Annotated in this window: 50 protein-coding genes (2 of these 50 only partly in view); 35 read left to right on the forward strand and 15 right to left on the reverse strand. The window is 31.1% G+C overall.

Annotation, left to right across the window (positions count from 1 at the left end):
- A protein-coding gene (gene yaaA, locus EV195_RS05375) for a peroxide stress protein YaaA (RefSeq protein WP_132793723.1) crosses the window boundary here: on the forward strand, positions 1-706 show its 3' portion. 53 nt of this gene lie to the left of the window's left edge; the window shows 706 of its 759 coding nt (coding positions 54-759); its start codon lies beyond the left edge, outside the window; its stop codon occupies positions 704-706.
- Between the two features lie 12 nt (positions 707-718).
- On the opposite strand, the gene EV195_RS05380 is transcribed toward yaaA, so the two are convergent.
- Both EV195_RS05380 and EV195_RS05385 read right to left on the reverse strand, forming a co-directional pair.
- Positions 719-2,146 (reverse strand): L-serine ammonia-lyase, encoded by a 1,428-nt coding sequence (locus EV195_RS05380; RefSeq protein WP_132793725.1) that lies wholly within the window; start codon positions 2,144-2,146, stop codon positions 719-721.
- Positions 2,147-2,234: 88 nt separating this feature from the next.
- Positions 2,235-2,576, reverse strand: a complete 342-nt coding sequence (locus EV195_RS05385) for a DUF2853 family protein (RefSeq protein WP_132793727.1) — start codon at positions 2,574-2,576, stop codon at positions 2,235-2,237.
- Between the two features lie 216 nt (positions 2,577-2,792).
- On the opposite strand from EV195_RS05385, the gene EV195_RS05390 reads away from it, so the two are divergent.
- Complete coding sequence (locus tag EV195_RS05390) at positions 2,793-4,151, forward strand: tetratricopeptide repeat protein (protein ID WP_132793729.1); 1,359 nt, start codon at positions 2,793-2,795, stop codon at positions 4,149-4,151.
- 1 nt (position 4,152) lies between these two features.
- Here EV195_RS05390 and EV195_RS05395 read toward each other — a convergent pair whose 3' ends face one another.
- Positions 4,153-5,886 (reverse strand): sodium:solute symporter family protein, encoded by a 1,734-nt coding sequence (locus EV195_RS05395; protein ID WP_132793731.1) that lies wholly within the window; start codon positions 5,884-5,886, stop codon positions 4,153-4,155.
- Between the two features lie 128 nt (positions 5,887-6,014).
- Here EV195_RS05395 and pfkA point away from each other — a divergent pair, with 128 nt between their 5' ends.
- On the forward strand, positions 6,015-7,001 hold the full coding sequence (gene pfkA, locus EV195_RS05400) for a 6-phosphofructokinase (protein WP_132793733.1): 987 nt from the start codon (positions 6,015-6,017) through the stop codon (positions 6,999-7,001).
- A gap of 32 nt (positions 7,002-7,033) precedes the next feature.
- Complete coding sequence (gene gap, locus EV195_RS05405; protein WP_132793735.1) at positions 7,034-8,026, forward strand: type I glyceraldehyde-3-phosphate dehydrogenase; 993 nt, start codon at positions 7,034-7,036, stop codon at positions 8,024-8,026.
- Positions 8,027-8,118: 92 nt separating this feature from the next.
- Here the strand turns inward: gap and EV195_RS05410 are convergent, their stop codons facing one another.
- Complete coding sequence (locus EV195_RS05410) at positions 8,119-8,499, reverse strand: RidA family protein (protein ID WP_132793737.1); 381 nt, start codon at positions 8,497-8,499, stop codon at positions 8,119-8,121.
- An 11-nt stretch (positions 8,500-8,510) separates the two neighbouring features.
- A complete protein-coding gene (locus tag EV195_RS05415) occupies positions 8,511-11,210 on the reverse strand; it encodes a putative LPS assembly protein LptD (protein ID WP_243693072.1) in 2,700 nt (899 codons plus the stop codon).
- 163 nt (positions 11,211-11,373) lie between these two features.
- Here EV195_RS05415 and EV195_RS05420 point away from each other — a divergent pair, with 163 nt between their 5' ends.
- The 13 genes from EV195_RS05420 to EV195_RS05480 all read left to right on the forward strand — a co-directional run bounded on the left by EV195_RS05420 (position 11,374) and on the right by EV195_RS05480 (position 23,306).
- Entirely contained in the window at positions 11,374-12,699 is a 1,326-nt protein-coding gene (locus tag EV195_RS05420; protein ID WP_243693073.1) for an N-acetylmuramoyl-L-alanine amidase family protein, read from the forward strand.
- Positions 12,700-12,765: 66 nt separating this feature from the next.
- A complete protein-coding gene (locus EV195_RS05425; RefSeq protein WP_132793743.1) occupies positions 12,766-13,731 on the forward strand; it encodes an MlaD family protein in 966 nt (321 codons plus the stop codon).
- Positions 13,732-13,815: 84 nt separating this feature from the next.
- Entirely contained in the window at positions 13,816-15,165 is a 1,350-nt protein-coding gene (locus EV195_RS05430; protein WP_132793745.1) for a 4Fe-4S dicluster domain-containing protein, read from the forward strand.
- 14 nt (positions 15,166-15,179) lie between these two features.
- Positions 15,180-15,812, forward strand: coding sequence for a hypothetical protein (locus EV195_RS05435; RefSeq protein ID WP_132793746.1), 633 nt, complete (start codon positions 15,180-15,182; stop codon positions 15,810-15,812).
- Positions 15,813-15,843: 31 nt separating this feature from the next.
- Positions 15,844-16,623 (forward strand): (Fe-S)-binding protein, encoded by a 780-nt coding sequence (locus EV195_RS05440; protein ID WP_132793748.1) that lies wholly within the window; start codon positions 15,844-15,846, stop codon positions 16,621-16,623.
- Between the two features lie 9 nt (positions 16,624-16,632).
- Positions 16,633-17,247 (forward strand): hypothetical protein, encoded by a 615-nt coding sequence (locus tag EV195_RS05445; RefSeq protein WP_132793750.1) that lies wholly within the window; start codon positions 16,633-16,635, stop codon positions 17,245-17,247.
- Between the two features lie 4 nt (positions 17,248-17,251).
- On the forward strand, positions 17,252-18,214 hold the full coding sequence (menA, locus tag EV195_RS05450) for a 1,4-dihydroxy-2-naphthoate octaprenyltransferase (protein ID WP_132793752.1): 963 nt from the start codon (positions 17,252-17,254) through the stop codon (positions 18,212-18,214).
- Positions 18,215-18,236: 22 nt separating this feature from the next.
- Positions 18,237-19,055, forward strand: a complete 819-nt coding sequence (locus EV195_RS05455; protein ID WP_132793754.1) for a DUF4349 domain-containing protein — start codon at positions 18,237-18,239, stop codon at positions 19,053-19,055.
- Positions 19,052-19,729, forward strand: coding sequence for a metal-dependent hydrolase (locus tag EV195_RS05460; protein ID WP_132793756.1), 678 nt, complete (start codon positions 19,052-19,054; stop codon positions 19,727-19,729). Before EV195_RS05455 ends, EV195_RS05460 begins: the two co-directional genes overlap by 4 nt.
- Position 19,730: 1 nt before the next feature.
- A complete protein-coding gene (locus tag EV195_RS05465; protein WP_132793758.1) occupies positions 19,731-20,249 on the forward strand; it encodes an SRPBCC family protein in 519 nt (172 codons plus the stop codon).
- Between the two features lie 4 nt (positions 20,250-20,253).
- Positions 20,254-21,294, forward strand: a complete 1,041-nt coding sequence (locus EV195_RS05470; RefSeq protein ID WP_132793760.1) for an o-succinylbenzoate synthase — start codon at positions 20,254-20,256, stop codon at positions 21,292-21,294.
- Between the two features lie 6 nt (positions 21,295-21,300).
- A complete protein-coding gene (locus tag EV195_RS05475) occupies positions 21,301-22,236 on the forward strand; it encodes a CPBP family intramembrane glutamic endopeptidase (RefSeq protein WP_132793762.1) in 936 nt (311 codons plus the stop codon).
- An 8-nt stretch (positions 22,237-22,244) separates the two neighbouring features.
- Complete coding sequence (locus EV195_RS05480) at positions 22,245-23,306, forward strand: AMP-binding protein (protein ID WP_132793764.1); 1,062 nt, start codon at positions 22,245-22,247, stop codon at positions 23,304-23,306.
- Positions 23,307-23,318: 12 nt separating this feature from the next.
- Here EV195_RS05480 and EV195_RS05485 read toward each other — a convergent pair whose 3' ends face one another.
- The gene (locus EV195_RS05485) at positions 23,319-23,918 is read right to left on the reverse strand and encodes a hypothetical protein (protein ID WP_132793766.1); all 600 of its coding nucleotides are present in this window, start codon (positions 23,916-23,918) and stop codon (positions 23,319-23,321) included.
- A gap of 194 nt (positions 23,919-24,112) precedes the next feature.
- Between EV195_RS05485 and EV195_RS05490 the strand changes: the two genes are divergently transcribed.
- On the forward strand, positions 24,113-26,137 hold the full coding sequence (locus EV195_RS05490) for a vWA domain-containing protein (RefSeq protein WP_132793768.1): 2,025 nt from the start codon (positions 24,113-24,115) through the stop codon (positions 26,135-26,137).
- Positions 26,138-26,153: 16 nt separating this feature from the next.
- Here EV195_RS05490 and EV195_RS05495 read toward each other — a convergent pair whose 3' ends face one another.
- A complete protein-coding gene (locus tag EV195_RS05495; protein WP_132793770.1) occupies positions 26,154-27,281 on the reverse strand; it encodes a PepSY-associated TM helix domain-containing protein in 1,128 nt (375 codons plus the stop codon).
- A gap of 60 nt (positions 27,282-27,341) precedes the next feature.
- Positions 27,342-29,765: a TonB-dependent receptor gene (locus EV195_RS05500; RefSeq protein ID WP_132793772.1), complete on the reverse strand. Its 2,424-nt coding sequence runs from the start codon at positions 29,763-29,765 to the stop codon at positions 27,342-27,344.
- A gap of 189 nt (positions 29,766-29,954) precedes the next feature.
- Here EV195_RS05500 and EV195_RS05505 point away from each other — a divergent pair, with 189 nt between their 5' ends.
- From EV195_RS05505 to EV195_RS05530, 6 genes are all read left to right on the forward strand, one after another.
- Positions 29,955-30,098, forward strand: a complete 144-nt coding sequence (locus tag EV195_RS05505) for a YfbK domain-containing protein (RefSeq protein ID WP_132793774.1) — start codon at positions 29,955-29,957, stop codon at positions 30,096-30,098.
- A gap of 311 nt (positions 30,099-30,409) precedes the next feature.
- Positions 30,410-31,360 (forward strand): HamA C-terminal domain-containing protein, encoded by a 951-nt coding sequence (locus EV195_RS05510; protein WP_132793776.1) that lies wholly within the window; start codon positions 30,410-30,412, stop codon positions 31,358-31,360.
- A gap of 8 nt (positions 31,361-31,368) precedes the next feature.
- Positions 31,369-33,483, forward strand: a complete 2,115-nt coding sequence (locus EV195_RS05515) for a DEAD/DEAH box helicase (protein ID WP_132793778.1) — start codon at positions 31,369-31,371, stop codon at positions 33,481-33,483.
- A gap of 205 nt (positions 33,484-33,688) precedes the next feature.
- Positions 33,689-34,396: a hypothetical protein gene (locus EV195_RS05520; protein WP_132793780.1), complete on the forward strand. Its 708-nt coding sequence runs from the start codon at positions 33,689-33,691 to the stop codon at positions 34,394-34,396.
- Positions 34,397-34,556: 160 nt separating this feature from the next.
- Positions 34,557-35,549 (forward strand): alpha/beta fold hydrolase, encoded by a 993-nt coding sequence (locus EV195_RS05525; protein WP_165915688.1) that lies wholly within the window; start codon positions 34,557-34,559, stop codon positions 35,547-35,549.
- 154 nt (positions 35,550-35,703) lie between these two features.
- Complete coding sequence (locus EV195_RS05530; RefSeq protein ID WP_132793784.1) at positions 35,704-36,234, forward strand: hypothetical protein; 531 nt, start codon at positions 35,704-35,706, stop codon at positions 36,232-36,234.
- Between the two features lie 184 nt (positions 36,235-36,418).
- On the opposite strand, the gene EV195_RS05535 is transcribed toward EV195_RS05530, so the two are convergent.
- From EV195_RS05535 to EV195_RS05565, 7 genes are all read right to left on the reverse strand, one after another.
- Positions 36,419-37,141 (reverse strand): YebC/PmpR family DNA-binding transcriptional regulator, encoded by a 723-nt coding sequence (locus EV195_RS05535; RefSeq protein ID WP_132793786.1) that lies wholly within the window; start codon positions 37,139-37,141, stop codon positions 36,419-36,421.
- Between the two features lie 102 nt (positions 37,142-37,243).
- Entirely contained in the window at positions 37,244-37,552 is a 309-nt protein-coding gene (locus EV195_RS05540) for a hypothetical protein (RefSeq protein WP_132793788.1), read from the reverse strand.
- A 3-nt stretch (positions 37,553-37,555) separates the two neighbouring features.
- Positions 37,556-38,788: an OmpA family protein gene (locus EV195_RS05545; RefSeq protein WP_132793790.1), complete on the reverse strand. Its 1,233-nt coding sequence runs from the start codon at positions 38,786-38,788 to the stop codon at positions 37,556-37,558.
- 159 nt (positions 38,789-38,947) lie between these two features.
- Entirely contained in the window at positions 38,948-39,682 is a 735-nt protein-coding gene (locus EV195_RS05550; protein WP_132793792.1) for a LytR/AlgR family response regulator transcription factor, read from the reverse strand.
- Positions 39,682-41,505: a tetratricopeptide repeat-containing sensor histidine kinase gene (locus EV195_RS05555; RefSeq protein ID WP_132793794.1), complete on the reverse strand. Its 1,824-nt coding sequence runs from the start codon at positions 41,503-41,505 to the stop codon at positions 39,682-39,684. The genes EV195_RS05550 and EV195_RS05555 overlap by 1 nt, the downstream gene beginning before the upstream one ends.
- A 3-nt stretch (positions 41,506-41,508) precedes the next feature.
- Positions 41,509-43,152 carry an acyl-CoA carboxylase subunit beta gene (locus EV195_RS05560; RefSeq protein WP_132793796.1) on the reverse strand — a complete coding sequence of 548 codons (1,644 nt, stop codon included), beginning with the start codon at positions 43,150-43,152 and terminating at the stop codon, positions 41,509-41,511.
- Positions 43,153-43,211: 59 nt separating this feature from the next.
- Positions 43,212-44,696, reverse strand: coding sequence for a helix-turn-helix domain-containing protein (locus EV195_RS05565; protein WP_132793798.1), 1,485 nt, complete (start codon positions 44,694-44,696; stop codon positions 43,212-43,214).
- Positions 44,697-44,823: 127 nt separating this feature from the next.
- Here EV195_RS05565 and aceB point away from each other — a divergent pair, with 127 nt between their 5' ends.
- From aceB to EV195_RS05620, 11 genes are all read left to right on the forward strand, one after another.
- On the forward strand, positions 44,824-46,419 hold the full coding sequence (gene aceB / locus EV195_RS05570) for a malate synthase A (RefSeq protein ID WP_132793800.1): 1,596 nt from the start codon (positions 44,824-44,826) through the stop codon (positions 46,417-46,419).
- 180 nt (positions 46,420-46,599) lie between these two features.
- A complete protein-coding gene (locus EV195_RS05575) occupies positions 46,600-48,219 on the forward strand; it encodes an isocitrate lyase (protein WP_132793802.1) in 1,620 nt (539 codons plus the stop codon).
- A gap of 233 nt (positions 48,220-48,452) precedes the next feature.
- Positions 48,453-49,796, forward strand: a complete 1,344-nt coding sequence (locus EV195_RS05580) for a coiled-coil domain-containing protein (protein ID WP_132793804.1) — start codon at positions 48,453-48,455, stop codon at positions 49,794-49,796.
- 83 nt (positions 49,797-49,879) lie between these two features.
- The gene (locus EV195_RS05585; RefSeq protein WP_132793805.1) at positions 49,880-50,929 is read left to right on the forward strand and encodes a hypothetical protein; all 1,050 of its coding nucleotides are present in this window, start codon (positions 49,880-49,882) and stop codon (positions 50,927-50,929) included.
- 68 nt (positions 50,930-50,997) lie between these two features.
- Entirely contained in the window at positions 50,998-51,360 is a 363-nt protein-coding gene (locus EV195_RS05590; RefSeq protein ID WP_132793806.1) for a four helix bundle protein, read from the forward strand.
- Positions 51,361-51,440: 80 nt separating this feature from the next.
- Complete coding sequence (locus EV195_RS05595) at positions 51,441-53,399, forward strand: AAA family ATPase (protein WP_132793808.1); 1,959 nt, start codon at positions 51,441-51,443, stop codon at positions 53,397-53,399.
- A gap of 62 nt (positions 53,400-53,461) precedes the next feature.
- Complete coding sequence (locus EV195_RS05600; RefSeq protein ID WP_132793809.1) at positions 53,462-54,697, forward strand: DUF6638 family protein; 1,236 nt, start codon at positions 53,462-53,464, stop codon at positions 54,695-54,697.
- A 2-nt stretch (positions 54,698-54,699) separates the two neighbouring features.
- Positions 54,700-55,221 (forward strand): hypothetical protein, encoded by a 522-nt coding sequence (locus EV195_RS05605; RefSeq protein ID WP_132793811.1) that lies wholly within the window; start codon positions 54,700-54,702, stop codon positions 55,219-55,221.
- A gap of 12 nt (positions 55,222-55,233) precedes the next feature.
- On the forward strand, positions 55,234-55,815 hold the full coding sequence (locus EV195_RS05610) for a DUF4738 domain-containing protein (protein WP_132793812.1): 582 nt from the start codon (positions 55,234-55,236) through the stop codon (positions 55,813-55,815).
- A 53-nt stretch (positions 55,816-55,868) separates the two neighbouring features.
- The gene (locus EV195_RS05615) at positions 55,869-57,572 is read left to right on the forward strand and encodes a hypothetical protein (protein WP_132793814.1); all 1,704 of its coding nucleotides are present in this window, start codon (positions 55,869-55,871) and stop codon (positions 57,570-57,572) included.
- An 18-nt stretch (positions 57,573-57,590) separates the two neighbouring features.
- On the forward strand, positions 57,591-57,671 hold the beginning of the coding sequence (locus EV195_RS05620; RefSeq protein ID WP_132793816.1) for a hypothetical protein. Its footprint extends 279 nt past the window's final position; 81 of the gene's 360 nt are visible here — the first part of the coding sequence; it begins with the start codon at positions 57,591-57,593; the stop codon falls past the right edge of the window.

The raw sequence follows: 57,671 nt of genomic DNA on the forward strand, positions 1-57,671 counted from the left end.
AGTAAAAGAATATACACAACCACGTTTTTTAGAAGAGTCTGAAAAACTAAACAAAAAGCTGAAGACCTTATCTAGAAAAAAATTGTCTGAGCTAATGAATATTTCCGATGATTTGGCTTCTTTAAATTACGATAGAAATCAAGATTGGAACATACCGTTCAATCCTGAAAATTCAAAACAAGCTATTTATAGTTTTACTGGTGAAGTGTTCAGAGGAATTGATGCAATGACAATTGATGAGAATAAAGTTGAAGTACTACAAGATAAATTACGAATTTTATCAGGTTTGTATGGTTTGTTAAAGCCGCTAGATTTAATTCAACCTTATCGACTAGAAATGGGTACAAAGTTGAAGGTAGGTAGAAAAGAGAACTTATATCAATTTTGGGAAAATAGTTTAGCTGAATCTTTAAATGCCGAATTGAAAGATAATGAGCTTTTAATAAATTTAGCGAGTACAGAATATTTTAAAGCGTTGCCAAAGAAAGCTTTAAAAGTTCCTATGATTACCCCAGTTTTTAAAGATTTCAAAAACGGTCAGTATAAAACAATAATGACATTTGCTAAAAAGGCTAGAGGTTTAATGGTTCGATATATTATCGATAATGATGTTGAAACTCTAGAGCAACTAAAAGGTTTTGATACAGAAGGTTATCAATACACAGAGGAAATGTCTTCAGAGCAAGAACTAGTTTTTACACGATAATTTTCAGTTGGATTAGCAATCTGCTAATCCAACTGTTATTGCTAATCCGCCTTCTGAGGTTTCTTTATAATTTCTATTCATATCTTGAGCTGTAGCCCACATAGTATCTATAACTTTATCTAAAGGCACTATGGCATCGCCTGCATCTCTTTCTAAAGCTAGTTCAGCAGCATTAATAGCTTTAATAGCTCCCATTGCATTTCTTTCTATACAAGGTATTTGTACTAGTCCACCAATAGGATCGCATGTAAGGCCCAGATGATGTTCCATAGCTATTTCAGAAGCCTCTAAGCATTGAGAAGGTGTTCCGCCTAAAAGTTCAGTTAAAGCAGCAGCAGCCATAGCTGAAGATACTCCGATTTCAGCCTGACATCCTCCCATAGCAGCAGAAATTGTAGCATTCTTTTTAAATAAACTTCCTATTTCTCCTGCAGTAAGTAAAAATTTTCTAGCATGTTCTATAGTAGCATCATGATTTTCAATAACCATATAATACATTAAAACAGCAGGTATAACACCGGCGCTACCATTAGTAGGAGCGGTTACCACTCTCCCTAAAGAAGCGTTTACTTCGTTTACAGCTAAAGCAAAACAGCTAACCCATTTTAAGATTTCTCTAAACTTAACTTCTGTTTGTCTTATGGCGCTTATCCAGTCATTGATTCCGTGATACTCAGTATCTTTGATTAGTTTCTGATGAGTAGCAAAAGCCCTTCTTTTCACGTTTAAGCCACCAGGTAAAATTCCTTCAGTATGACATCCTAAATACATACATTCTAGCATAGTGTGCCAAATAGTATCTAAACCTTCATTTATTTGATCTGTAGATCGAAGTACTTTTTCGTTTTCAAGTACAATTTCAGAAATAGCTTTTTCTTCATTTTTACAATAAGCATCCAAATCAATAGCTCTATTTATTGGAAAAGGAAAGTGATGAGCTGGAAGATTTTCAAATAACGTATCTTCCTCTTCTTCCTGAATTACAAATCCACCTCCAATGGAATAATACGTTTCAGTAGAAATCTCTTTTCCTTCAATATCATAACCTCTAAATGTTAATCCGTTTGCATGATAAGGTAAAAACTCTCTATTAAAAACAATAGAGTCCATTTTAAAATCTAATTCTTTTGCTCCATTAAACTGGAGCTTATGGTGAAGTTTTATGTAATCAATATTTGCATTAATTTCATCAATAGGAATAAATACCGGGTCTTTACCACTTAATCCTAAAGCAACAGCTAAATCAGTAGCATGCCCTTTACCAGTCAAGGATAAAGAACCATATAAGTCAACTTTTATAGCGCTAACGTTATCAAATGAATTATTAGATTCTAATTTTTGAATCCAATGTTGAGCAGCTCTCCAAGGTCCTAAAGTATGAGAACTAGAAGGTCCTACGCCAATCTTTAACATGTCAAAGACACTAATAAATTGATGCATAAAGTAAATTATAGTCGTTTGTTATAACAAAAATAAAAAACCTGCATTGAAAACAATACAGGTTTTAGATAAATTATTTAATCAGAAATTATTTTCCGTAAACAGATTCTTTACCAAATTTCTTAGTTAAAAGATAGTAAACAACTGCTCTATATTTATTTCTTTCAGATTTACCAATTTGTTCAACTACTTCAGCAATTCCGTCATCTAATTTTGGGCTATCAGCTAAGCCTAATTTTTTAATTAAGAAGTTTTTCTTAACAGTTTCAAGTTCTTTTGGGTCTGTGCCAGATACTGTTTCAGCATCTTTTTTGTAGATAGAAGGTCCTAAACCTTTAGTTACTGCTGATAATAAATCTGCGTCAAAACTTAATCCTTTGTCATTCATAAATTTTTTGTACAGTTCTACTTTTTCGTCGAATTTGCTCATAATTTTATTATTTAGTTAATTTAGTATTTCAACTCTTTTCAAATATAGAAAAATAATTAGGGATTTCAAATTGAATAATAACAAATACTTAAGGGTAATTTTGCGGTTTTAACTAGGTGTGTTTTTGTTAATTAATTTGTTGAAAACTAAAACGTCAAATTGTTATAAAAACTACTTCTTGTAGTAGATTTATATAGGAACACAAACTTACATCTTATGTCTTTATCAAAGTTTGAATCAATGTTAAAAACTAATGATGTATATTTCTTTGATGCTACTGAATTTGAAGAGATTATTCAGCATTATTTAAATATAGGAAAACATGCATTAGCCAAGAAAGCTATTCAATTAGGTTTAGCTCAACATCCGCACTCAATTACGTTAAAATTACTAAAGATTGAAGTTTTCATTTTTGATGATGATTTTGAATCTGCTGTAGCTTTGATAAAAGAGATAGAGGCTGTAGAGCCTAATAATGATGAGTTATTTTTCCAAAAGGCAGTAATATTATCAAAGTATAAAAAACACGAAGAAGCTATAGAGGTTCTTAAAAAGTCGTTGGATTATGTTGAAGATCCAGTTGATGTTTGGGCTATGATTGGAATGGAGTATTTGTATATGGATGATTATGATAATGCTCGATTAAATTTTGCCAAATGTATCGATGTAGACTATGAGGATTATTCTTCTCTGTACAATATTGTTTATTGTTTTGAAATGCAAGAGGATTTTGAGCAATCTATTAGTTTTCTCGAGAAATATTTAAATAAAAATCCATACAGTGAGGTAGCATGGCATCAATTAGGAAAGCAGTATTTTGAAATTCAAGACTATGAGAATGCAATTAGAGCATTTGATTATGCTGTAATTATTGATGAAACTTTTATTGGAGGTTATTTAGAAAAGGCAAAATCTTTGGAGCAGGTAGGTCGTTTTGAAGAGGCAATTGAAAATTACTTAGTAACACTTGAATTAGATGATCCAACTGCTTATGCTTATGTAAGAATAGGAGAGTGTTACGAAAAATTAGGTGCACCAGGTACTGCAATAGAATACTACAAAAAAGCTGTTTATGAAGATCCTTTGTTGGATAAAGCTTGGTTATTATTAACAGATTTATATTACGATGCAGAGAACTATCATAAAGCAATTTATTATATAAATAAAGCTTTACAAATCGACGATACTAATATTATGTATTGGAGAAAGTATGCAGATATTAATATTAAGCTTAATTTTTTTGAGGAAACAGTTAAGGCTTATCAAATGTGTATTGATCTTGGAGATATTGATATAGATGTCTACATAGCGTTGGCAGATGTATTAATTTTTCAAGGAGAGTTTAAAGATGCTCTTAAAATTTTAATCAAAGCAAAAAATATTTATAAGGAGTTTGCTGAATTAGAATATAGATTATTTGGTTTATTTATGATTGCTGAAAAAGAACAATACGCATACATGCATTTAAAAAATGCCTTGAGTATTGATTATGATGGCTTTTCAATTATCAATGAGTTGTTTCCAACACTGTTAGAGAAAGCAAGTGTTCAAAAAATTGTCGCTCAGTACTCTTAAACTAGTTTAAAAGTTTTCTTTTCCATAATTGTTGAATAATTAGCATGCATGCCAATGCTGATAAAGAAAGAATAATTGCTTTGGTGAAGTTTCCATATATCCAGTTACCAGTAGCAAATAAAAAACAATAAATTCCAAAAGTACCGGCAAAGAAAGCTATAACTTTACTACCCATATTTTTAAACTTACTGTTATTTCCGAAAATTAGTAGATTGAATTTTTCTAAAGTATCCTTAGACGAAGGTTTAGTTAGTAAGGTAACAATAATCCAACCTAAGGTAGTTATACTAACGCCAAAAACCAACTGCATATAACCAGGAATAGAAACTAACGGAGTTTCCATTTTTCCATTAATAAAAAAGAAAATAGCAATGATAAATGATATTCCCATGGCAGCAATTTCACTGTATGGATTTATCCTGTGCCAAAACCATCTTAAAATAAATAATAATCCTGTTCCTGCACCGATTTGCAAAAGCAAGTCAAAAACATCTTTAGCAGATTGTAGATAAAAAGAGAACAAAGCGGCAAAAATCATCAATAGAACTGTACTAATTCTTCCAACCACAACCTTTTGCTTTTCAGAAGCATTTTCATTTATAAAACGAGCATAAAAATCATTAACTATATAAGAACTACCCCAATTTAACTGAGTTGAAATTGTACTCATAAAAGCAGCTATAAGAGAAGTTAAAACGATTCCTAATAAACCAGCAGGTAAGTAAGTCATCATGGCTGCATAAGCAACATCTTCTCCTTGCATCTCCTTAGTTAAGTTAGGAAAAGTTTGATTAATGCTTTCTAGATCTGGAAACAAAACTAAAGAAGCAAGTCCAACTAAAATCCATGGCCAAGGACGAAGAGCATAATGAGCAAAATTAAAAAAAAGTGTTGCCCAAGTAGCGTTTTCTTCATCTTTTGCGGCTAGCATTCGTTGCGCAATATAACCACCACCTCCTGGTTCTGCTCCAGGATACCAAGTACTCCACCATTGAACTGCAAAAGGAATAATGAATAAGGTGATTAAGCTATCTGTATCTGAAAAATCAGGTAAGATGTCCAGTTTACTTGCTACTGAAGATTGTGATAGTAAAGTGTCAATTCCTCCTATTTCAGGAAGGTTTACAATATATATAGTTGCCCAAATAGAGCCAATCATAGCAATAATAAACTGCACAAAATCGGTTAGTAATACTCCTTTTAATCCTCCTAAAGAAGAATAAATTACCACAATTATAGAAGAGTAAATAAGTGTTTCAGCTTGACTAATTCCTAGTAGAATTGCGGCTATTTTTGCTCCAGCTAAGCAAACGCCCGCCATAGTAATTATGTTAAAAATAACACCCAAATAAATGGCTCTAAAACCTCTTAAAAAACCAGCTGTTTTTCCAGAATAACGCAGTTCATAAAACTCTAAATCGGTTGTTATACCTGATTTTCTCCATAATTTAGCATAGAAAAAAACAGTAAGCATGCCAGTTAACAACATTGCCCACCACACCCAATTTCCAGAAACTCCGTTTTTACGAACCAATTCTGTTACTAAACCAGGAGTATCAGCTGCAAATGTAGTAGCAACCATAGAAACTCCAAGTAGCCACCAAGGCATATTTCTTCCTGAAAGAAAAAATTCAGAACTGTTTTTTCCTGCTGTTTTAGAAGCACGAATTCCAATAAGTAATGAAATAACAAAAAAGACAATAATTACAGCGTAATCTAGAAAAGAAAGTTTCATAATTTTGGTTTGATTGCTAATGTAATTAAATATTTTAAAAAGCTTGAAAAAACTAGAAAAATCGAAAACGATTTCGCATTTTTATCAATGAATATTGTAAATAAGTAAGTAAATTTGAATTCGAACATATGGGAAAAAAAATAAAAAAAATAGCGGTAATGACTTCAGGAGGAGATTCTCCTGGAATGAACGCAGCCATTAGATCTGTCGTAAGAGCTTGTGCTTATTATAGAACAGAGTGTGTTGGTATTTACAGAGGATATCAAGGAATGATTGAGGGTGATTTTATAAATATGTCCGCAAGAAGTGTAAATAATATTATTCACAAAGGAGGAACTATTTTAAAGTCTGCTAGATCAAAAGAATTCATGACTAAAGAGGGTAGGCAAAAAGCTTATGAAAACCTAAAAGAACACGAGATAGACGGATTAGTTGTTATTGGAGGAGATGGTTCTTTTACTGGTGGAGTTGTTTTTAATAGTGAATACAATTTTCCCGTTATTGGAATTCCTGGAACTATAGATAATGATATTTATGGAACTTCTCATACTTTAGGATATGATACCGCATTAAATACAGCAATGGAAGCTATCGATAAAATTAGAGATACAGCTTCATCTCACAACAGATTATTTTTTGTTGAGGTTATGGGGAGAGATGCTGGATTCATTGCGCTAAATGCAGGTGTGGGTGCAGGAGCTGAAGAAATATTAGTGCCTGAGGAAGATTTAGGATTAGAACGCATGTTAGAATCACTGCAAAAAAGTAGACGTTCTGGGAAGTCTTCAAGTATTGTGGTAGTAGCTGAGGGAGATAAATCAGGAAAAAATGTTTATCAGTTAGCTAATTATGTAGAAGAAAATATGCCTGAATATGAAGTGCGAGTATCTGTGTTAGGGCACATGCAAAGAGGAGGTTCTCCTTCTTGTTTTGATAGAGTGTTAGCTTCTAGATTGGGAGTAAAAGCTGTTGAGTTTTTAATTGATGGAAAGTCAAACTTAATGGTAGGTTTACAGGACAATAAAGTGGTGGCAACCGACTTAGAAAAAGCAATTAAAGGACAACATTCAATAGATAAAGAATTATTACGAGTGTCAGATATTATGACAACGTAAAGAAGTATATATAAAAACAAACAAGTTAAAAAATGATAAAAATAGGAATCAATGGTTTTGGAAGAATTGGTCGTTTAGCGTTCCGTTCTGCCATACAAAGAGATAATGTACAAGTTGTAGCAATAAACGATTTACTTGATGTTGAGTATTTAGCATATTTGTTAAAGTACGATTCAGTTCATGGTCGTTTTGATGGAACTATTGAAGTTAAAGATGGAAGCTTAGTTGTAAACGGACAAACAATTCGAGTTACTGCTGATAGAAATCCAGAGAATTTAAAGTGGGATGAAGTAGGAGCAGAATATGTAATCGAATCTACAGGCTTCTTTTTAACGAAAGAAAAAGCAGGTTTACACATTAAAGGTGGAGCGAAAAAAGTAGTTATTTCTGCACCATCAAAAGATGCAAAAATGTTTGTTATGGGGGTTAATCATGACGAGTTAACTGCTGACGAAACAATTTTCTCAAATGCTTCTTGTACAACTAACTGTTTAGCACCTTTAGCTAAAGTTGTTCATGATAATTTCGGATTAGTAGAAGGTTTAATGACTACAATTCACTCTGCTACTTCTGGACAAGATGCAGTTGATAGTCCTAACTCAAAATGGAGAAGAGGTCGTTCTGTATTAAGAAATATGATTCCAACTTCTACAGGAGCTGCAGTGGCAGTTACTGAAGTAATTCCTGAGTTAAAAGGAAGGTTAACAGGAATGGCTGTTCGTGTTCCTACTGCTGATGTTTCATTGGTTGATTTAACTTTTAGAACGGAGAAAGCTACTTCTTTAAAAGAGATTTTAGCAAAATTAAAGGAAGCTTCAGAAGGAGATTTTAAAAATATTATTGGATACACTGAAGAAGAGGTTGTATCTCAGGATTTTGTTACTGATATCAGAACTTCTATTATCGATGCTGATGCAAGTATTGAATTAAACGAGAATTTCTTTAAAGTTATCTCATGGTATGATAATGAGTACGGATACGCAACTAAAATAGTAGATTTATTGGAGCATGCTGCTTCTATGTAAATATTTGTTAAGTTTAAATGATGAAAAAACCACATAGATTTCTATGTGGTTTTTTATTTAAATATATTTTATTAAGTCAAAGTAACTTACTATTATTTAATAGCTATCATACTAATTTCTACATTAACAAATTTAGGAAGATTTGCTACTTCTACAGTTTCTCTAGCAGGTGCATTTTCGTCATCAAAATAAGAGCCATAAACTTCATTAATTTGAGAGAAATTATGCATGTCAGAGATGAAAATAGAAGTTTTTATTACATTTTCAAAAGTCATTCCACCGGCTTCTAAAACAGCTTTCATGTTCTCCATTACTTGTTTTGTTTCTGTTTTTATATCATCTAAGACTAATTCTCCTGTTTCAGGATTAATAGCTATTTGGCCTGAAGTATATAAAGTATTTCCTGATAAAACAGCTTGGTTATAAGGTCCAATAGGAGCTGGAGCTTTACTTGTGTTGATTATTTTTTTCATTGTTGTTTTGTTTAAAATAAACGTCTATCTGGTGGCTGGTTTTTATCCCACTTCAAATCACTTAACATTGAAGATTTAATTCCAATAAAGAAATAATAAGAGGTGAATCTTCCAAAAGGAGTCCAGTTAAAATTAAACCTCCAACTATCTAAGTCTCTAGTAAAATTAAACGTAGCATTTGTAAATGCACCTTCGGTAAAGTTGTAACCAGAGTTAACTCCTAATTTCCATTTTGGGGTTAAATCTATGCTTCCATTAAAAGAGGTTACATGGTTTCTAATACCAGCAAAGTTGGTACCGTTGTTATTGTATATAATACTGTAGTTAAAGCTTAAATTCCATGGCATTTTATTTTGGTAAAGTTCAGCTACTTTTTCTTCTCTTTTACCAGTTTTGCCTGTTGAGGCTCTGTTAGCAAAATCTCTGTTAGGATTTATATCTGTTCCTAGTACATCTGGCAAATTATTACTATCTGTATTATCTTCTTTTTCTTCCTTTTTTTTGTCGTCTTTCTTTTCGAAATCTTTACTTGACAAAGAATATCCAGTGGTTAATGCTAAGTTTTCTAGTCTGAAAATTCCTGGATTGAATTTATTAATTCTAGTACCATTTGCGTCCTTTTGATAAGGATCTAAAGACCCCGTAAAATTAAGCATCATCTTATTTTTAAACAGAGGAATTCCCATATTGAAATTAACGTTACTCCAGCGTAAAGAATCAGCAGCAATATTATAAGTTGTGTTAAAATTTAAATTATTAATTAGATTTACTTTACGGTCTTCTTCATCGCTATCTTCATCTTTTGGTTTAACTTTAGCTTCAAGCTTATTGTTTATTGCAAATGTTAAAGCATTCGATATTCCCCCAGATGGTTCACTATAAATTCCTCCTTCAAAAGGAGTATAGGTTAATAAATCAGTGATATCATCACTTTGTTGAACAGTAAGTTCGTGTTGTTTTCTTAAATTAGGTCTGTAGCTCCACCCAATTGTAGGAGTTATTGTATGTCTAATAGCTTTAATTTTTCCTTTAAAAGAAAAATTACCATATATAACGGTGCTAAGACTGGTTCCAAAATTATATTGGTTAAATCGTTTAAAACCGCTAATAGTATCGTTAACTACTGTCCCTGATTTATTGGTAGTTGTGTTGGGAATTGTAGTATCATATCTTTTGTTGATACTATTAAAATACCAAACATCACTATAATTAAAAGTAGGGTTTAAAGTAAAGTATTTAAATACTTTAATATTGGTGTTAGCAGAAACATCATGCTTCATACCAGATTTTGAACCCTCGAACATTTTAGAGGTTAAGAAATCGTCTTCAGTGGTATTAATATCTAATCTACCTTGTAAATTATAGTTAACACCAATTTTTTGAAAAGGATTTTTCTTTATTCCTCCTTTTCCCGCAAAAGGATAAATTCTATCCATGTTTATTTGAACAGAAGGAAGTGTCATAGTTACTCTCTCATTGTTAGAGTTTTGTTGATGACTTAATGTAACAGTAGCATTAAAAGGTGTGCCGACAAATTTTTTGTAATAACTAATGGAAGAATTAAAACTGTTGTTAAACTGTTGAGATTGATCAATTTGATTTAAAGATTGTCTGAAAAACTGACTGCTACTACTAATATTTACTTGAGCTGATAAATTGGAATTTGGACTCGTTTTAGGATCCTGTCGATGGTTCCATGAGATATTGTAGTTTGCTGATTTAGAAAAATCACTAAACCCTTTTATACCATTAGTTAAGTTCTGATATCTAAAACTTAAACTTCCAGAATATTTGTAACGTACCCTATAGTTAGATCGGGAATTCATCGCCCAACTACCATTAGAATAAATATCACCAGTAAGCTCTAAATCAAAATAATCGTTTAAAGCGAAATAATACCCACCATTTTGTAAAAAGAAACCTTGTTGATTATTTTCTCCCCAAGTTGGAATTATAAATCCTGAAGTTCTTCCTTTAGTTAATGGAAAATAAGCAAAAGGTAAATACAGAGGTGTAGGAACATCTGCTAAAACTAGATTACTACCTCCCACAATTATCTTCTTTCCTGGAACAAGCTTTGCTTTATTTGTTGCAATATAATAGTCAGGTATTTTTTTCTTAGAAGTTGTAAATCGTAATTTACTCATATATACCGTAGAATCATTGACACGCTTGGTTTTTTCACCATAAGTTATCATTTCTCCTTGGACAGTTTTTATTCCGTAAATAAGCGCTTTTTCACTTTTGAAGTTGTATAAGATTGAGTCTTGTTCAGACTCTTGATTACCTTGTTTAAAAACTGGTCTTTGAACATAACCTGTGCTATCAACAATACCTGTAGCATATACAGTATTGTTTTTATAATCAATAATTATTTTTCCTGCTTTAAGGTTGATGTCTCCATAATCAACTTCAGCTTCATTATATAAGGTAATTGTTTTCTTTTTAGCATTTTGGATGGTGTAGTCTTTTGCATTGTGCAAAATATTATATTGAATAACTTCTTTAGGCTTAATAATCGAGTCTGAGCGAGTAGAGTCAATTTTCACATCAGGTTTATTCCCTTTTTTTAGTGCTATTTGAGCCTTGTTGCTTAGTGTTTTAGCAGAATCTTTTTTAACTACATCCTGTTTTGGAATTTCGTTTTTTTCAATTTCTTGAGCTAAACCTTTTTGAAAACAAAAAAAGGAGAAAACTAAAAGTATGTACAATGAATTTGCTTTCAATCCGATAAATGCTATTTTTGTGTTTAATAAAAGTATGGCTCAATCTTTGGAGTACCAAATTTCAGAAGCCAAAAATAGTTAAATTTTATTGATGCAATTCTTAAAATTCAGCAAATATAAAAGCAACGTATCGACAATGTGTTTTGTTATGTTTTTAACATTATTTATTTCAAATCATTTTGAAGTAGATGCACAAAAAAAATATACTGTTGTTTTAGATGCAGGACATGGTGGTAAAGACCCAGGTAATTTGGGTAATGGATATCAAGAGAAAAAAATAGCTCTAAAAGTGGTTCTTGAGGTTGGTAAGCAGCTTAAGAAAAACAAAGATATTAACGTGATTTATACAAGAAATAAAGACGTTTTTATTGAATTACATAACAGAGCAAAAATTGCTAATGATAATAAAGCCGATTTGTTTGTGTCTATTCACTGTGACTCTTACACCAATCCTAAAGCTCACGGAGCAGGAACTTTTGTACTGGGTTTAAGTGGGAATAAACAAAATTTAGAAATTGCAAAACGAGAAAACGCTGTAATCTTATTAGAGGATAATTACAAGCAGAACTATGATTATGATCCAAATTCTCCTGAATCTGTAATTAGTTTGTCAATGTTACAAGAACAGAATTTAGATGAGAGTTTGGCATTTGCAGATTTAGTTCAAGATAATTTTTCAAGTGCTAAACGATTTGATCGTAGTGTAAAGCAAGACAATTTCCTAGTGTTAAGAGAAACGGTTATGCCTAGTGTTTTAATTGAATTAGGTTTTTTAACCAATAAAGCTGAAGGAAGTTTTTTAAATTCTAGCACAGGGCAATTAAGAATGGCAAGTGCTATAGCAAGAGGAATTGAAAAGTACATTGAGAGATTAAAATTAAATACTGTTCAAGAACAAATAGCTGCAAAAAAAGCAGAAGAAAAATCTAAAGAAACTAACGTAGTTGCAACTGTAGAAAGAACAAGGTCTTACAAAAGAGATACCACTTCTCAAAAACTATTAGACAAAAAAGATTTTAGTATTGTAGTTTCTGCGCCAAAGAAAGAAAAGGTTGAAGAAACTATTAAAGCACCAGAAATTAAAGAGGTAGTTAAAGAAAAAATTAAGGAAGAAACACCGAAAGAGAACACAACAACTCAAAAGGATACAACTGTAAAAGTCGAAGAACCAAAGCCTGAAAAAGTAGAACCAAAACCTGTTGTTAATCAGCCTGAAAAGATTGAATTTAAAGTTCAAATAGCAGCTTCTAAAAGGTATTTATCACAAGATAATTTTAACTTTAAAGGTTTAGAAAATGTAGAGGTTCTGGTAATTGACGAGTATTATAAGTATTACTATGGTTCTTCTGAAAGCTTTGCTAAAGTTAAAGAGGCTTTAGAAGAAGCAAAAAAAGCAGGTCACAATGATGCTTTTATTGTAGCTTTTTCAAATGGCACTAAAATATCTATAAGAGAAGCACTAAAAAAACAATAATTTAGAAAAAATCTAATCTATTCTCAAAAAAAATATTAGTAATTTCGTCACTACCAAATTTTGCTTATGTCAAAAGAACTCAAAACAGGAATAATAGCATTGTTAATTATAGCTCTAGGAATTTGGGGATATAATTTCATGAAAAGGCAAGATTTATTTAGTCCTAACTCCCGTCACTTTTTTGTGGAGTATAAAAATATTAATGGATTAAATGAGGCGAGTGTTGTAACAATTAATGGACTAAAAGTAGGTAAAGTAGATGCTATTAATTTTAATACCGACCCTGAAAAGAGAGGTTCTTTAGTGGTAAGGTTATCTCTTGAGGATGATTTTGAGTTTTCAAAAAATAGTATAGCTAAAATTTACTCAGCTGGTTTAATGGGAGGGCAAAATTTAGCAATTATTCCTAGCTATGAAGGAGATATGGCTGTTACCGGTGATTATTTAAAAGGACAAATAGAGTCGGATTTAATTTCTTCTTTTGGAGAAAAGTTAAATCCATTACAGTCTAAGATTGAAAGAGTTTTAAATCAAGCCGATTCTTTATTAACGGGTATAAATCAAGTTTTAGACAAGAAAGCAAGACAAAGTTTAAACAGAAGCTTGTTAGGTATTGAAAGTACTGTTACAAGTCTTAATAAAACAATGGTTTCTTTTAATAAATTAGTTGAGGAAAACAAAGTCAAGATTGATGTAACTTTAGATAACACCAAGAAAATCACAGATGATTTTTCAAAAGTATCAGCAGATTTAGCTAAAGCAGATTTAGGTGCTACGGTTAAAAAATTAGAAACTACCTTAGACAATGTAAACTCCTTAATGAAAGGAATTAAGGATGGTAAGGGTACCATTGGTAAATTAGTTTCTGATGAAAAACTGTATACAAACCTTGCTAATGCAACTAAAGAAATGGAAGAGTTGCTTAGAGAAATGAAATTAAACCCTAAACGTTTTGTTCATTTTTCATTATTTGGTAAAAAACCAAAACCTTATAATGAAGATAATAATAGCAATAACGTAAGCAATCAGTAAGAAATTACTATATAAACAAACACTCATAACAAACAACTATACGGTAGTTTTTAATTATTTAAATTTTTTAATCAACTTTTTTACATGGAAAAATATATACCAAACATTTTTTTTGCATTTATATTAATTGCAGGTATAGGGTATTTTGTGATGAATGTTCGAAAACTGATTCGCAATATTAAATTAGGAAAAGACATCGATAGAACCGACCGAAAACCAGAACGATGGAAGAACATGGCAAAAATTGCTTTAGGGCAATACAAAATGGTTCGTCGTCCAGTTTCTGGAGTTTTACACATTGTTGTATATATTGGTTTTATTCTAATCAATATCGAATTATTAGAAATCGTAATTGATGGTTTGTTTGGAACACATAGGATATTTGGAAGTCCTTTAGGAGGATTTTATAACTTTTTAATTGGAAGCTTCGAAGTTCTAGCTTTTTTAGTTCTTGTTGCTGTAATTGTTTTTTGGTTTAGAAGAAACATTGAAAGAGTGAAACGTTTTATGAGCCCGGAAATGAAAGGATGGCCAAAGAATGACGGAAATATTATTTTATATTTTGAGGTTGTTTTAATGACTCTTTTCTTAGTGATGAACGGTGCTGATTTGCAACTTCAATTATTAGAAGCTCCTCATTATTATCATGAAAGTGGAATAATAGGTTCTTTTCCAATTAGTAGTTGGTTGACAACTCCATTCTTCGAAAATTATTCTATAGAAAGTTTGATGGTGTTTGAAAGAACAGCTTGGTGGTTACACATCGTAGGAATTTTAATTTTCTTAAATTATTTATACTACTCAAAGCATCTACATATTTTACTAGCTTTCCCAAACACATTCTTTGCAAACTTAAATCCAAAAGGACAATTTAATAATTTAGCTTCTGTTACGAATGAAGTAAAAATGATGATGGACCCTGATGCAGATCCATATGCAATGCCAGAAGAAACTGGAGAAGAGGAAGTTCCTGAAAAATTTGGAGCATCAGATGTTACCGATTTAAATTGGGTGCAATTAATGAATGCCTACACATGTACAGAGTGTGGTCGTTGTACTTCATCTTGTCCTGCAAACCTAACAGGTAAGAAATTATCGCCACGTAAAATTATGATGGACACTCGTGATCGTTTAGAAGAAGTGGGTAAAAATATTGACGCTAACGGAGGAGAGTTCAAATCAGACGGAAAGCAATTATTAGATGATTATATCACAAGAGAAGAATTATGGGCTTGTACTAGTTGTAATGCTTGTGTTCAAGAATGTCCTGTAAATATAGATCCGTTATCTATCATTATGGATATGAGAAGATATCTTGTAATGGAAGAGTCTGCTGCACCTCAAGAGTTAAATATGATGATGACTAACATTGAAAACAATGGTGCACCTTGGCAGTATAGCCAGATGGATAGATTAAATTGGAAAGACGAATAACTAAAGCTGTAAAGATGAACTTAAAATTAATTAAGAAATATAGCTTTAGTTTTATAATTTGTTTTCTAATTACCTCGGTGTCGAGTTTTTCACAAGAGATTAATGAAATAGCTAATAAGATGTTTGTTGATATGAACAATAGAGATTATGATGCTATTTTAGATATGACACATCCAAAAGTATTTGATATTGTTCCAAAAGAACAAATGAAAGCTGTTTTAAAAAGCACTTTTGAAGGTAGTAATGAGTATTCTATTGATATTCCTAAACAGATTCCAGAATTTAAAGTTTCTAAAGTTTACAAGGAAGAAAAAGACAACTTATCGTATGCTTTTATAACGTATAATATGAGCATGACAATGACTTTTCATCAACAAACTTTTGACGCTCAGACTAAAGAAATGATGAAAGGTGTTATGCAAGCTAAAGATATGGATGTTACTTTTACGTCAGATAGTTCAATGAGTGTTTTGATGAATAATAGAATGACTATTATTATGAAAGATACTGCTACAGAAAACAAATGGGTAATGATAAATTACGACCCAGATTCTCCATTGTTTTATAAGATTTTACCAAGTACTCTTTTAGAAACAGCTAAAGTCTACAAACAAGAGATAATGCTAGAAAGTAAAAAGAAAAAATAACATTAAAGATCAACTTAAACGATACAATATTATGAACGTACCAACAATGGCAGATATGATGGCTCAAGGGAAACAACCAGAAGTGTTGTTTTGGGTTGGAGCTGCAGGAAGTTACGATGATAGAGCTAAAAAAATAACAAAATCTTTTGTAAAGATTTTACACCAAGCTAATGTTGATTTTGCAGTATTAGGAACCGAAGAAAGTTCAACAGGAGATGCTGCTAAGAGAGCCGGAAATGAGTTTTTGTTTCAAATGCAAGCAATGACAAATATTGAAATATTAAATGCTTACGAAGTAAAAACAATTGTTACTTGCGATCCGCACTCTTTTAATACATTAAAAAATGAATATCCTAGTTTAGGAGGCAAATATGAGGTGTACCATCACACACAATACATTAATAAGTTGATTGCAGATGGTAGATTAACAATTGAGGGAGAAAACTTAAAAGGAAAGCGTTTAACATATCATGACCCTTGTTATTTAGGTCGTGCGAATGATGTGTATGAAACACCTCGTGACTTAATTAAAAGATTAGGTGTTAAGTCAACAGAAATGAAGCGTCATAAATCTACTGCTTTATGTTGTGGAGCTGGTGGAGCACAAATGTTCAAAGAGCCTGAAAAAGGTGATATGGATATCAATATTTTAAGAACTAAAGATGCTTTAGAAACAAATCCTGAAATTATAGCAACGGGTTGTCCTTATTGTAATACTATGATGACTGATGGTGTTAAGTTTCACTTGAAAGAAGACCAAATTGTTGTAAAAGATATTGCAGAATTAATTGCGGAAGCTAACAATTTATAATTTAAAACTATGAATAAGAAAATTGCATCTCTATTATTTGCATTGTTATCATTTGGACTATTAAATGCTCAAGATTCAGCTATGGACAAAATGGCAATGGAAATCTGTGAGTATTTTACTAAAAACGAACAAGAGTTCAAAAATATGAGTACAGATGATTTGACTGCTAAATTAGGAGTTCAAATGGTGCAATCGTATTTAAAATACCAAGATGATTTAGCTAAAGAAGGAATTAAGTTCGACTTAACCAAAGGAAGAGCTGAAGGTGAAAAAATGGGAGCTAAAGTTGGTGTGGGTATGATTAAATTTTGTCCTGATGTATTAATGGCAATTGCTGGAGATGAAGATTATGAAGAAGAAGCTACAGAATCTTATTTGGAAGGTACTTTAAAAAAGGTTACTGGAGAAGATTTGTATGTAGTGGAGGTCAAAGATACTGATGGTAAAACTCAAAAGTTTGTTTGGCTAACTAATTTTGAAGGTTCTGATAAATTGATAGAATTAGGAAAGGAAGTGAAAGGAGTTAAAGTTGGAATTACCTATACCAATCTTGAGTACTTTTCACCAAAGTTAAAAAAGTATATCGTGCGTAAGAAAATTACACGATTAGAATTTTTAAATTAAATACATGTTTAAAAACTTTATAAAAGCGGCTAGGTTACGAACCTTGCCGCTTTCTGTTTCAGGGATTATCGTTGGAAGTTTTTTAGGGGTTTGGTATCCTATAAATAATACCTTAAATAAGGTTAATATAGAAGGTGAAACTGTTTTTACAGTTAATCATATAGATATAGGATATTCCTTAATTATTTTTTCTCTAGCTATTTTAACTACAATTGGATTTCAAGTTTTATCCAATTTTGCAAATGATTATGGAGATGGAATCAAAGGGACGGATAAAGAAAGAGAAGGAGAAGTAAGAATGGTAGCTTCGGGAGCTATTACTCCTCAACAAATGAAGAAAGCTATGATTTTCACGACAGTCTTTACTTTAATTGTGGCTATAGCTTTAATATATGTTGTTTTTGGTAAAGATAATTTTGGGTTTTCATTATTGTTTTTTGGTTTAGGTATTGCTTCTATAGTAGCAGCAATTAAATATACTGTTGGAAATTCAGCTTATGGTTATAGTGGTTTAGGAGATTTATTTGTGTTTCTTTTTTTTGGAATTTTAGCTGTAGTTGGAACCTATTTCTTGTTTACTAAACAATTAAACTTTACCATATTTTTGCCAGCATTTACTATTGGAGCATTGAGTACTGCGGTACTGAATTTAAATAATATGAGAGACCGAGTAAATGATGCCAAAGTTGGAAAAAATACACTAGTCGTAAAAATAGGTAGTGAATTCGCTAAATATTATCACTATTACCTAATAGCTTCATCATTTTTATTTGCTTTGCTATACGTGGTTATTCATTTTAGAAGTCCATTTCAATTTTTATTTATCATAGCTTATGTTCCATTAATTAAGCATTTGTTTTTTGTTGAAAAGAACAAAGACGAACGTTTATTAGATGGAGAGTTAAAGAAAGTGGCGTTAAGTACTTTTTTATTTGCATTGCTTTTCGGACTAGGAAACGTTTTGTAACTTTAGAGGAAAAGTAAGCAAAATGAAAAACATAATTTACATTTATATTACTGTGCTATTTTTAATTAGTTGTCATAGTGAAAGTAATAGTTTAAAAGATATTGGAGAGCTACCAAGTTATGAGGTAGAGCACGCTATTTTTAATTATACTCAACCTAATAAAGAGAAAATCCAAACTGTACAAAGAAAACTGATAAAGAGAGGTAATGTTTCTTTTGAAGTTGATGATTTAAGTGTAACTACAACTAACATAAAAACCTCGGTAAAAAAGTTCAATGGATATATAGCAGAGGAAAAAAGCGAAAAAGGATATTACAGTAACGATGTTACCATTACAGTTAGAGTACCAAACACCAATTTTGATACCTTTTTAAGTGAAATTTCCAAAGGTGTTAAAGAGTTTGATGAAAAAAACATTAGCGTAAGCGATGTAACTGAAGAGTTTTTAGATGTTTCGGCTAGAATCAAAACCAAAAAAGAATTAGAGAATAGATATTTACAACTTTTAGCGAAAGCAAAAAACGTTAAAGAAATTCTTGAGGTTGAAAAGGAATTAGAGCAAGTTAGATCAGATATAGAAAGAGCTGAAGGACGACTTGAATTTTTAGAGAACAATGTTTCATTCTCTACTTTAAAAATTAAATTTTACAAGAAAATCGAACAGAAAATAACTGAAGATAGTTTTGGTGGTAATATTTTAAAAGCCTTTAAAGATGGTTTTGATGGTTTAAAATCACTGTTTTTATTTTTAATTACTATTTGGCCATTATTAATTATTACTACTGCCATTTATATTTTTGTTCGAAGAAGATTAAAAAACAAACAACAACTTAATTCATGAAAATAACATTCTACGGTCATGCCTGTTTTGGTATTGAAATAGAAAATAAACACATTGTAATAGATCCATTTATAACTGGAAACTCAGCTGCATCACATATAGATATTACTAAAATAAAAGCAGATTATATTTTAGTAACACATGCACATCAAGATCATATTTTAGATGTTGAAGCTATAGCAAATAACACAGGAGCACTTATAATTTCAAACTATGAAATATATCTGCATTACACAGCAAAAGGGCTCAAATCTCATCCTTTAAATCATGGAGGAACTCTAAAAACCAGAGTTTTTTCTACAAAATATGTTAATGCGGTGCATACTTCTTCTTTTCCTGATGGAAGTTATGGTGGACAACCAGGTGGGTTTGTTATAACTACAAATGAAAAATCATTGTACATAGCTGGGGATACTGCTGTAACTATGGATATGAAATTAATTCCGATGACAACGAAGTTAACAGCATCTATTTTTCCAATTGGAGACAATTTTACCATGGGAGTGGAAGATGCTATTATAGCTTCTGATTTGGTAGAATGTAATAAAGTAATTGGTTGTCATTTTAATACATTTCCGCCAATAGAAATTAATGTTGATGATGCTAAGAAAAAGTTTTCAGGGGCAAATAAAGAATTGTTAATCCTAGAAATAGGTCAGTCTATAGAAATTTAAAATGAAGATAATCAAAATAATTTTAGGAGTCATAATATCGTTTGCTGTTATTTTCTTATCAACAGGACTTATTTTTAAGGAAACAGCTTACACGACTCAAGTAGAGGTTCAGAAGCCTTTAGAAGAAGTATTTGCTTTATTCAATGATAGTTCAAAAATTACTAATTGGATACCAGAGTTACAATCAATTGAACCTATTGATGTAAAACCTGAAAAAACAGGTAGTACTTATAAAATGGTTGTTGAAAATAAAAACGGAGAGAAAATTACATTACAAGAGAAAGTAATGGCGTATGTTCCTAACGAAAAAGTAACATTGTTTTTTAATGCTGAAACCATGCTGAAAACAGATGACTATACATTTAGTTTTGATAATGGTATTACTACAATTACAAATAATTCCGTTTGTAGAGGGAATTCGTATTTAGTGAGTTGTGTTTTTCCTTATTTCAAGTCAGTTTTTAAAGAGCAAGACCAAGGATATTTAAATAATTTCAAATCATATATAGAGAAAAATTAATAGTTTGACTCAGGCTAAATTTTACAGGTATATTCTAGAATTTAAACGTCCAAGCGGAACTTCTAGAGGAGTTTTAAAAACCAAGGAAACATTTTTCTTGTTGTTAAAAGACGGAGAAAAACAAGGTGTTGGTGAATGTGGGTTATTTCGTGGATTAAGTATTGACGATCGCCCTGATTACGAAGAAAAGCTACAATGGGTTTGTAATAATATTCATTTAGGTTTAGAGGAACTCTTAAAAAACACTACTGAATTTCCTTCAATACAATTTGGTTTAGAACAGGCATTTTTATCGTTAAAAAGTGATGATAAATTTGAGTTGTTCCCTTCGGATTTCACAAAAAAGCAAAGCCCAATTTCAATAAATGGATTGATTTGGATGGGAGATAAACAATACATGAAAGAACAAATTCAAGATAAGATTGAACAAGGTTTTTCATGTATAAAAATGAAGATTGGTGCGATTGATTTTGAAGAAGAGCTACGGTTACTTAACTATATTCGAGACGAGTTTACTGAAAAAGATATTGAACTACGTGTTGATGCTAATGGAGCTTTTTTACCTGAAGAAGCATTTGTTAAACTTGAAAAATTATCCAAGTTCAAACTACATTCTATAGAGCAACCTATCAAACAAGGTCAGTGGCAAGAAATGGCTAAGCTGTGTGAAACTACTCCATTGCCAATTGCTTTAGATGAGGAGTTAATTGGCGTTTTTTCAATAGCTGATAAAAAGAAGTTAATCGAAACTATAAACCCTCAATACATAATTTTAAAACCAAGTTTAGTTGGTGGATTTGCAGGAAGTAAAGAATGGATTAATCTTTCGGAAAGCAAAAATATTGGTTGGTGGATAACTTCTGCACTAGAAAGTAATATAGGACTTAATGCTATTGCGCAATGGACGTATACATTACATAGCAAAATGCCTCAGGGTTTAGGAACTGGAGGTTTATTTACAAACAATTTTGAGAGTCCGTTGGTTGTAAATAAAGGTGGATTACTATACGATTCGAAGTTACAGTGGGACTTTAATTTAATTTAAAAGAATATGAATTACATTCAACAAGCTTATAAAGGAGATTTAGGATTTTGGAAATACATTGTGATTCCTTTTTTGTTTATTGGAATTGTGATTTTAAACATGGTTGCTATTGAAGTGTTTGATATTGATCAAAACGCAACTATAAAGAAAGAGATAGCTGATAAAGGTGAAAATTTGGTTTTATTTGAGTCGATGATAACCTTTGTTGTATTTCTAGGGATGTTACTTTTATGGGTAAAATACATTCATAGACAAACCATAACTTCACTAACAACTTCAAGAAAAAAGATTGATTGGAAACGTATCTGGTTTGCCTTTTTTATATGGGGTGGGATTACTGCAGGTTTTGTTTTTGTTGGATATTTTTTAGAACCTGAATCTATGAAGTGGAATTTCCAGCTAAATAAGTTTTTAGGCCTTTTTTTAATTGGAATTATAATGATACCTATTCAAACGAGTTTTGAGGAATATTTGTTTAGAGGATATCTTTTACAAGGAATTGGAGCTAAGTTTAAGAGTAGAATGATTCCGCTAATTATTACTTCCGTTATATTCGGATTATTACACATTGCTAACCCAGAAGTTGGAAAACTAGGCTATGTGGTAATGGTGTATTATATAGGAACAGGTTTGTTTTTAGGAATAATTACATTGTTAGATGAAGGGTTGGAATTAGCTTTAGGTTTTCATGCTGCTAACAACTTAGTCGGAGCTTTATTAGTAACAGCAGATTGGACTGCTTTTCAGACAAATTCTATTTTTAAAGATGTATCTGAACCAGATGTTTATTTCGATATTTTAATTCCTGTTTTAGTTTTTTACCCTTTATTACTATTGTTATTTGCCAAGAAGTATTCATGGTCTAATTGGAAAGAAAAAATAGCAGGAAGAATTGAAAAACCTAACCTTGAGACTGAAGAGAAAACTCAAGAATTAGCTTAGTTTTTACAATGAGTTTTTTAGATATTCATCCAAGTTTTAAGCTGAATGGTAAAAGCTTTAAGAGTAAAGAAGAACTGTTATCTTACGCTTTACATGTATCAGATTCTTTTAGTACTTTTTTTAAAGAATGGTTTGATAAAAAAGAAGTGCTAATTGTTAATACTTCTGGTTCTACGGGAACTCCGAAACCAATTCAATTAAAAAAGGAATATATGAAAAACTCAGCATTAGCAACTGGAGAGTTTTTCAATATAAAGGAAGGTGCTTCAGCGCTTTTATGTATGTCTACAGATTATATAGCAGGTAAAATGATGCTTGTTAGAGCGATGGTTTTAGGTTGGGATATAGATGTTATTGAACCAATTTCAAACCCGCTTTCTGTAAATAAAAAGAGCTATGTTTTTTCTGCAATGGTTCCCCTACAGCTTCAGAATTCTATTAAAGAAATAGATAGGGTAAAACTACTTATTGTAGGAGGAGGAGTGGTTTCGGAAACACTTCAAAGTCAGATTCAAAATATAAAAACAAAGGTTTTTGCTACGTATGGAATGACTGAAACTATTACTCACATTGCTGTAAAAAAACTGAATCATATTGAAGAAAGAGCTTCATTTTATTGTGCTTTACCAAATGTTGAAATTTACATAGATAATAGAAGTTGTTTGGTAATTAAAGCACCAAAAGTTTCGGATGAACTAGTAATTACTAATGACGTAGTACAATTGGTTTCAGAGAATGAATTCGAATGGCTTGGTAGGTATGATAACGTAATTAATTCGGGAGGTATAAAATTGCACCCAGAAATAATAGAACATAAGCTTTCTAAAGTTTTAGGTAAACGATTTTTTACAATTGGAATTCCAGATCAACAATTGGGTGAAAAAATGGTGTTGATTGTGGAAGGAGATGAAAGTTTAGCTGATGAAAATGAGCTATTAAATACTATAAAACTTGAAGAATCAATATCTAAGTATGAGGTTCCTAAAAGGGTGTTTTTTGTGAAAAAGTTCATAGAAACTGAGACAAAAAAAATCCAACGTACAAAAACATTGGATTTAATTTTTAAATAAGTAAAGAGACTGTTATCTGTCAACGTCTAAGAACTCTTTAGTGTCAAACATATTTTGATAATCAGCTAACGAAATACCATAGGTCTCCTCCGTGTAATTCTCTGTTTTATCGATTTTGTAGATTCTACTTTGTTTTCCTATTTCAAATTTATTTTGCGCAAAATAAACAGAATCGTTTTCTACTCTGGTAATTTTTAAGGTAGAGTAAAAATCAGAAGGTTTATATTCGACAACATCACCAGCTTGAGGAGCTTTTATATATTCCACAACATCTTTTTCGTGTTGATTCACAGAATAAATTCCAAATGCAATAATTGCCGCTAATATTAAAGAACCAATCCAATAAGTAATAGGGGTTTTAACATTACGATTTACATTATCATACTTCATTCTTAATTGGTCGTTCATTTCTTTGGGTTCTAATGTAACCTTGCAATGGTCACATTCTGCAACTCCTTTTTTAGTTAAAGGAAAAACAGGAATCCAATATAAGTAGGCATATCTACCAAATATACTTGCAGTGTATGAAGTTTGTTGTTCACAGTGGCTACACTTAACACCACTAATTTTCTCACTCTTTAAGTGAGCCCCCTTGGTTCCGTAAAAAATCATGATTGATTGGTTTTTAGTTTTTCATTTTCGTTATAAATCTATGAAAAAAAGGAAATTAATTTTATTTTTTTTGCTTTTTTTTGATTTTGCTCATTAAAAAAAGAAGTTTACGTATCAAATGTATGAGTTCACTAATTCTAGGTTTGATAAACAAAAGATTGATTATAGTTTTATAAAAAATAAATGAAGTAACTATGATAAAAAAAATACTACTAGTGTTAATGATAAGTAGCTTATCAATAATACAAGCGCAAACAACAACAATTTCAGGAGTAGTTTCGGATGAAAGAGGTCCACTACCAGGAGTACAAGTAATAGTAAAAGGAACTACTCGCGGTACGCAAACCGATTTCGACGGTAAATATTTCATCAAAGCCTCCAATAAAGATGTTTTGGTCTTTTCATTTATTGGAATGAAGACTAAAGAAGAAAAAGTTGGAAAAAGAACGCTTATTAATGTTTTAATGGAAGATGACTCTAATACTCTTGAAGAAGTTGTAGTTGCTGGCTACGGTACTCGCTCTAGAAAACATAAATCAACGGTAACCTACAGTATATCAACACCAATGACAATTGCAAGTCCTTCAATTTCTAGAAATTCAAACAAAGAGATAACAAGTCCAAGTAAGAAAACTCCATTATACATTGTAGATGGAAAGCCAGTTTCATCAAAGTTTATTTCGGTGATAAATAGCATAGATCCTAATGATATTAAAACTGTTGAAGTAATAACATCAGAAAAAGCAACCAAATTATACGGTTCTTCGGCAGTAAATGGTTGTATTATCGTTACCACTAAAAAAGGAGGTTTTCGTGTAGAAGACCAAGATTCTTATGCTGAAATTAAAGAAAACCAGTTTGAGCATGTGTTTACATCACCGTTATCTACTTTTTCAATTGATGTTGATAAGGCTTCTTATAGTAATATCAGAAGAATGATTAACAATGGTCAAGAAATAACTGCAGATGCTGTAAAAATTGAAGAAATGATTAATTATTTCGATTATAATTATCCTCAACCACAAGGAGAACATCCTTTTTCAATCAATACTGAATTGGTGAAAACACCTTGGAACAATAATACTAAACTTGTCAAAATTGGATTACAAGGTAAAACATTCGAAAATCAAGAATTGCCACCATCTAACTTAACTTTTTTGATTGATGTGTCAGGTTCTATGGAATCTAGTAACAAATTACCGCTATTAAAAAAAGCATTCAAATTATTAGTTAATCAACTTAGAAGTGAAGATAAAGTTTCGATTGTAGTATATGCCGGTGCAGCTGGTGTAGTGTTAGAACCAACTTCAGGGGATAAAAAAGAAAAGATTTTAAACGCTCTACATAATTTAGAAGCAGGAGGTTCTACAGCTGGTGGAGAAGGAATAGAATTAGCATATAAATTAGCTGAAAAGAACTTCAAGAAGAAAGGAAATAATAGAGTAATTTTAGCTACTGATGGTGATTTTAACGTAGGAAGAAGTTCTAATAAGGAAATGGAAAAGTTAATTGAAGAAAAAAGAAAATCAGGAGTGTTTTTATCGGTTTTAGGTTTTGGTTACGGAAATTATAAAGATGATAAACTAGAAATTTTAGCAGACAAAGGAAATGGAAATCATGCCTACATTGATACAATGCAAGAAGCTCAAAAAGTTTTTGGAAAAGAGTTTGGAGGAACACTATATACCATTGCAAAAGATGTAAAAATTCAGGTAGAGTTTAACCCGAATAAAGTAAAAGCCTATCGTTTAATTGGCTATGAAAACAGATTGCTAAATGATGAAGATTTTATCGATGATACAAAAGACGCCGGAGAGCTAGGAAGTGGACATACAGTAACTGCTTTATACGAAGTAATTCCAGTAGGAGTGGAGAGTAAGTTTTTAAATAAAATTCACGATTTAAAGTACACGAAAAATTCAAATGGTTCTTTTCAAGATGAATTATTAACCGTAAAGTTTAGATATAAAAAACCAGATGGCAAAAAAAGCATTGAAATGGAAACTATAGTTAAAGATGTGGTTACATTGCCAAGTTCGGATATGAATTTTGCTTCGTCAGTAGCTTTGTTCGGGATGTATTTAAGAAAATCTAAATTTAAAAATGAAAGAAATCTTGAAGATGTAATCCGATTAGCTTCTAACGGAAAAGGAATAGATAAAGATGGCTATAGAAGTGAATTTATACGATTGGTTAAGTCTTACAACAATATTAATTAAAACAAGAAAGCACCGCTTAAGCGGTGCTTTTTTTCTTTTTATAATTACGTCCATACCATAATAAAAAACCTGTTACAGGTAAACTGGCGGTTAATAAGCTAATTAAAAAAGCAATAATTTTTCCTGCAATTCCACCAATAGCACCAATATGGATGTCATAATTCATTCGCTGTATTTTGTCTGCCAGCTTCGCATTTTCGTATTTTCCGTAGATACTAGTTGTTTCAATTTCTTCTAACGTATTTTGATCAAAAAACCTAAAATCAGAATCATAATAAAGTCCTTTACTATTTGAAACTTCTACATAAATACTTTCATTTTCAGTTTTTGGATAATGTAGCTCAAAACTTTCTGCATTTGGATTTTCCATAGAAAGTTTTTCGATTAAAAAATCCATAGGAATTTTTGTTTCTCTATCCTCAATGTTACGCTGGTTTTTAGGAATGATAAAACGTGCCTCTTTTTCGCCTCCTGTTGATTTATATACTACATACTTAAGCCAATTATAAGACATCATAGTACCTGTAAAAGCCAATATTAAGGCAAGTGAGCTAATGTAAAACCCAATAACAGTGTGTAAATCAAAGTTTTTCCGTTTCCAACGTGTGGTCTTTTTCCAATCAAACTGTAAACGTTGCTTTATATTTTTACGTTTTTTAGGTATCCATAAAATAAACCCTGAAATGATAATTAAAATAAATACTAGAATGGAAATTCCGACAACTTGTTCACCAATTACTTTCGGAAGCCATAATCTCATATGACCTTTTAATATAAAAGCAAAAAAACCCGAAAGGTGATTTTCAACTTGAATCACTTCACCAGAATAAGGGTTTAGGAAAACACTTTGATAAAATTCTGGCTCAGCATCGTAAAAGATTACTTCAATAGCATCGTCTTTTTTTTTGAAAAGCGTTCCGTGAATTGTATTGTTGGGGAAAACTTTTTTAGCTAATAGCTTTGCTTTTGTTGGTGTTAAGATGGAGATGTTTTGTGGAGTTACCTTTTTATAATCGTCATAAAGACTTTCTATTTCGTCTTTAAACGCCCAGCAACATCCTGTAATAGCTACAATAAAAACAACTAAACCAGTTGTAAGTCCCAAAATTTTATGAAGTAGGAAAATATTTTTTTTGATGGACATTATTTAAAAATTAAAAAAGAGTAAAGCCTTTTATAGCGTTTACTCTTTTTAGTTAACTAATTAAAATTGATATGAAATGTTTGCTAATAATGTTCTAGGCTGTTGTGGATTTATTGTGGACCAACCTTTATAATACTCTTTATTAAAAGCGTTATTTAATTTTAACCCTATTCTGTATTTTTCTCCTTGATAAAAAATAGTTGTGTTTGCAATAGTATAACTTGGTAACATAAACTCTCCAGTAGATTCGTAATTAATAGCAAAACGTTCACTTGCTCCGTTAAACCCAAATCCTATTCCAAAACCCTCTAAAGTGTTTTCCTGAAACTCATAGTTAGCCCAAAAGTTATAAAGTGTTTCTGGACCAGCTTCAAGTGGTCTTTTATTTAAAATTTCTGTATTATCTGTTTTAGTTGTTTCGCTATAGTTGTTACTAAAACCAGCTCTAATATTCAAGCCTTTAATTGGGTTAGCATTGATTTCAATTTCTAAACCTTTACTAACAACTTCACCACCTTGAATTTTATTAAAAGGAGAGGATGGATCTGTAATAACTCTATCTTTTACTTTAATGTCATAATAATTAATAGTAGCATTTAATCGGTTGTTAAAAAGGTTTGTTTTAATACCAAACTCAAACTGATTTGCTTGCTCAGGATCAAAGGTTTTTAATGTTTGCGGGCCTTCATTTGGATTCCCAACTAACTGTGGAGCTACGTTTGTAAATCCGTTTTGATAATTTCCAAAAACTGAGAGTTTTTCTTTAATTGGTTGGTATAGTAGTCCAAACTTTGGAGATAAAGTTGTTTGGGTAAAATCATCATCAATGCTTGCTAAATCACCTTCATTATCAAAGTGATCTAATCTTAAGCCTATCATTGCTGAAAAGTTATCGGTTAAGTTTAACACATCAGATGCATATATGCTGTAAATATGATATCTGGATTTTATATTACTTACACCTTGAGAAGCTAATACTGCATCAACTCCAGAAGTTGAAAGCGGATATGTATCATTTTCTACCTCTGGTGTAAATGGATTATCTCCATTAGAGTCACCGTTAGGGGTTATGTTTCCATAAAATGCATATCCAGTACTATTGTTTGTTTGAGTTTCATTAAAGTAATCTATACCTACAACTATTCTATTTCGTAGAGAAGCGATTTTGAAATCACCAATAAAGTTTTGTTGAATGTCTGTAGTTTGCGTATTAGCATTTTGTTTATTAATAAAACGAGAATAGGTATTACCTCCCAAAATTCCGTAATCAAATAGGTACGAATAATACCCTTTTGTTGATGTAGAGCTTTTTGAAAGTAAAGTTTGAGATTGCCAGGTATTTGATAATTTATAATCCATCTCAATTCTATAATTCTGAGTAGGATTATGTAGGCTTAAATCATTGCTGGTAAAAGATAAGCGATTATTATAGCCAAGCTCATCTAGATTTGATGCGACCGTTGGAGAACTCCTATTTAGAAATAAAAAGGTAGGATTTGTTTGTTCTGCCTGGGTAATTTCTCCGTAAAAAGAAAAAGAGAGTCTATTACTAACTTTATATGACAAGGATGGGGCTACAAAAAATGATTTTCTAAATCCAGCATCTTGAAAACTTTGTTCGGTTGTGTAAGCAGTATTTAATCTGAAATATAAATTATCTTCTTTACTTAAGGCAGTGTTATAATCTCCTACAATTTGATTTAGTCCATAGCTTCCTGAAGTGAAAGATAGTTCTCCTCCAGTTCCTACATATGGTTTTTTTGTAACCACATTTATAAGTCCACCATAAGAACTTACAGCATTTCCAAATAAAGTAGCCGAAGGTCCTTTTAAAACTTCAATACGTTCGATATTTGCTGGGTTTATCGTTCCGTTTGTTAAACCAGGTAATCCGTTTACTAGTTGAGGCTGAACAGAAAAGCCACGAAGTGAATAATAACCAGCACCGTCACCTCCACGACCCGTAGAAGTCCAAAGTTGTTCAACACCAGTAGCATTTTTAAGAGCATCATCAAAATTTGTAACTATTTGTGATTTTAATATTTCATTGGTTACCGTGCTATAAACCTGTGTGTTTTCAATATCTTTTAATGGAAGTTTAGCAACATAAGCAGTTTTCTTTCTAGAAAATTTATTAAGACGCTCTCCTTCAATAACAATTTCACTTAAAATTTCATTTCCTTCGTAAAGTGTTATAGTTTCTAATTTTATGTCTTGATTGTTAGAAATTGATACATTAATTTCTCTTGTTTTGAAACCCAAATAGGAAATTAAGAGTGTGTAGTTATCGTTTTCTAGATTTGATAAGATAAAGTTTCCATCTTCGTTAGTAAGTGTTCCTTTAGTTGTGTTTTTTAGGGAAACGGTTACACCAAAAAGAGGTTGTTTATTGTAGTTTTTTACAGTTCCACTAACTGTTCTAGTTTGTGATATCACTACATTAGTTAGTAGTAATAAAGGTAGTATCAGTAATAATTTTTTCATTATGTTTATTTAGACTTGATATAAATAATAATTTCAAGCAAAAATATAGTTGTCTTTTAATATGAGCAAATTATTTATAATAATTCTAAATAATAAATTTAAGAGAGGTTTTAGCCTTGTTTTAAAACTCTCTAAATCAATACTTTGTGCTTCTAGTGGTTTTATGTTTCAGAGTAAGCTTTGTTTGGAATGTATTTAAGAAAATCTAAATTTAAAAATGAAGCTAATTTAGATGATGTAATAAGACTAGCAAAAAATGGAAAAGGAATAGATAAAGATGGCTATAGAAGTGAGTTTATACGATTAGTTAAAGCTTATAATAATATTAATTAAAAAAGAAAAGCACCATAATTGGTGCTTTTTTGTTTTACGTTTTGAATAAGCATTATTGTGATTAGAAAAATGAGTAATATTTAAAAAGAAGATCACATTATCCTAATTTTCTATTTGGATAATGTGATTTTTAGTTTGTATGTAAAACTTTTTTAAATATATTTGAGACATACCCCGAAAAGATTTCACTAAAGATCACTTCTTAAAAATAATAACATTGTTGCTGTTATCTGGTAAATTATATTGGATAATGAGTTATTTGATAATGTTATAATATGTCGAGCATCATTAAAAGAAAAATCGAACATCAAATGAAATTAACTGAACCAAGCATAGATTTTGAAATTCTAATTGATGATTCATTTAGTAATTTAAAGTCCGAAAAAGAAATTGAACATATTGAGAACAAAAAAGTATTGAGCCTCATAAATGACTTTGCAGATGGAAAATGGCGATTCCGAAAGTTCCAAGAGTTTATATGGGATAACATCGCAGAAACAGCCCTCTCTTATCAAGATAGAATGGCTTTAATTGATAAATCGCATTCTACTCTTACTGAAGCAGCAAAAAAATTAAGATTAACAGACCTCTCAAAAAGTCAAGACGGACAAGGAAGCGAGCTAGCAGAAATTATTTTGTACGGTTTTATGAAACATCACTACAAAGCTTTACCAGTTGTGCCTAAAATTTTTTACAAACAAAATGTACAAGATAATGCTAAAGGTGCAGATAGCGTGCACATAGTAATTAATGATGATAAAACATTTACAATTTGGTTTGGTGAAGCCAAATTTTACAATAGTATAGAAGACGATAGACTTTACAGTATAGTCAACTCTGTTGAAAATTCATTATTATCTGATAAACTTCAAAAAGAAAATAGCATCGTTACAAATGTTTCAGATTTGAATGATTTTCTAGAGGAAGAAAAGGACTTATTGGAAGAAATAAAAAAACTTCTTTCTCCTAAAACTTCGATTGATGTATTAAAGCCAAAGTTACATATACCTATCCTTATGCTTTATGAATGTCAGATAACTGCAAAAAATAACTCATTGACTGAGGATTACAAAAGTGAAATCATTAACTATCACAAGGAAAGAGCAGAATCATATTTTAAAAAGCAAGTGAAAAAATGTAGTAAGTCAATATTTAAATATTCAGAAATACATTTTCATTTGATACTATTCCCTGTTCCAGAGAAAAAGCCTATCGTTGATAAATTCATCCAGAATGTACAACATTATAAAAATCAAGATTAGTTTACAATATGGATATTTTCGAAACCTGCCATAAAATAAATAATTATTTAATTAATAATGAAGAGTCAATAGCTAGAGATGAACTAATCAAACTTTTAGATTATCACCAACAAAATGCTATTCAATATTCAGAACTAGTAAATCATTTGATTAAAGAAACTGGCTTGTACCCATATATAGATTACGATAATGCGAGTTGGCAAGATAGATTTGTCTACGAAGTATTTAAAGTAGATACTGGGGATACAGAAATACCAACTCTACATAGAGAACAATCAAGTCTTTTAAGCAAATTAATTGAGGGAAGAAATATTGCTGTTAGTGCACCTACAAGTTTTGGGAAAAGTTTCGTTATTGATGCTTACATTTCAATCAAAAAACCAAAAAACGTTGTTATTATAGTTCCAACTATAGCGCTAACAGATGAAACAAGAAGAAGGCTTTATAAAAAATTTGCTCACGAATATAAAATAATCACAACTACCGAAGTTGAGCTTGCAGACAAAAACATTTTTATCTTCCCACAAGAGCGTGCGATTAATTATGTTGGTAAAATTGAACAATTGGATATTCTCATCATTGATGAATTCTATAAAGCTAGTTCAAAATTTGACGCTGATCGCTCGCCTACTCTTGTAAAAGCTATACTAAAGCTCGGTAAAATTGCTAAACAACGTTATTTTCTAGCGCCAAATATTAGTCATTTAGAAGAAAATCCTTTCACAAAAGGAATGGAATTCTTCCCGCTAGATTTCAATACTGTTTTTCTTGAAAAACATGATTTTCACGAAGAACTCAAGAATGATGAAGAATTAAAAAGCTTAAAATTACTTGGTATTCTGAAAGAGACACAGACTAAATCTCTTATTTATGCTGGGACTTATAAAAATATAGAAAGCCTTTCAACATTATTGATAGGAAGTTACGTTGAACAAGAACGGGAATTACTTAATAGATTTTCATCTTGGTTAAGTAAAAACTATTCGTTCAATTGGAGCCTTACTAAATTAATAAAGCGAGGGACTGGAATTCATAATGGTAGGCTTCATCGTTCTTTAAGTCAAATTCAAGTCAAACTATTTGAAGAACCTGAAGGTTTAAATAATGTTATATCTACTTCCTCTATAATAGAAGGCGTAAATACTTCTGCTGAAAATGTAATTATTTGGGCAAATAGAAGTGGAAAAGGAAAAGCAAGGCTAAACGACTTTACCTACAAAAATATTATGGGTCGTAGTGGTCGAATGTTTAAACATTTCATTGGAAAAATTTATATTTTAGATGTACCACCTAAAGAAGAACAAACTCAATTAGATATACCATTTCCAGAAGAAATACTTGGCGATTTAGATGAAAAGAAGTTTGCAAAAGAGTTAACAAGTGAGCAAGTAGCCAAAATTATAATGTATAAAGAAGAAATGGCTTCTATCTTAGGAGAAGAAGAGTTTGAACGGTTGCAGGCTCAAAACATTTTCCAAATAAGTGATGCAGAATTAATTAAGAAAATCGCTTATGAAATGAAAAGCGACCCAAATAGTTGGAATGGATTAGGTTATTTAAATTCAATGAATACTCAAAACTGGGGGAGGATGCTATATAAAATAATTCGTTTACAACCAGGTGGTTGGGAGGCAAGTTATACTCAGTTCGTAGAGTTTGTCAAGATTTTAAAATATAATTGGTTTAAACCTATACCAAAACTTTTAAAAGAATTAGAACCTTACGAGATAGGTATTGATGATTTTTTTAAACTTGAAAGAAAAGTTACTTTTAAATTAACCTCATTGTTGAGTGATGTCAATGTATTACAAAAAGAGATACTAAAGGATAAAAACTATGACATTTCACGCTTTGTTTCTTTAGCATCAAGTGCATTTTTGCCAACAGTTGTTTATCAACTTGAGGAATTTGGTTTACCAAGAATGATTTCAAGAAAAATACATAATGAAGGTCTTATTGATTTTCATAGCAAAGAACTAAAATTACACGATGTTTTAGCAAATCTAAATGAAATTGGTTTTAAACGAATTTCAACAATTGAAGAAATGGATAATTTTGATATATATATATTAGAATATTTCTTTAATGGAATAACCGTTCGGAATAATAACGATGCCCACTAACCTAAATAAAAATAGCGGTTTAATCACTTAACAAAATAAAGTAATTTTAATAAAGATCTGTGTTTAGCCGAAAAGTAAGTGTGTGAAAATCCGCTACTATTCTTATGCTAGAGCGTTGCCAATAATTTAAAAAACCGAATAGACAATTGAAAATACTTACTAGTAGGTATCGCTAACTAATATATTACATCATTAATTTGAAATTATGGATATAAAAGAAAATACAAATCGAATTGATTTGCTAAAATGGTTCATCAACACAGTTGTTATTGGGTTGTTAACTTTCTTTTTCACTTGGGTACTTAATGAGAGAAAACAAGGTGTGGAAGAAATAAAAGTGTATAACACTTATGTAGAATTGGTAACCAAAGTAGATGGGTTAGCTGAAAGAAGGCTTTTAGCAGAATTTTTTTCTAATGTAACTGTAAGTTCCAAATTAAAAGAAGGTTGGGAAAATTATTATAAAATTTTAGACAAACAATACAAAATTGAATTAGCGAAACAAGATTCAATTATAAATAAGATAGATGCATCAACTATTGAAGGAAAAGCAGCGTTAGAGAATGCATTATCAGTTAAGAATAAAATTCAAAATACAGGATTAACTTCGCCAATAATACAGAACAATAAAGACACTAATTATGAACTTGCTTTAAAAAATGAACTTGAAGGGTTTATGGCAGTGCTTGATAAGAATATAGAAGACGCAATTACTGCTTTTTCACGTTCTGAAAACGCTTATAATTCTTTTCACCAAGTGTATGAAATAGGGAAGTATTTAAGAGAGAAAAATAAATCGAACGATATCAAAGATGATAATTTTTGGAAATCGATATATAAAGATTTGTTAGATAAGTATAGTTGGAAAATGCCTCAATCAATAAAAGAAGAACTCATCAAAAAAATTAATTAAATGTTAAACAGCATTTATTAAGAACCAAGAGCTATAGATTTATCAATATATTTGAGTCATATCACGAAATATAATTTAAAAAAAACATTGTTCCTAGTATCTGGTAACTTACCTTGAGTAATGGAGTTGTTGTTTAGGTTATACTATGTTACTCATAATTATGAAAAAAACTTTTTCGCTTATTTTTTTATGCTGTTTTTCAGTCGTTTATTGTCAGGATATTTTTAATTATGAAAGAGAAATTGATAATAAAGAACTCTACGATTTTAAAGAAATTGACTTTGAAAACACAAATAAAAACATAAAACTTTCAGGAACCTTAATAACACCAAAAACTGTTTTTGAAAAAATAGTAATTATAGTACCTGGAAGTGGTCGAGATACAAGACACTCTCATTTTGTATTAGCAGAAGAGCTTTTAAAAAATAATATTGCTGTTTATAGATTTGACGAACGTGGAGTTGGGAAATCTCAAGGTGATTATACTGAGTTAGCGGGTGACTTGTCAATGGATTTAAGCTACGCAATAAAGAAATTACAAAAACAATTTCACAATAAAAAACTTGGAATAATAGGACATAGCCTTGGTGGAATTGCGACTCTAAAGGTTATTAATAATGATTTAGATTTTGTTGTTTTAATTGAAACACCAATTGTAAAAAATGGAGCTTTTCTAGTTAACCAATTTGAAAATAATTATGAAAATAGTATCCCAGAAGCAATGCGAAAGGGAAAAACCAAAACAGAAATCACGTCATTTTTGAAAGGATATATCGACGTAATAAGTAAAAGCACACCTAATTCTACTAAAAAAGAAGTAAAAGAATATATTAAAGAAAAAGGGTTTAAAAAGAGATTTATCGTATTGTTAGATGACACTTTTTTAGTAGAAATGGCAAGAACTAATTTAGAAGATAGGGTAAAGAGTCTTTCTATAGAAACTCTATATCTTACAGGAACAAAAGATAAAATCATCAATCACAAGCAAGAAGTCGATTTATTAAAATCTTTTAAAAATCCAACTATTGAAATAGTGGAGTTTGATGGTCTAAATCATTATTTAACTGATAGAAATGGTAAAATTGGCTCGTCACTTTATGAAATGGATAAAGAACCGCTAAATAAGATTATTAATTGGGTAATGGAAAAATAACTGTGAGTACCAATGGTTATAATCCATTGTGGGTTTTAGACTAAACCAACAAGTTTCCATACTTTTACTTGGCTTGATTCCTACTTCGGAAAATCCTGCGAATTTTTTTCCACAACGGAATCATAGCCGAGACTGTTCTAAAACATTTGATGAAATGAATCGTATCCTACAAATTTTAGGGATTTTGATATTTCTGATTAGTTGTAAATCATCAGAAATCGGACAGCAATCGGAATTTAAAATCGAAAATGACTCTATAAATCTTTATGCTTTTATCGGAGAAAAAATAGCTGTAATTGAATTTGACCCAAATGAAAACAACACTCGAATTAAAATCGACTCAATAACTGGAGATACAATTCGGAGAATGAGTTACATGATGGATAACGGATTCAGGAATAAATATAAAGTTGTGAGAAATATATTTAACGACTTGAAAACAGACACGATTGAATTTGTTGCTTATGACCATTATGGACGTCCAGGATTTGAAAATTATGAAAACGTGATTCTGTACATTTCCTTGAATAAAGAAAAAGGTTATTTCTATCATCAGAAATATCAATATGACGTAGTAGAAAAGACAAAAAAAGGAACTTGGAAAGGATTACATGGAGAAAGCATTGAAAATTTATTTAACAAAAAGAAAAAAGGAGTGCTAACTGCTCGCGGATTATTTGATTAATAAAAAACGTATATATTAAGCTGAAGGCTAAAACCATTTGTTCTCTATTTGTTCTTTATTTGTTCTTTATTTGTTCTTTATTTGTTCACGATTTAGCCAAATACAAACAAAAATAAACGATTGTAAATAAATAAACCCGCTAGTTAACTAGCGGGTTTGTCTTGAAAATATATATTTTCTTTAATTACATCTCCATCGAGTGGTAGACCTGATTTACATCATCATCTTCTTCTAAACGTTCTAAAAGCTTTTCTACTTCCTCTTGTTGTTCTGGTTCAAGTTTTGTCGTTGTAGTAGGAATTCTCTCAAATTCTGAAGAAATAATTTCAATATTATTTTCTTCTAAATATCCTTGAATAGCACCAAATTTTTCAAACGGAGCGTACAACATAATCGTGTTATCTTCTTCGTCAGTAAAAACTTCTTCCACTTCAAAATCAATCATTTCCATTTCAAACTCCTCTAAATCCATTCCTAAAGACTCTTCATTAACCTTGAAGTTTACTACATGATCAAACATAAAAACTACCGATCCTGAAGTTCCTAAGTTACCATTACATTTGTTAAAGGCAGCTCTAACGTTTGCTACGGTTCTGTTGTTGTTATTTGTAGCCGTTTCTACTACAACAGCAATTCCATGAGGAGCATATCCTTCAAATAAAACTTCTTTATAGTTTGCTGTATCTTTATCAGATGCTTTTTTAATTGCACGTGCAACATTGTCCTTTGGCATGTTTGCTGCCTTAGCATTTTGTATAACAACCCTTAAACGAGAATTTGTTTCAGGATTTGGTCCGCCTTCTTTTACAGCCATAACTATTTCTTTACCAATTCTGGTAAAGGTTTTAGCCATAGCAGACCAACGTTTCATCTTTCTTGCTTTTCTAAATTCAAATGCTCTTCCCATTTCTTAAAAATTACGATTAGCAAATGTAAAAAAATCGATGTATTTATAAAAAAGAAACTATATCAATAAAGAAGGAGTTTTGTGTATCAATAGAATCTTGAGTTATTCTACCTGTGGCTGAATTCCACAAGCAAGAGAAATTTCCAATTGTTTTGCTAAGCCTTCTGTAGTTTCTGTTTCACAAATTGTAAGCTCTTTAGCGGTAGTTTCTACAGCGCAAGTACAATTTTCTAAAGAATTATCTGTTTCTATGCAAGCCTCTATAGCGGCATTTATAACTTCTTCTGTCCATTTTTTATTGCAGTTATCATTTTTAAAGTCATTGTTATTGCTTGTTTCGTTACTATTTGAACATGATGCGCTGCAAATTAGTATGATTATAGCTATGGCTACATTTGATAGATTTTTCATGTGCTATTTTTTTATAAATTCTACTCTTCTGTTGGTTGTTTTTTCTAGTTCGGTGGTGTTTTTATTTAAAGGTTCTGATTCACCTTTACCAGAGATGCTTAAACGATCTTTTGATATTCCTTTTTCTATGATTAAATCTTTTACAGCCTGAGCTCTTTTAAAAGAAAGCTCTAAATTGCTTTTTTCGTCACCATCAGAATCTGTGTGTCCTATTATTTCAAAATTCCAATCTGATTGCTCTTGCATAATAGCAACTATCTTATTGATAATTCCCATAGATTGAGGTTTAATAACAGCTTTACCAGAATCAAATAAAATTCCATTAGTAACGTATTTGCCTTTAGAAATAATTTGCTTATACATTTGACCACCACCATGTGCAATACGAATATTTTTTATAGCAACTTTATGATCTTTTTCATAAGAATTCATTTGAATTGCAAACTTTTCAATAGGTAATTTATAGTTTGGAAGATTAGATATTCGATGACCATCGTAATAGATTTTCATTTTACCCTTGTAATATGAAATAGATATACGATGCCAACTATTATTTTCCCCAACAGGAACAGTTTCAAAGTCAAAATCTTTATTATTATCTTTTACAGTTCCTGAAATACCATCTTTTCCTGCATTAATTTTTATATCGCTAATACCAATATAAAAACTCTCTTTTCTAAAAGATATATTATAATCAGTGCTAGGACCATATTTAGGATAAGAATTTACGTAAATATCAAATTCTATGGTGAACTCATCTGATAGATAATTGGGAGAATCAAAAAGAGGAGTAATTCTGTTGTAATCCTCACTTGTAGCGTAAATTACTTTGTCGTTACCTAATTTTGCAATTTCAACACCACCTCTTAGTAAATCCCACTTGGAAGGAAATTCACCAACTTCCTCATATTTTTGATTGTCAAGAAAAATTATTTTTTCACCAGGAATAAATTTAAAATTTCTATATACTTCAGTAGCGTTCTTGTCTTCAATCTTTGTTTCGCTTGAATTTTCTTTAGGGCTCTTAGGGCTTTTATTTTTAGAAGTGTCTTGGTCTTCTTTCTTTTTTTCTTCCTCTTTTTTGCTTAAAACTTCATCAATCTTCTCGTCTGTTTTTTTAGAAACTACTTCTTCAGCTTTTTTCTTTATTTTTTTCCAGAATTGACCTTCGGCGTTGTTTGTAAATGCGAAAAAAAAGGTACAAGAAATTATAAGAATCTTTGGAGTTCTATTCATAGTTGCTTGTTTATTTAATTAATTCTTTGAGTAGAGAATTAATTAGGTTTTTAGATTTGATATACTACAAATAGAAGCATTTCTAGATTTAGGAAAACAGGTTTATTGAATTGTAAGAAGTTTGTCTTGAATTTGATGTGTTTTTTTTTGAGAAAACAGTTAGAGTTTTTTTAAAGCCTGAATTAATAGTTCTTTTTTAGTTTTAGAAACAGGTAAAATGGCTCCATTAGATAAAAGTATTTCTTCATTTTTCTTGTGAAATTTCTCAGCATATTGAATGTTAATTAAATATCGTTGATGTATTCTTATGAAAGCATACGAAGAGAGTTTTTCATCAAAAGATTTTAAAGATTTAGAAACCACTATTTCCTCTTTGTTTTTTAACGTAAAAATAGTGTAACTGTTTTCAGATGAAGCGTAAATAATGTTTTCAATAGGAACAACATGTAAGTTTTCTATATCTGATAAAACAATTTTTTTGTTTTGAGAATTATAGTTATGTAAAAAAGTATTTAGTTTTTCTTTTTGGTCGTTGCTAATTTTACTATCAATTACTTTATTAATTGCTTTACATATTTCTGTAGGAGTAAATGGTTTCAAAATAAAATCTAAAGCACTAAACTTAAAAGCTTCAATGGCATATTTGCTGTAAGATGTGATAAAGATTATTTTAAAATCGGGATTAGGAAATTGTTTAAGAATAGAAAAACCTTCTCCGTCTTCAAGATTAACATCTAAGAGAATAAAATCAGGATTATTTTTTTTAATAAGTGTTATTCCTTTTTTTACTGAAGAAGCTGTGTCTAGAACTTTAATTGAAGAAAAGTTATTTCTAATAATGTCAAGTAGCATAGACACTGTATTTCTATTGTCTTCAATAATTAAACAATTCATTAGTAGCTTTTCTTAGGAAGTGTTAAAGATACTCTGGTTCCATTAGTGTTAGATTGAATATCAAGCTGAATTTTGTAGTTATAAGTGTTTTGTAAGTTTTTTATACGTTCATTTATAACCTCTGTACTTGAATGTTTTTCTAATAAATGATTGTTGGTTTTGTTTTTCATTCCTTTTCCGTTATCGGAAATAATAACTCTTATAGAATCGATATTATTGTAATAGTTTACAGAAATTTTTCCGTTTTCAACAGTTTTAATTCCGTGTTGTAATGCATTTTCTATAAAAGGTTGAATAAGCATTGGAGGAACTAAGTAATCCAAAATGTCGTTGCTAGTTTCAATAGAGAATTCCACATTATTTTGAAAGTTGCTTTTTTGTAAATGTAAATATGCTTTCATAGCTAGAAAATCTTCCTCTATTGTAATAAAGTCTTTTGATGAGTTTTCAAAAATAGAACGCATTAATTTACTGTAATTAGATAAATAATCTAAAGATGCTTTATTCTCGTTGTTATAAATAAATGTTTGGATATTATTTAAAGAATGAAACAGAAAGTGAGGGTTTAATTGTGTTTGAAGGAGTTTGTTTTGTAAAGAAGCTTTTTGTAGGGATTGTTTAGTTTTTTGGTTTTTAAACCATAAGAATAAAAGAGTACCTAGTAAGAAAAAAGTAATAATACCTCCAAATAAAAGGTTTGTTTGATTTTTTATTTTGCTAGATTGAAGTTCGCTTTTAGCATTTAACAAATTAATTTGCTGTTCTTTTTTATCAGATTCGTATTTCGCAGTTATTTCTGTAATTTTTTCTTTTTCTTTTTTTGCGTGTAGAGAATCATTAATTTCTTCTTTTAATTCAGAAAAATATAAAGCGCTTTTAAAATCTTTTAATCCAGTATAGGCTTTTTTATAATTATTGTATATATAACTCTTTAATATGCCGTTTGATTTTGGTAAAGCACTGTCTAAATATTGTATAGCTTCTCTATAGTCTTTTTTTAGTATATAAGTATGAGCAATGTTGTTATAAGTAAAAGAGAGGTTTTTATTGGTCGTTTTTTTCTTTAATTCAAGACTTAATTTACCATAATATAAACCTTTGGCATAGTTTGTTTCTATGTCTGAATAATATAAAGACAGGTTTGAGTAGATAATGCCTAAAATACCATCAACATTATGTTTTTTTGCTAAATTTTCTGCTTCTAGAGATGTTTTTTTAAATTTAGAATATTCTTGATTTTCACGATAAATATTTGCAAGATTTGAAAGTACTTGAAGTTTTAGCAACTCATTATTTTCTGCTAAAATTACTACCTTTTCAAAATAACTCTCAGCTTTTTTGTGGTTTTTAAGTTGTGCGTTAATAACACCAATGTTAGAATAGGTATTTAAAAGTAATTGTTGTTTTTTTGATTCCTCTGTTAAAGTAGCAGCTTTTATGTATAATTCTAGCGCTTTTTCTAAGTCACGCTTTTTATAAGATATGGTAGCTAAATTATGCCATATTTGTCCTTCTATGTGTGGAGGTAGGTTTTTAGAAAGTTCAGAAGTTAAAATAGAATCTGCCTTGCTGAAATCATTTTTAAAGATGTAAACACTACTTTTTTGAGTTAAAGCTTTAGAAATTAAAGTGTCTAAGTTAGTTTTTGTAGCTAAAGACAGTGCTCTTTCGGAATAGATAAAAGCACTGTCTAAATCTTTTAAAAGATAATTTTTAGATATTTTGATGTAATTATCAATTTGGTTAAGATCATTCTCTTGTCCATATAAATTGGTAATAAATACAAAACTTAAGATTGTAAAAATCTTTCTTTTAAAATTCATTTTTTAAACTTGAATAACTCCCAAATTAAAAGGCTTTTCAATTGGCGCATGATTCGCGGCATCAATACCCATAGAAATCCACTTTCTAGTTTCTAACGGATTAATAACAGCATCTGTCCAAATTCTAGCTGCTGCGTAATACGGAGAAATTTGCTCGTCGTATCTTGATTTAATTTTATTGAATAATTCTTCTTCTTTTTCTTTAGTGATTTCTTCGCCTTTTTTCTTTAAAGCGGCAGTTTCTATTTGTAATAACACTTTTGCAGCAGAATTTCCACTCATTACTGCTAATTCAGCACTTGGCCAAGCAGCAATTAATCTTGGGTCATATGCTTTTCCACACATTGCATAATTTCCTGCTCCGTATGAGTTACCTACAACAATGGTAAATTTTGGAACCACAGAATTACTAACCGCATTTACCATTTTAGCACCGTCTTTAATAATTCCACCGTGTTCAGATTTACTTCCTACCATAAATCCAGTAACATCTTGTAAAAATACTAGAGGAATTTTTTTCTGATTACAATTAGCAATAAAGCGAGTAGCCTTATCAGCAGAATCAGAATAAATTACACCACCAAATTGCATTTCGCTAGGTTTGGTTTTAGCACCTTTAGATTTTACAATTTTTCGTTGGTTGGCAACAATACCAACAGCCCAACCATCTATGCGAGCATAACCAGTAATAATGGTTTGTCCGTATCCTGCTTTATACTCGTCAAATTCAGAATTGTCAACCAAGCGCTCTATGATTTCCATCATATCATATTGTTCACTGCGCGCTTTTGGTAAAATTCCAAAGATTTCGTTTTCGTCTTTTGCTGGTGATTTGCTTTCGGTTCTGTTATAACCCGCTTTTTCAAAATCACCAATCTTATCCATTACGTTTTTGATTCTATCTAAAGCATCTTTATCGTCTTTAGCTTTGTAGTCGGTAACTCCAGAGATTTCACAGTGTGTAGTTGCACCACCCAAAGTTTCGTTGTCAATAGATTCACCAATAGCTGCCTTAACTAAATAACTTCCCGCTAAAAATATACTTCCAGTTTTGTCAACAATTAAAGCTTCATCACTCATAATTGGTAAATAAGCTCCACCTGCAACACAACTTCCCATAACAGCTGCAATTTGCGTAATTCCCATGCTGCTCATCACTGCATTGTTTCTGAAAATACGTCCAAAATGTTCCTTGTCTGGGAAAATTTCATCTTGCATTGGTAAATACACACCAGCAGAATCCACTAAATAGATAATTGGTAGTCTGTTTTCTATGGCAATTTCTTGAGCTCTTAAGTTCTTTTTTCCAGTAATAGGAAACCAAGCTCCAGCTTTTACAGTGGCATCATTAGCAACAACAATACATTGTTTACCTTTTACATATCCAATTTTAACAACTACACCACCAGAAGGACATCCGCCGTGTTCTTTGTACATTCCTTCACCTGCAAAAGCCCCAATTTCAATAGAGTCAGTATCCTTGTCTAGTAAGTAATCGATACGTTCTCTAGCGGTCAATTTGCCTTTTTCATGATGCTTTTGAATTCTCTTTTCTCCTCCTCCTAATTTTATTTTGGCTAAACGTTGTTTTAAATCCGAAGCTAATAGTTTATTATGATCCTCGTTTTTATTGAAGTTAATGTCCATAGATATTTGTTTGTTTGCGAGTGCTAAAATAAGAAAATAGGAGCATACTTCAAGGTCTATTACTTATAGGATTCGATTATGCTTTTTACAGTATTTTCAATTTCCTTATAACGTGCTTTTTTGTCTAATAGCCATGGCTCAGAAACACGTTCTTTACAGTCTTTAACCGAGCAAGATTCACAGGTTACGCCAACAACATTTTTCTCAAAAGTATCTTCTTTAAAAAACTTTACTTTTCGTTTTAAGTGTGGAGATAAAAGCATTCCAATACTAATACTTCTGTAGATGTCTTTTTTAAAAGGATCTTTATTAGCAGAGGACAATACTAAATATTCATTTGTTGAATTTTCATAAGACGAAATCTGAATTCCAGATGAAGACTTCTTTTGGTCTGAATTTTCAAAATCTTGTATGGTTTTAATAGAAACCCATCGTCTGCAATAATGTTCTTGATTTCTGTTAGCGTGTGGTGCTTGTTGTTGTGTAATATGTAATTCTTTACTTAACCTAAAAGTAGGAGAGTCTTTTTTATGTGTAAAACGTAAAAAGAATAAGTTTTTAATATTGAAAGCTGTTGGTAAGATGTTTGTTAATCGCTGATAAAACGTTTCGTCCGAGCAATTATAGCTTGTTAAGATTTTATGAAGTCGAACGGGGTTCCAATCTTCTTTGTTAAATAAATCTTTCAATTGTTTAATTAATTGTTCTTTCGGAATAATTAAAGCGCCGGCAAAATAAGAAGCTATAAAGTTATTTAGGACCTGATCGAAACTTTCAAATTTTATCCAAGGAAAGGTGTATAAACGATCTTCAATTTTTAAAAAATTATAGGCAATCTCTTTTGCGTAAATAAACGTCTTTTGTGGTTCAGAGATTTCTTTACTTAATAAAAGTGTATTCTTTTTTGGAATATAAATATTTCGTAAATCAGTAAGTTTTGTGTGCTTAGATAGCTCTTCAGTGTCAATTATATAATTGAATTCTTCAGTTAAAATTTCTTTTAAATCTTCTGAGGTAATTTTTTTAGTTACATCTATTTGATAAGCTTTTGCAAATTTCTCAACGCTTTCTTCGATGTCCTCAAAGTAATTATTGTGTGCTTCTTGATAGGAACGCAAAGAAGCAAGGAAAAAGCTTTCGCGAGTAAGATTGTAATTCTGAGAGATTTTAATAATAGTACTGATAAATGCATTTACTTTTGCAGGAGCATTAGCAATAATATCTATTAAGTTGTTTTCTTGAATACCAAAAAGATCTAAAGGAATTTCTTTAAGGATTTTAGATTGTAAAATCTCTCCAATAGGAGCAAGGTTTTTGTCTAATTTTAAAGAAACTAAATGATCATAAGGTACTTCAAGACTTTCTGCTAAAACAGCAATCTTATCTGTTTTAGGATATTTCTTTCCTTTTTCAATTTCATTTAAATATGATTTTGACAAACCTGTCAATTTCGCTAAACCGAAAAGAGAAAGATTTTTTTCGGTTCTTATTTGCTTCAGTTTCAGCCCAAAAATAAGGCGAATGTATTGTTCTTCTAATAACATAAAATCAAAGTTAAGAATTATAGCGAATTAATAAAAATTGTTTTTTTTATTAATTTAGCGAACGTTCGCTTGCAGAGTTCAAAAAAAATAATTAACATTGTGGTGTAATTATTTAAAAAAGAGAAAAATGGAAACTAAAACAATTCTAAACGAGATTCAGTTTAACGGTTTTGATACTGATGCTTATCAAGCAATTTTAACGCCAGAGGCGAAAGCTTTTTTAATTGAGTTACATGTCAAGTTTAATAATAAACGGTTAGAGTTGTTAAAGGAGAGAGTCAAGATGCAAACGTATTTTGATGAGGGAAACTTCCCTTCTTTTCCAAAAGAAACTGAGTCTATCAGAAATTCTGATTGGGTGTGTAAACCATTACCACAAGATTTATTAGATAGAAGAGTGGAAATTACAGGACCTGTAGATAGAAAAATGGTAATTAATGCGTTGAATTCTGGTGCTAAAACATTTATGGCAGATTTTGAAGATAGCAACTCGCCAACAATTTCAAATATCTTAAACGGTCAGCAAAATTTATTAGATGCAAATACGAAAACGATTTCGTATTACAACGAAGCGAAAGATAAAACTTACGAGTTAAATGATGAAACAGCTGTTTTATTAGTAAGGCCAAGAGGTTTGCATTTAAATGAAAGACATTTTATGTTGGATGGAGAAGAAATGTCGGGTTCGTTAGTAGATTTTGGGTTGTATTTCTTTCATAACATAAGAGTATTACTAGAACAAGGAACAGCAACGTATTTTTATTTACCAAAGCTAGAGCATTATTTAGAAGCAAGATGGTGGAATGAAGTGTTTGTTTTTGCACAAGAATATTTAGGCGTTCCTCAAGATACAATTAAAGCGACAGTGCTGATTGAGACAATTACGGCAAGTTTTCAATTAGACGAAATAATTTTTGAGTTAAAAGATCATATGGCGGGCCTTAATTGTGGAAGATGGGATTACATTTTTTCATACATTAAAAAGTTTAGAAATCATGAAGGGTTTTTAGTGCCAAACCGTGCGCAAGTAACTATGAGCTCGCCATTTATGAAAGCGTATTCTCAAAGAGTAGTACAACGTTGTCATGTTCGTCGTGTTCATGCAATGGGAGGAATGGCTGCTCAGATTCCAGTAAAAAACGACGAAGCAGCAAACAAGGCGGCTTATGCAAAAGTTGAAGGAGATAAGTTGCAAGAAGTTAAAAATGGACATGATGGAACTTGGGTTGCACACCCAGGATTGGTAAAGGTTGCAATGGATGTTTTTAATGAGTACATGCCAACTCCAAATCAAATTCATAATAAGCGAGAAGATTTGGTTGTAACAGAAGAAGAATTGGTTGAAATGCCTGTTGGAACTGTTACCGAGACTGGAATTCGTGAAAATATTAATGTAGGGATTCTTTACATAGAAAGTTGGTTGTCTGGTAATGGAGCTGCGGCTTTATATAATTTAATGGAAGATGCAGCAACTGCTGAAATTTCGAGAACTCAAATTTGGCAATGGCTACACAAAGGTGTTCGATTAGAAAGTGGAGAAGTGTTTGATGTAGAAATGTATCAAGATCTGAAAGCTCAAGAAATCGAAAAAATTAAAGAATTAGTTGGTCAAGACTCATTTAAAAATAGACGATTTGATTTAGCGATTCAATTGTTTGACGATTTAGTCTTATCAGAGGATTTTGAAGAGTTTTTAACACTTTCAGCATATCAATATATATAATAACAATCACACGTCATTACGAATGCAGTAAAACGAAATGAAGTAATCTGAAGTAATCAAGAGAGGGATTTCTTCGTGCCTCGCAATGACACGAAATTTAAAACAAAAAAGCCCCAAAAATGCGGCAACATTTAAAGGGCAAGTCATTAGTATAAACAACTTATTTAGAAATACAAAATTATGAAAAATTTACCACAAGGAAGTTACAGTTCTGCATTAGAAACGGTAAGAAGCTTAAAAGAAAAGTTCGGAAGTTCTTGGAATGCTATTAGTCCAGAAAGTGCAGCGAGAATGGCAACTCAAAATCGTTTTAGAACTGGTTTAGATATTGCTAAATATACAGCTTCAATTATGAGAAAGGATATGGCAGATTATGATGCTGATGCTTCTCAATACACGCAGTCATTAGGTTGCTGGCATGGGTTTGTGGCGCAACAAAAAATGATTGCAGTAAAAAAACATAATAAAACTACAGATAAAAAATATTTATACTTATCAGGTTGGATGGTAGCAGCGTTACGCTCTGAATTCGGACCGTTACCTGATCAATCTATGCATGAAAAAACGGCAGTTGCTTCTTTAATTGAAGAGATTTATGATTTTTTACGTCAAGCAGATGCAATTGAGTTAAATGATTTATTCAGAAGATTAGAAGCAGGGGAAGATGTACAAGATCAAATCGATAATTTCGAAACGCATATTGTGCCAATTATTGCTGATATCGATGCTGGATTTGGAAACGAAGAAGCAACGTATTTATTAGCTAAGAAAATGATTCAGGCTGGTGCTTGTGCAATTCAAATTGAAAATCAAGTGTCAGACGCAAAACAATGTGGTCATCAAGATGGGAAAGTAACAGTTCCGCATGAAGATTTCATTGCAAAGTTAAATGCAATTCGTTACGCATTCTTAGAATTAGGAGTTGAAGATGGAGTTATTGTTGCAAGAACAGATTCTGAAGGAGCTGGATTAACACAAAAGTTACCAGTTAGTCAAGAGCCAGGAGATTTAGCTTCTCAATATTTAGATTTTGTTGAGTGTGAAGAAGTTTCTCTAGATCAAGTTTCTAATAACGAGGTTTTATTAAAGAGAGAAGGGAAATTAGTTCGTCCTGTAAGATTAGTAAATGGATTGTATAAATTCAGAGAAGGTACAAATATCGATCGAGTAGTGTTAGATTGTATAACGAGTTTACAAAATGGAGCAGATTTATTATGGATTGAAACACCAACACCACACGTTGGACAAATTGCACATATGGTAAATAGAGTTAGAGAAGTTGTGCCAAATGCTAAATTAGTTTATAACAATTCACCATCGTTTAACTGGACATTAAATTTCCGTACGCAAGTGTATGATGCAATGGTAGAAGCTGGAGAAGATGTATCCGGTTATGACAGAGCAAACTTAATGGATGCGAAATACGATGGTTCTGAATTATGTAACAGAGCGGATGAGAAAATTAGAACTTTCCAAATGGACGGTGCAAGAGAAGCTGGAATTTTCCACCACTTAATTACATTGCCAACATATCATACAACAGCATTACATATGAACGATTTAGCGCAAGGATATTTTGGAGAAAAAGGAATGTTAGCTTATGTTGAAGGTGTACAACGTCAAGAAATTAGAAAAGGAGTTTCTTGTGTGAAGCATCAAAGAATGGCAGGTTCAGATTTAGGAGATGACCACAAAACATTCTTTTCAGGAGAGAATGCTTTAAAAGCAGGAGGAACTAAAAACACCTCTAATCAGTTTGATGCAAAAACTACCGAAGAAGTTGCAGTAGCAACGGTTTAAAAAAAACACTATAGACCTTTTCAGGTTATAGTTAGTTGTTTGTTTACATATATTTCTAGTTTGAAGTAAGAGCCGCTTTTGTCAGGAAAGCGGTTTTTCTTTTTTAGGGAAAAATCATGTAACATTTTGAAGAAAATAGCTACATATTATTTGTTGAATAATTATTTTAAATAATTTTTTTTAACGAAATTGCTAACTTTAAAAATTGTACAACTATAAAAAACGCACGCAAAATGTCTGATGATTTTGATTTATTAGAAACGAACTCTAACGAGAAAACAGAAAAAGTTGATGTTAATTGGGGGAAAGCTATTGATAGCATGAAGTCTAAATTAGCTCAAGAAGATGACCCTCAGGTCAGACAGAAAATATTAAACGCAACATTAGACGATGTTGTGAATATGGCAGAAAAAGACAGAACTACTCTTTTAGATGCTATTAAAGATTTAACAGATTATCAAGATGAAGTAGGAATTATCTTTGAAAAGTTTTCTTCATTAAATGCGGCTGAGCAAAAAATTATTGATGACGCTCAAAAAGCATTAGAAAGAGCAAAGGTAAAGCTAGAAGATGCTCAAAACAAGCCAGATACTTGGTGGAATAACCTTTGGGGTAGAAAAAGTAAAATTGCCAAAGCTGAGCAAGAATTAAAAGAAGCGGAGAAAGTTCGTGCGGGAGCAGACAATAGAGCCAAAGCAATGTTTCAAGAGCGAATTGAAAGTGCAGATGTACAAACATTACTTTCAGAATTATCATTCAAATCTCAGGCTGCTGTTACGCGTTTGAAAGAGCGTGAAGTAGAAATAAAAGAAGTAGAGGATAAGTTACAAGTAGCTATTGTAGAAGCGACTAAGAATCATACAAAAGCTTTAGAAAAAAAGAAAGAAGTTGAAGGTCAATTAGAAGAACAATATGCGTTGTTAAAGCAAGCTCGTCAAGAGTTAGAAGAAATTGCTGACAAGCAATCTGCAGAATATGCACAAGCTATTGGAAAAGTTACCAAGTTAGAGCAAAAAGTTGAAGAATTAGAAGGATTGAAAAATGCCTATACTACTTTGGCTGCGAGTAAAGATAGTTTCGTTCACAAGCATAACTTAACGATTAAGGTGTTAACTTCTTTGCGTAGTAACTTACAAACACATAGAGCAAAATTAAAATCAGATACTGAAGAACGTTTAAAATATTATGATGGATATATCGTAGCATTAAAAGCAAGAACCGACCAAGAGTTTGCTGCTATCTTAGAGCATTTAGGTGTAAAAACGGATGAGCATATTGGTGAAACTTTAGCGGCAATGCATACAGCAAGTGCTAAAGCGCGTCAAGAAATGATGGATAATATTCCTGTTCACGAGAAAGTAATGCAAGGTGTTTACAGTTCTTATGCTGAAGCTTTACAGGAAATTCGTAGTAAGGATTCTGAAATTCAAAAGAATTTTGCAGATCGTTACGGAATAGACATGAAAGAATTATTTGAAGATTATTACAAAGCTGACGCTAACGCTCCTTCAGGAGGAAACGATAATCCTACAAATAATCCTGAACCTGAATCAAAAGATGACGATATGTTATCTTAAAATAATACATTCTACAGTTAGCAGTTTTTAGTAATCAGTTTTCTGATGACTGCTAACTGTTATACTACTAACTGCAAACTATAATGATTGTAACTCCTTTAGATTCTGCTATACTAGATTCAAAAGAGCAATACATATTTTATCATAAAATGGTAGATTTTGTTCTTAAAGAATTGATTGTTAATATTCAAAGACAAAATTTATGTAGCAGTCAAGAGCTTGTTATTTTTAAACAGTATACCGATTTGTTATTGTATTCTATTGAAGCGATGCGTGTTAAATACATGTACGATGAAGATGATAACATGAAAATCGATTTAACAGAATCTGGCTTTCCAAATTATTTAGAGTTTAGGTATCTCTACAACGACCTAGAACTCAAAAAAGAATACATCAGCAAGCTTGAAAATATTGAAGATTTAAAAGAAGAATTTTTAGATTCTTTATTAAGAAAGAAACAAAAAATAAAACAACGTAGGTTGTTTCAGGCTTCTTCTGTGGTATATTATAACTTTGTTAATCAGCAGTATATTTTTAATCGATTTGTTCAAGGAAAGATTGTAGAAGCACCTGAAAATAGTCCGGCAGATTTATTAACAAGTTGGAGTTTTTATGATGTTTCGGATAACAGACCGTATATATGCTTTATGTATTTTAATTTTGATGGAAAACGCATAGAGGATTATAAGGATAAATTATACGCAATACTTCGCGAAAGCGGAGATAGAAATATGGCGCTTGATACCTTAGCGTATAATATTGACAGAAAACTACCTGATGTAAATCCAAAATATATTAAGAGGATTGATTTAGGTCCTCTACATAATGTTTTTGCTAAAGATGAAAACTTAATTACACATGCAATTCTAGAAGGAATAGCAAAGAAAGAAATTCCATTAGAGTCGTATGCATTATCGTTTAAAACAGATGAGGTTTTTTCTGGAGGCACTTTTAAAGAAGGAGGTTTCTTTTCAAAACAAATTTTACAAAAATGGAATGATGTAGAGCACAGAAAATATGTTTTCGCTCCACATAGAATCATACAATTATTGTACAACAAAACACCTGAGGTTTTAAATAAGTTGGCAAAAGAACCAATTCAAACGTCAGATTTAAAAATTGATATAACTTAAGTATTCAGTCTACAGTTTGTAGTATTCAGTAAAGTTTAATATTGCTATTAAGAAAAAAAGAAAAAGAGATGAGTTTTAAAACATTATTGGCATATCAAAAGGGGTTTGATGTTGCGATGGATATTTTTAGTCTAACTAAAGAATTTCCAAAATCAGAGATGTATGGTTTGTCTTCTCAAATGATTCGTTCTAGTAGAGCCGTTTGTTCGGCTATTGCTGAAGGTTACAGGAAAAGACAATATATAAAACACTTTAAAAGTAAACTTTCTGATGCTGATAGTGAGAATTCAGAAACTCAGCTTTGGTTAGAATTTGCTTTAGCTTGTAATTATATAACCAAAGAAAAGAAAGAGTTATTAGAGAATAAAAGTATAGAAATTGGGAAGCTCATCAATTATATGATGATTCACCCAGAAAAATTCGGAGTTTAAAAAGAAACAAAAAACATCAGTGAAGTTAATGAGTAGTATTAAACTGTTTACTGCTAACTAAAAACTGTAAACTAAAGAATATGGAACACAATTCAACATTTCCAATAAAGAAAAATGAATTAGATATGCTTCGAGACGAAGCTAGTGGATATTTAAAAAGTATTCAGTGGGAGCAAAGTCAAAGAGCAAAAAATAAAGATAAAGAAGGTAAGGATGAATCAATTTTATTGTTTTTGTCTAGAGCAAATGGTGGAGGAGCATCAGAGATTACTTCTGTTTCTAAAACAATATTAGCGTTAAAGAAACGATTGTTACCAGATTCAGTAGCGCTTCCAGTATTTTTAAACCAAACGCTATATGCAGTTCAAGAAGGATTAACACTGGGAATTTGGATTAAAGATAGTTTTACAGATGCATCAGGATTGTCTGGATTAGCTGAGAGAAGATCTGCTTTAGATGCAAATGGGAAAAGGGAGTTTGAAAGTAAAATGCAAACAGCTACAGCATTTCAATTATTTGCCACTGCTTATAAAATTTTACACGATTTAAAACCGCATGCTTCAGATGATTTATCGGTTATGAAACAGAAGTTTGCAGGTATTCCAGAAGTATCTTTCTTTTCACCTTTAAAAGGAATTTCTTGTTGTCTATTTTATTATGATAAGTATTTATCACATCCTGAAATTATCAGCTCTGATAAAGATGTAATTGATTTTACAGTTGTGTATTTTGAGGCTTTAATTGATGAAATTAACCTTAGAAAAAGTAGTTTAGAATACACAGAAACTATAACGGATAGAACTTACAAACTTGAAAACTCAGATTTTGCAGTTTCTGGTTGGGAAAATACCTTTAGCGGAACAGCAAAAAGCGTTGAGTTTAATAAAATTCAGTTTGAGCAGATAGTCGGAAATAAAGATGCAAAACACTTTGCGCGTCGTTTAACGGAGCGTATGTTAAGCTACGATTTTGATGCTCAAAAGAATCCATTTCAAGAATTAGGTGGATTTATGCCTGTTTTTATGGGATATGGTATTCCTGGAACTGGAAAGAGTATGTTAATTGCTGCTATTGCAACACGTTTGAAAGAGCATTCTGATAATTTAGATATTCCGTTCTTATTTCATCCAATGCCAGATACGCTAATTTCGACTTTTCAAGGTGGTTCAGCAGAAAAAATGGTTGAATGGATGAAGCCAATGCAAGATCCGACAAAATTAATTTTTGCACCAATTGATGATGCTGAAAATAACTTACAAGAACGAACTGCTCAAGGTGTTTCGGCAGGTGTAAAAGAAGTAATAGGTGTTTTCTTGCGTTATACGGAAGGAGCTTACGCTGTAAATTATGGAAATAGTTCAATCGGGTTGTTTACAAACCTTCCTGAAATGTTAGATAAAGCAGTAATTTCTCGTGTGCAAGGTAGATTTAAAATCGATGGAGCAAGAACTGAAAATGACTTTTTAGATCAAGATTATATTTGGTGGAAGAAGTTCCAAAAAACAATGCCTGACTTCGTAAACATGTCAGATCCTTCTAGTTATAATTATTTAGCAGATCAAGGATTTGTAAAAAGTATGGGTGATGTTCTAAGCAGTATTGAAAAACCAACAGAAGAACGTGTTCATGAAGTTTATGATCGAGTTGAAAAACAGTTTAAGTCAAATGAACATATGTTTTTTGCAAGTTTATACAAAGAGATGCAAAAAACATTTCCTTTCTTTTCTTCTAGAGATGTCCGAAATATTCAATCGGCAATTTCTTTGCGTTTAACAGATTTTGATTTAGAGCAAGATTGGTTTGAGAATCCTGAGGTTTATTTCAAAAAGGATTATGAAACCAAATTTAATATGTTGCAAGAATTAATGAAAGCAAACATGAAAGGACTGAATTTCTCTGAAATTAGAAGGCAAGAAGTAGTTCGTTATCTTGATAATGTTGCAACAATTGCAGATACGGACTTTAAACGTAAAGTGGACGCTCGTATCAATCAGATGAATATTGAACTAGAAGCGAGAGAACAGTTTGATAAAAGATAAAAGATTTAAAGTCTGAGGTTTGTTTATATAAAAAACTTTAGATTTTTAATTTTAAACTAAATATGCAAAGACTTAAAGAAGCAGATTTATATAAAGGAGAATTAATACCAATTAGTGGTAAATTGGTTGAACGTTATAATAAATGTTTGACTAAGCTTGGTTTTACTGAAACGAAGTTAACCTCGTTTTTTATTGATGGCATTGGATGGAGTCCTGAAGTTGCAGAGGAAAAAGGAGAAATACATTATTTAAATCATGGAGATGCGAATCCACATTGCATTGTCATTACACCTTTGCAAAAGGGATTGCCAATTTATAATCCGTTTCATTCGTTCGACAAAGAGTTAATGAAATTGGTTTTTAAAAAACATCAACAACAAATTGAAAATATAACGAGAGATTCCGCTATTTGTGTTGATTTTGACCAAGATATTGACGTGTTTTATGAACCGCTAGATGTATTAAAATACAAAAATATTACTGTAAAATTTAGATTGGTTGATGATTTAGATAAAGCAAAAGAAGAACAATTACAACTCATTGAATTGTTTAGAAAAGATAATAATTTTATTGATGAAACCATTCATCAACAGTTATTAGATTCTGCTAATACATATGGTGATTTAAGAGAACGAGAGGTACGTCTTGAAAATATTATCTATGAAACAGAATCTTTTTACACTGAAGCTTTTGGAGGGATTTATGTACTAAAAAGTTTCTTGTCTCCCATTTTGGTTTTTGAAGATATGGAAGTTTACAGAGAAGTTATTAATGACACCTCTAACGATGTGTTTATGTATCATATTTCTCATGAAGAATTAATTGAAAGACTAACTTCTCATCTAATGATTGAATGTGATGTAGATTCTGAAATTACGTTGCAACGTTATGACCGAATAAAAAAGTTTGTTTTATCAGAATACATAGATAGCGAAACTCATTCTGTAAAAGATGTCTTAAATGATTCGATGTTATTTAAAGGCTATTTGAATAAGATTGATATTACTGCTCGAAAAAGAGTGATGGGATTAGATCGTTATTTAGAGAAAAAGAAATCAGATCCTAAAACCAAAGTAAGCGATTTTGTAGATAGAGATATTCTTGTGGCATTACACAGTCCTCATTCATCATTAGGGCCTAACGAACAAGATTTGGTATGGAAACTTTTGGTGAGCATATCACCTAAAGATGTATTATTTTTATACTGGTACGATAAAGAAATTTTTTACAACTTATACCAAACCTGGAATAGTTCGTTAAAAGATTGGGTAATAGAAACTATTAAGAAAAACATATAACCATGACTCTAGAATTAATACTTTTTGTAGCAGCAATATTATTTGGAATAGTATTGTATTGGAGAGAATCCAACGGAAATAAATTGTATCGTGTTTTCAATAAAATAATGTACTCCAAAGAGTTACAAATGAAAGAAACAGATACTAAAGGTTTTGTATATCAGCAATCTTTTATGTTGCGTTTAGTTTTTATAACTTCTTTGTTTTTAGTAGGAATTATAATTGCTCAATTCATGCTTCCTATTAGTGTTACAACCGTTTCTTTATTTATGTCAATGATTGTAGGAACTATTGTCGGAACCTATGTTGCCGGTTTTATATTTAAATCAGGAGAAATTATTGAAGAACGCTCAGATTCTTTAGGGGATATTGTTAAGGAAACAATAGACAAAGGAAAAGACTTTATCGAGGAGTTAAAATCAGAAAAGAAGGAAGAAATTGTAGAGGAAGTAAAAAAGGAAGAAGCTCCTAAAGAAGATCAAAAAAGCGCAAGAGAACGTTTAAAAGACAAAGGACTATTATAAAGTTAAAAATAGATGAAGCATAGTATATATTTAGTTTTAGTGTCTATTTTGGTCATCATATCTTGTAAAGAAAAGACCGAAGCATCTACAGAGATTAGTCCAATAAAGTCGCAAAAAGAAATTATTAATACTGTAAAAGAAAGAACAAAAGATTCGATAGTAATTACATACTTTCCAAAAGAGAAAGATACATTTAAGTTAGATACCTTAATTTCTAAAAATAATATCCGTATTGTTTTAATTGATACTTATATACCAGATTCTTATGTTATTGATTCTTTTGAGGTAGAAAAGGGATTAGTATACGAACATAGATACCGTAATGCAAAAACTGATGTTCAAATTTTCAAGGATGAAAAAAAATTAGTGGATACTAGTTTTGTAAAAGAAAGTTTCCTAAACGAGACAAATAAAGAATTAATCAAAGCAGGTAATTTACATGGTATATGGATTAAAAAAGTAAATAACAACATTATTGATTTCTTTGGCTCAATTTGTAAGCCAGATACAGATTGGTGTTATGATTTTTACCATACGTATGATTTGAATGAAGATAAATTTGTTACCAAGGAATATATTGATCCAGAAGAATAAAAAATTACAAAAGAATTTCTTGTTAATTGAAAGAACAACCAAAAACTTAAAAAATGATTAAAAACTATTGGAACAAAGGAGGGAAGCAAAAGTTTGTAGTAATCTTTTGGATGACTGTTTTACTCTTAGCACTTTTTATTCTTAGAGATGATTATCAACCTGCATTATTGTTTGTTAGAAAATATATCTTCATCATTTTACTATGTTTTAGCGTGTTGTTTTTTGGTTTACGAAAATTTAGAAGAACAGCAAGTACAGGAGGTCGTTTACTTACTCTTTTCGGAATCGTTTTGTTTTTAGGCGGATTATATTTTATCGGATGGCATTTAAAAATGTACGATTACGTAAAAACGTACAATGTATTCAATAGCTTAAATCGTGTTGAAATAAATGAGTTGCCGTTAACGCGTAACGAACGTATTCAACCATTAATGAACATCTTTTCAATGGCAAATGAATCGGTAGGAGAAACCAAAGATGTTTCACTTCCGCATTTAGTTAGAATCGATTCTATTAATAAATGGACAATGGCCATTCAGCCAACAGAAAAATATGCTTGGCAGGGTATGACGGATAATACAGAAGAGGTTTTTGCAGTGTCAAGTACAACTCCGTTTCCAAGGTTTTCAAGTGAAAACAGAATTCCAGTTACATTCTCCATAGGTGAATCTTTAAAATTTAGCAGAAATACGTACAATGCAGTTGTGCAGCGTTTCAATATTTTTCAATTGTTTAATTTGGAACCAAGCGATACCTATTACATGAAAAATGATAAAGGTGCTTGGGTTCAGGTGGTGAGTTTGATTAAATGGAAAGGTTTCTTTTTTCCATATCCAAGTTTCGGAGGAGTAATGGTTATTGAAAATGGAGCGCACGATTTTAACGATTATATCGAGCGTATTTTAATTGGAAAAGGAACGTATATTTCTCCTGAAGAAATGCGCAATTATCCGTATTTAACGCGTCAAAATACCTTAGCTGAAAAAGTTTCTCGCTTACAAGCAGAATCGTTAAAATTTATTGGTGGTTTTAGCGATCCGTTACCTTGGAATATGGAAACGGCGGTTAAAATTCCAGATTTACCAGATGACCAAAATCAACAACCTTTTGTTACCGATTTTGATTTTTCGGATACCAAATCGGATGCTTACACAGGATTGTACCATTGGTTTGGTTTAGAGCCAGTAGGAGAGGAAAGAACAAGTTTAACTTTTAGCGTTTTTATACCTGCTGATGGAACGGATAAGTTATATTATTACGATCATGCTACTAAAAAGCAAGGATATGCAGGGGTTTCGGCAATGCCTTTAAAAGTAATTGAATCTCGAAAAGAGTTTGATTGGTCGGTTAATAAGCCAGTTGAATTTAGACCTTATATAAAAGAAATAGCAGGAAGAAAGCGTATGTTTTTCTTGAGTACGATTTCTGCTATTCGAGATGAATCAAGTAAGTTTGATGGTTCTGCAACACCTGACTTAGCTTTAATTGATAGTGAATATCGTGATGTAGTTTGGATTGATGCAAAACACCCGAGTGAGTGGAATGTAAAAGTATTTGAACAGTTGGGAGAAGCTTGGAAAGAAAGTGAAACTACCAACGATTACTTTAAAATCAATCCTAACGTGTTTAAAGACCAACAAAAAGCGGTTTTAGATTCAATTAATATAAAATTGAGTGAAAATAAGAATGAAAAAGTGATAGAAGAACTTCAAAAAAAGATTGATTCTATTAAGGCGTTGGAAGAGAATAAAAATTAATAATAAATATAATTGTCTATGACCTGGGCATTACTATTATTTGTTTTGATAGGATTGTTTACTTCAATTTATTCAAAAATACAATTTCTTAAAAATAGA

Origin of the sequence: Tenacibaculum skagerrakense (assembly GCF_004345825.1) — a bacterium.
Lineage (GTDB): Bacteria > Bacteroidota > Bacteroidia > Flavobacteriales > Flavobacteriaceae > Polaribacter > Polaribacter skagerrakensis.

What these genes read in the sequence shown, in the direction of transcription:
- EV195_RS05590 (WP_132793806.1), top strand. Translation starts at nt 50,998, where the DNA reads ATGAGTTTTAAAACATTATTGGCATATCAAAAGGGGTTTGATGTTGCG.
- EV195_RS05390 (WP_132793729.1), top strand. Translation starts at nt 2,793, where the DNA reads ATGTCTTTATCAAAGTTTGAATCAATGTTAAAAACTAATGATGTATAT.
- menA (WP_132793752.1), top strand. Translation starts at nt 17,252, where the DNA reads ATGTTTAAAAACTTTATAAAAGCGGCTAGGTTACGAACCTTGCCGCTT.
- EV195_RS05445 (WP_132793750.1), top strand. Translation starts at nt 16,633, where the DNA reads ATGAATAAGAAAATTGCATCTCTATTATTTGCATTGTTATCATTTGGA.
- EV195_RS05495 (WP_132793770.1), bottom strand. Translation starts at nt 27,281, where the DNA reads ATGTCCATCAAAAAAAATATTTTCCTACTTCATAAAATTTTGGGACTT.
- EV195_RS05610 (WP_132793812.1), top strand. Translation starts at nt 55,234, where the DNA reads ATGAAGCATAGTATATATTTAGTTTTAGTGTCTATTTTGGTCATCATA.
- EV195_RS05420 (WP_243693073.1), top strand. Translation starts at nt 11,374, where the DNA reads ATGTTTTTAACATTATTTATTTCAAATCATTTTGAAGTAGATGCACAA.
- EV195_RS05615 (WP_132793814.1), top strand. Translation starts at nt 55,869, where the DNA reads ATGATTAAAAACTATTGGAACAAAGGAGGGAAGCAAAAGTTTGTAGTA.
- EV195_RS05555 (WP_132793794.1), bottom strand. Translation starts at nt 41,505, where the DNA reads ATGAATTTTAAAAGAAAGATTTTTACAATCTTAAGTTTTGTATTTATT.
- EV195_RS05435 (WP_132793746.1), top strand. Translation starts at nt 15,180, where the DNA reads ATGAACTTAAAATTAATTAAGAAATATAGCTTTAGTTTTATAATTTGT.
- EV195_RS05460 (WP_132793756.1), top strand. Translation starts at nt 19,052, where the DNA reads ATGAAAATAACATTCTACGGTCATGCCTGTTTTGGTATTGAAATAGAA.
- EV195_RS05440 (WP_132793748.1), top strand. Translation starts at nt 15,844, where the DNA reads ATGAACGTACCAACAATGGCAGATATGATGGCTCAAGGGAAACAACCA.
- EV195_RS05380 (WP_132793725.1), bottom strand. Translation starts at nt 2,146, where the DNA reads ATGCATCAATTTATTAGTGTCTTTGACATGTTAAAGATTGGCGTAGGA.
- EV195_RS05545 (WP_132793790.1), bottom strand. Translation starts at nt 38,788, where the DNA reads ATGAATAGAACTCCAAAGATTCTTATAATTTCTTGTACCTTTTTTTTC.
- EV195_RS05550 (WP_132793792.1), bottom strand. Translation starts at nt 39,682, where the DNA reads ATGAATTGTTTAATTATTGAAGACAATAGAAATACAGTGTCTATGCTA.
- EV195_RS05505 (WP_132793774.1), top strand. Translation starts at nt 29,955, where the DNA reads ATGTATTTAAGAAAATCTAAATTTAAAAATGAAGCTAATTTAGATGAT.
- pfkA (WP_132793733.1), top strand. Translation starts at nt 6,015, where the DNA reads ATGGGAAAAAAAATAAAAAAAATAGCGGTAATGACTTCAGGAGGAGAT.
- EV195_RS05510 (WP_132793776.1), top strand. Translation starts at nt 30,410, where the DNA reads ATGAAATTAACTGAACCAAGCATAGATTTTGAAATTCTAATTGATGAT.
- EV195_RS05560 (WP_132793796.1), bottom strand. Translation starts at nt 43,152, where the DNA reads ATGGACATTAACTTCAATAAAAACGAGGATCATAATAAACTATTAGCT.
- EV195_RS05605 (WP_132793811.1), top strand. Translation starts at nt 54,700, where the DNA reads ATGACTCTAGAATTAATACTTTTTGTAGCAGCAATATTATTTGGAATA.
- EV195_RS05385 (WP_132793727.1), bottom strand. Translation starts at nt 2,576, where the DNA reads ATGAGCAAATTCGACGAAAAAGTAGAACTGTACAAAAAATTTATGAAT.
- EV195_RS05600 (WP_132793809.1), top strand. Translation starts at nt 53,462, where the DNA reads ATGCAAAGACTTAAAGAAGCAGATTTATATAAAGGAGAATTAATACCA.
- EV195_RS05395 (WP_132793731.1), bottom strand. Translation starts at nt 5,886, where the DNA reads ATGAAACTTTCTTTTCTAGATTACGCTGTAATTATTGTCTTTTTTGTT.
- EV195_RS05410 (WP_132793737.1), bottom strand. Translation starts at nt 8,499, where the DNA reads ATGAAAAAAATAATCAACACAAGTAAAGCTCCAGCTCCTATTGGACCT.
- gap (WP_132793735.1), top strand. Translation starts at nt 7,034, where the DNA reads ATGATAAAAATAGGAATCAATGGTTTTGGAAGAATTGGTCGTTTAGCG.
- EV195_RS05535 (WP_132793786.1), bottom strand. Translation starts at nt 37,141, where the DNA reads ATGGGAAGAGCATTTGAATTTAGAAAAGCAAGAAAGATGAAACGTTGG.
- EV195_RS05540 (WP_132793788.1), bottom strand. Translation starts at nt 37,552, where the DNA reads ATGAAAAATCTATCAAATGTAGCCATAGCTATAATCATACTAATTTGC.
- EV195_RS05585 (WP_132793805.1), top strand. Translation starts at nt 49,880, where the DNA reads ATGATTGTAACTCCTTTAGATTCTGCTATACTAGATTCAAAAGAGCAA.
- EV195_RS05565 (WP_132793798.1), bottom strand. Translation starts at nt 44,696, where the DNA reads ATGTTATTAGAAGAACAATACATTCGCCTTATTTTTGGGCTGAAACTG.
- EV195_RS05485 (WP_132793766.1), bottom strand. Translation starts at nt 23,918, where the DNA reads ATGATTTTTTACGGAACCAAGGGGGCTCACTTAAAGAGTGAGAAAATT.
- EV195_RS05595 (WP_132793808.1), top strand. Translation starts at nt 51,441, where the DNA reads ATGGAACACAATTCAACATTTCCAATAAAGAAAAATGAATTAGATATG.
- aceB (WP_132793800.1), top strand. Translation starts at nt 44,824, where the DNA reads ATGGAAACTAAAACAATTCTAAACGAGATTCAGTTTAACGGTTTTGAT.
- EV195_RS05425 (WP_132793743.1), top strand. Translation starts at nt 12,766, where the DNA reads ATGTCAAAAGAACTCAAAACAGGAATAATAGCATTGTTAATTATAGCT.
- EV195_RS05500 (WP_132793772.1), bottom strand. Translation starts at nt 29,765, where the DNA reads ATGAAAAAATTATTACTGATACTACCTTTATTACTACTAACTAATGTA.
- EV195_RS05580 (WP_132793804.1), top strand. Translation starts at nt 48,453, where the DNA reads ATGTCTGATGATTTTGATTTATTAGAAACGAACTCTAACGAGAAAACA.
- EV195_RS05455 (WP_132793754.1), top strand. Translation starts at nt 18,237, where the DNA reads ATGAAAAACATAATTTACATTTATATTACTGTGCTATTTTTAATTAGT.
- EV195_RS05530 (WP_132793784.1), top strand. Translation starts at nt 35,704, where the DNA reads ATGAATCGTATCCTACAAATTTTAGGGATTTTGATATTTCTGATTAGT.
- EV195_RS05575 (WP_132793802.1), top strand. Translation starts at nt 46,600, where the DNA reads ATGAAAAATTTACCACAAGGAAGTTACAGTTCTGCATTAGAAACGGTA.
- EV195_RS05520 (WP_132793780.1), top strand. Translation starts at nt 33,689, where the DNA reads ATGGATATAAAAGAAAATACAAATCGAATTGATTTGCTAAAATGGTTC.
- EV195_RS05490 (WP_132793768.1), top strand. Translation starts at nt 24,113, where the DNA reads ATGATAAAAAAAATACTACTAGTGTTAATGATAAGTAGCTTATCAATA.
- EV195_RS05475 (WP_132793762.1), top strand. Translation starts at nt 21,301, where the DNA reads ATGAATTACATTCAACAAGCTTATAAAGGAGATTTAGGATTTTGGAAA.
- EV195_RS05430 (WP_132793745.1), top strand. Translation starts at nt 13,816, where the DNA reads ATGGAAAAATATATACCAAACATTTTTTTTGCATTTATATTAATTGCA.
- EV195_RS05480 (WP_132793764.1), top strand. Translation starts at nt 22,245, where the DNA reads ATGAGTTTTTTAGATATTCATCCAAGTTTTAAGCTGAATGGTAAAAGC.
- EV195_RS05515 (WP_132793778.1), top strand. Translation starts at nt 31,369, where the DNA reads ATGGATATTTTCGAAACCTGCCATAAAATAAATAATTATTTAATTAAT.
- EV195_RS05465 (WP_132793758.1), top strand. Translation starts at nt 19,731, where the DNA reads ATGAAGATAATCAAAATAATTTTAGGAGTCATAATATCGTTTGCTGTT.
- EV195_RS05525 (WP_165915688.1), top strand. Translation starts at nt 34,557, where the DNA reads ATGAAAAAAACTTTTTCGCTTATTTTTTTATGCTGTTTTTCAGTCGTT.